Origin of the sequence: Janthinobacterium leeuwenhoeki (assembly GCF_051380795.1) — a bacterium.
In the GTDB taxonomy this organism is placed as follows: Bacteria; Pseudomonadota; Gammaproteobacteria; order Burkholderiales; family Burkholderiaceae_D; genus Janthinobacterium.
In genome coordinates, this window is sequence record NZ_JBNYXT010000039.1 from 1 (window position 1) to 45,753 (window position 45,753).

At 64.1% G+C, this 45,753-nt stretch carries 39 protein-coding genes, 1 tRNA gene and 1 pseudogene; 28 read left to right on the plus strand and 13 right to left on the minus strand.

The genetic code is table 11. The features are described from left to right. Positions 1-117: 117 nt before the first annotated feature. Together ACQ4WS_RS22180 and ACQ4WS_RS22185 are read left to right on the plus strand one after the other, a co-directional pair. A pseudogene (locus tag ACQ4WS_RS22180) lies at positions 118-747 on the plus strand (aminotransferase-like domain-containing protein); the annotation flags it as partial. Between the two features lie 89 nt (positions 748-836). Further along, positions 837-1,184, plus strand: a complete 348-nt coding sequence (locus ACQ4WS_RS22185; RefSeq protein ID WP_436479176.1) for a DUF4870 domain-containing protein — start codon at positions 837-839, stop codon at positions 1,182-1,184. Positions 1,185-1,238: 54 nt separating this feature from the next. Here ACQ4WS_RS22185 and ACQ4WS_RS22190 read toward each other — a convergent pair whose 3' ends face one another. Next, positions 1,239-1,886: a 3'-5' exonuclease gene (locus tag ACQ4WS_RS22190; RefSeq protein WP_436479177.1), complete on the minus strand. Its 648-nt coding sequence runs from the start codon at positions 1,884-1,886 to the stop codon at positions 1,239-1,241. A 9-nt stretch (positions 1,887-1,895) separates the two neighbouring features. Next, positions 1,896-2,405: a ProQ/FINO family protein gene (locus ACQ4WS_RS22195; RefSeq protein WP_436479178.1), complete on the minus strand. Its 510-nt coding sequence runs from the start codon at positions 2,403-2,405 to the stop codon at positions 1,896-1,898. Positions 2,406-2,974: 569 nt separating this feature from the next. Between ACQ4WS_RS22195 and rpoD the strand changes: the two genes are divergently transcribed. Continuing rightward, positions 2,975-5,542 (plus strand): RNA polymerase sigma factor RpoD, encoded by a 2,568-nt coding sequence (rpoD, locus tag ACQ4WS_RS22200; protein WP_436479179.1) that lies wholly within the window; start codon positions 2,975-2,977, stop codon positions 5,540-5,542. 62 nt (positions 5,543-5,604) lie between these two features. Here the strand turns inward: rpoD and ACQ4WS_RS22205 are convergent, their stop codons facing one another. From ACQ4WS_RS22205 to ppc, 3 genes are all read right to left on the minus strand, one after another. Further along, on the minus strand, positions 5,605-6,744 hold the full coding sequence (locus tag ACQ4WS_RS22205) for an HAF repeat-containing protein (RefSeq protein WP_436479180.1): 1,140 nt from the start codon (positions 6,742-6,744) through the stop codon (positions 5,605-5,607). 55 nt (positions 6,745-6,799) lie between these two features. After that, complete coding sequence (locus ACQ4WS_RS22210) at positions 6,800-8,596, minus strand: PAS domain-containing sensor histidine kinase (protein ID WP_436479181.1); 1,797 nt, start codon at positions 8,594-8,596, stop codon at positions 6,800-6,802. Between the two features lie 177 nt (positions 8,597-8,773). Then, positions 8,774-11,623, minus strand: a complete 2,850-nt coding sequence (ppc, locus tag ACQ4WS_RS22215; protein ID WP_436479182.1) for a phosphoenolpyruvate carboxylase — start codon at positions 11,621-11,623, stop codon at positions 8,774-8,776. Between the two features lie 235 nt (positions 11,624-11,858). Between ppc and hemC the strand changes: the two genes are divergently transcribed. Genes hemC through ACQ4WS_RS22235 form a run of 4 tightly spaced genes read left to right on the plus strand, consistent with a single transcriptional unit; the run spans position 11,859 to position 16,002 of the window. Next, a complete protein-coding gene (gene hemC, locus ACQ4WS_RS22220) occupies positions 11,859-12,869 on the plus strand; it encodes a hydroxymethylbilane synthase (protein WP_436479183.1) in 1,011 nt (336 codons plus the stop codon). Continuing rightward, positions 12,844-13,644 (plus strand): uroporphyrinogen-III synthase, encoded by an 801-nt coding sequence (locus ACQ4WS_RS22225; protein WP_436479184.1) that lies wholly within the window; start codon positions 12,844-12,846, stop codon positions 13,642-13,644. Before hemC ends, ACQ4WS_RS22225 begins: the two co-directional genes overlap by 26 nt. Then, positions 13,641-14,801: a uroporphyrinogen-III C-methyltransferase gene (locus ACQ4WS_RS22230; RefSeq protein WP_436479185.1), complete on the plus strand. Its 1,161-nt coding sequence runs from the start codon at positions 13,641-13,643 to the stop codon at positions 14,799-14,801. Before ACQ4WS_RS22225 ends, ACQ4WS_RS22230 begins: the two co-directional genes overlap by 4 nt. Positions 14,802-14,805: 4 nt before the next feature. Then, entirely contained in the window at positions 14,806-16,002 is a 1,197-nt protein-coding gene (locus tag ACQ4WS_RS22235) for a heme biosynthesis protein HemY (RefSeq protein WP_436479186.1), read from the plus strand. A gap of 73 nt (positions 16,003-16,075) precedes the next feature. Here the strand turns inward: ACQ4WS_RS22235 and ACQ4WS_RS22240 are convergent, their stop codons facing one another. Then, positions 16,076-16,249, minus strand: coding sequence for a helix-turn-helix domain-containing protein (locus ACQ4WS_RS22240; RefSeq protein WP_436479187.1), 174 nt, complete (start codon positions 16,247-16,249; stop codon positions 16,076-16,078). 144 nt (positions 16,250-16,393) lie between these two features. On the opposite strand from ACQ4WS_RS22240, the gene ACQ4WS_RS22245 reads away from it, so the two are divergent. Further along, positions 16,394-16,469 (plus strand) — tRNA-Asn (locus ACQ4WS_RS22245). Positions 16,470-16,618: 149 nt separating this feature from the next. Here ACQ4WS_RS22245 and ACQ4WS_RS22250 read toward each other — a convergent pair. Then, positions 16,619-17,002 (minus strand): hypothetical protein, encoded by a 384-nt coding sequence (locus tag ACQ4WS_RS22250; protein WP_436479188.1) that lies wholly within the window; start codon positions 17,000-17,002, stop codon positions 16,619-16,621. Positions 17,003-17,339: 337 nt separating this feature from the next. On the opposite strand from ACQ4WS_RS22250, the gene ACQ4WS_RS22255 reads away from it, so the two are divergent. Next, on the plus strand, positions 17,340-18,131 hold the full coding sequence (locus ACQ4WS_RS22255; protein WP_436479189.1) for an alpha/beta fold hydrolase: 792 nt from the start codon (positions 17,340-17,342) through the stop codon (positions 18,129-18,131). A 5-nt stretch (positions 18,132-18,136) separates the two neighbouring features. Here the strand turns inward: ACQ4WS_RS22255 and ACQ4WS_RS22260 are convergent, their stop codons facing one another. Then, positions 18,137-18,805, minus strand: coding sequence for a hypothetical protein (locus ACQ4WS_RS22260; RefSeq protein ID WP_436479190.1), 669 nt, complete (start codon positions 18,803-18,805; stop codon positions 18,137-18,139). 138 nt (positions 18,806-18,943) lie between these two features. Between ACQ4WS_RS22260 and ACQ4WS_RS22265 the strand changes: the two genes are divergently transcribed. The 4 genes from ACQ4WS_RS22265 to ACQ4WS_RS22280 all read left to right on the plus strand — a co-directional run bounded on the left by ACQ4WS_RS22265 (position 18,944) and on the right by ACQ4WS_RS22280 (position 25,627). After that, complete coding sequence (locus tag ACQ4WS_RS22265; RefSeq protein ID WP_436479191.1) at positions 18,944-19,783, plus strand: M15 family metallopeptidase; 840 nt, start codon at positions 18,944-18,946, stop codon at positions 19,781-19,783. Between the two features lie 217 nt (positions 19,784-20,000). After that, the gene (gene tssM, locus ACQ4WS_RS22270; RefSeq protein WP_436479192.1) at positions 20,001-23,849 is read left to right on the plus strand and encodes a type VI secretion system membrane subunit TssM; all 3,849 of its coding nucleotides are present in this window, start codon (positions 20,001-20,003) and stop codon (positions 23,847-23,849) included. After that, a complete protein-coding gene (gene tagF / locus ACQ4WS_RS22275; protein WP_436479193.1) occupies positions 23,846-24,826 on the plus strand; it encodes a type VI secretion system-associated protein TagF in 981 nt (326 codons plus the stop codon). Before tssM ends, tagF begins: the two co-directional genes overlap by 4 nt. Before the next feature lie 9 nt (positions 24,827-24,835). Continuing rightward, positions 24,836-25,627: an OmpA family protein gene (locus ACQ4WS_RS22280; protein ID WP_436479194.1), complete on the plus strand. Its 792-nt coding sequence runs from the start codon at positions 24,836-24,838 to the stop codon at positions 25,625-25,627. Here the strand turns inward: ACQ4WS_RS22280 and icmH are convergent, their stop codons facing one another. Genes icmH through tssJ form a run of 3 tightly spaced genes read right to left on the minus strand, consistent with a single transcriptional unit; the run spans position 25,628 to position 28,405 of the window. Beyond that, a complete protein-coding gene (icmH, locus tag ACQ4WS_RS22285; RefSeq protein ID WP_436479195.1) occupies positions 25,628-26,413 on the minus strand; it encodes a type IVB secretion system protein IcmH/DotU in 786 nt (261 codons plus the stop codon). Continuing rightward, the gene (gene tssK, locus ACQ4WS_RS22290) at positions 26,410-27,780 is read right to left on the minus strand and encodes a type VI secretion system baseplate subunit TssK (protein ID WP_436479196.1); all 1,371 of its coding nucleotides are present in this window, start codon (positions 27,778-27,780) and stop codon (positions 26,410-26,412) included. The genes icmH and tssK overlap by 4 nt, the downstream gene beginning before the upstream one ends. Positions 27,781-27,817: 37 nt before the next feature. Next, a complete protein-coding gene (tssJ, locus tag ACQ4WS_RS22295) occupies positions 27,818-28,405 on the minus strand; it encodes a type VI secretion system lipoprotein TssJ (protein WP_436479197.1) in 588 nt (195 codons plus the stop codon). 276 nt (positions 28,406-28,681) lie between these two features. Here tssJ and ACQ4WS_RS22300 point away from each other — a divergent pair, with 276 nt between their 5' ends. The 12 genes from ACQ4WS_RS22300 (at position 28,682) to ACQ4WS_RS22355 (ending at position 41,510) form a co-directional block, all read left to right on the plus strand. Next, on the plus strand, positions 28,682-29,278 hold the full coding sequence (locus ACQ4WS_RS22300; protein ID WP_436479198.1) for a hypothetical protein: 597 nt from the start codon (positions 28,682-28,684) through the stop codon (positions 29,276-29,278). 37 nt (positions 29,279-29,315) lie between these two features. Next, positions 29,316-29,825, plus strand: a complete 510-nt coding sequence (gene tssB / locus ACQ4WS_RS22305; RefSeq protein WP_426070655.1) for a type VI secretion system contractile sheath small subunit — start codon at positions 29,316-29,318, stop codon at positions 29,823-29,825. Position 29,826: 1 nt separating this feature from the next. Then, on the plus strand, positions 29,827-31,326 hold the full coding sequence (tssC, locus tag ACQ4WS_RS22310; RefSeq protein ID WP_436479199.1) for a type VI secretion system contractile sheath large subunit: 1,500 nt from the start codon (positions 29,827-29,829) through the stop codon (positions 31,324-31,326). A gap of 31 nt (positions 31,327-31,357) precedes the next feature. Continuing rightward, entirely contained in the window at positions 31,358-31,849 is a 492-nt protein-coding gene (locus ACQ4WS_RS22315; protein WP_034750126.1) for an Hcp family type VI secretion system effector, read from the plus strand. A 66-nt stretch (positions 31,850-31,915) separates the two neighbouring features. Continuing rightward, complete coding sequence (gene tssE, locus ACQ4WS_RS22320) at positions 31,916-32,389, plus strand: type VI secretion system baseplate subunit TssE (RefSeq protein ID WP_436479200.1); 474 nt, start codon at positions 31,916-31,918, stop codon at positions 32,387-32,389. Beyond that, positions 32,386-35,025 carry a type VI secretion system ATPase TssH gene (tssH, locus tag ACQ4WS_RS22325; protein ID WP_436479201.1) on the plus strand — a complete coding sequence of 880 codons (2,640 nt, stop codon included), beginning with the start codon at positions 32,386-32,388 and terminating at the stop codon, positions 35,023-35,025. The genes tssE and tssH overlap by 4 nt, the downstream gene beginning before the upstream one ends. 20 nt (positions 35,026-35,045) lie before the next feature. Next, positions 35,046-36,077, plus strand: coding sequence for a type VI secretion system protein TssA (tssA, locus tag ACQ4WS_RS22330; protein ID WP_436479202.1), 1,032 nt, complete (start codon positions 35,046-35,048; stop codon positions 36,075-36,077). Between the two features lie 33 nt (positions 36,078-36,110). After that, complete coding sequence (locus ACQ4WS_RS22335) at positions 36,111-36,920, plus strand: substrate-binding periplasmic protein (RefSeq protein WP_436479203.1); 810 nt, start codon at positions 36,111-36,113, stop codon at positions 36,918-36,920. Positions 36,921-36,938: 18 nt separating this feature from the next. After that, positions 36,939-37,451 (plus strand): lipocalin family protein, encoded by a 513-nt coding sequence (locus ACQ4WS_RS22340; RefSeq protein WP_436479204.1) that lies wholly within the window; start codon positions 36,939-36,941, stop codon positions 37,449-37,451. A gap of 263 nt (positions 37,452-37,714) precedes the next feature. Further along, on the plus strand, positions 37,715-39,484 hold the full coding sequence (locus ACQ4WS_RS22345) for a methyl-accepting chemotaxis protein (RefSeq protein ID WP_436479205.1): 1,770 nt from the start codon (positions 37,715-37,717) through the stop codon (positions 39,482-39,484). Between the two features lie 71 nt (positions 39,485-39,555). Then, positions 39,556-40,239, plus strand: a complete 684-nt coding sequence (locus ACQ4WS_RS22350; RefSeq protein ID WP_436479206.1) for a tRNA-uridine aminocarboxypropyltransferase — start codon at positions 39,556-39,558, stop codon at positions 40,237-40,239. A 128-nt stretch (positions 40,240-40,367) separates the two neighbouring features. Next, complete coding sequence (locus ACQ4WS_RS22355; RefSeq protein ID WP_436479211.1) at positions 40,368-41,510, plus strand: PA0069 family radical SAM protein; 1,143 nt, start codon at positions 40,368-40,370, stop codon at positions 41,508-41,510. On the opposite strand, the gene ACQ4WS_RS22360 is transcribed toward ACQ4WS_RS22355, so the two are convergent. Both ACQ4WS_RS22360 and ACQ4WS_RS22365 read right to left on the minus strand, forming a co-directional pair. Continuing rightward, the gene (locus ACQ4WS_RS22360; protein ID WP_436479212.1) at positions 41,507-42,133 is read right to left on the minus strand and encodes a gamma-glutamylcyclotransferase; all 627 of its coding nucleotides are present in this window, start codon (positions 42,131-42,133) and stop codon (positions 41,507-41,509) included. The two genes, ACQ4WS_RS22355 and ACQ4WS_RS22360, sit on opposite strands and share 4 nt — an antisense overlap. Before the next feature lie 61 nt (positions 42,134-42,194). Next, positions 42,195-43,160 (minus strand): LysR family transcriptional regulator, encoded by a 966-nt coding sequence (locus tag ACQ4WS_RS22365; protein ID WP_436479207.1) that lies wholly within the window; start codon positions 43,158-43,160, stop codon positions 42,195-42,197. 126 nt (positions 43,161-43,286) lie between these two features. Between ACQ4WS_RS22365 and ACQ4WS_RS22370 the strand changes: the two genes are divergently transcribed. From ACQ4WS_RS22370 to maiA, 3 genes are all read left to right on the plus strand, one after another. Then, complete coding sequence (locus tag ACQ4WS_RS22370; RefSeq protein ID WP_436479208.1) at positions 43,287-43,820, plus strand: VOC family protein; 534 nt, start codon at positions 43,287-43,289, stop codon at positions 43,818-43,820. 66 nt (positions 43,821-43,886) lie between these two features. Continuing rightward, positions 43,887-44,915, plus strand: a complete 1,029-nt coding sequence (locus ACQ4WS_RS22375) for a fumarylacetoacetate hydrolase family protein (RefSeq protein ID WP_436479209.1) — start codon at positions 43,887-43,889, stop codon at positions 44,913-44,915. A 14-nt stretch (positions 44,916-44,929) separates the two neighbouring features. After that, entirely contained in the window at positions 44,930-45,580 is a 651-nt protein-coding gene (gene maiA, locus ACQ4WS_RS22380; RefSeq protein ID WP_436479210.1) for a maleylacetoacetate isomerase, read from the plus strand. Positions 45,581-45,753 lie beyond the last annotated feature (173 nt).

The window sequence follows — 45,753 nt, forward strand, 5'->3', positions numbered from 1 at the left end:
GTTAGTCTTCTCAATGACGAACGGCCCGATCGAAAATTCGACCGGGCCGTCAAGGCAAAACCAAAGCGCTATGCCATGCGCGTTCTACGAAAACCTGCTTAACTGAACGGCATTAGCGCGCTGGCGGACTTGTTGGCGCGCCATGGCGTGCCGCTGATCGAGGATGACGTGTATGGCGAACTATACTTTGGCAAGCAGCGTCCCGGCCTGACGAAAAGTCATGATAGCGCGGGGTTGGTGATGCATTGCAGCTCGTTTTCCAAGACCCTGGCGCCCGGTTTTCGCCTGGGCTGGGCGGTGGCGGGCCGCTACGCGCGCCAGGTCGAGCGCTTGAAACTGACCACCAGCCTGTCGGCGCCGATACCGCTGCAGATGGCGCTGGCCGATTACCTGGCGCAAGGCGGCTACGACCGCCATTTGCGCCAGCTGCGGCTGACCCTTGCGGCGCAGCAAAACACCATGCTGCAAGCCATCGCCGTGCATTTTCCGCCCGGCACGCGGGTGACACGGCCGCAGGGTGGTTATTTCGTCTGGGTAGAAATGCCAGCCGGTATCGACGCGCTGGCCTTGCATCGCAGCGCGCTGGCGGCCGGCATCAGCATCGCGCCCGGCCCCATCTTTTCCGCCACGCGCGCGTTTCGCCACTGCATCCGCCTCAATTATGGCCACCCCTGGAGCCCGCAGCTGGAAGAGGCTATCGCCACCCTGGGGCGGCTGGCGCTGGCGCTGGCGGCGGCAAGCGCATGAAAAAAATCCCTTGCAGCAGCAAGTGTTTCATTCCAAAAAGAAATATTGCTGTTATATTGGTGTATCTATAACTAATGATGGGAATGATAATGGATAACACGCAGCCGGAAGTGGCTCGTACGCAAGATACGACGATGGCCATTCTGTCCCACGTTGGCGGCCTGTTCACCAGCTGGGTGGCGCCGCTGATCATTTATTTGATCAAGAAAGACGATGCGGATAAATTCTCGGCCGAAAATGCGCGGGAAGCACTGAATTTCCAGATCACCCTGATCATCTGGTATTTCGCCTGCTTCATCCTGTCGTTCGTGCTGATCGGCCTGTTTCTGTTCTGGATCGTGGCGCTGGCCAATCTGGTGTGCTCGATTGTCGCGGCCGTCAAGGCCAGCAATGGCGTCACTTACCGCTATCCCCTGACCTTGCGCCTGGTCAAATAAGGCTGCGCGAGAAATGCCGTGAAGCCGGGCGCCACCGTGGTGGTGGCGCTTGTTTCAGGCAGGTGCTGGCGGCGTGGCCGGTGGCGCGCTGGCGCGCGGGGCCTTTTGCGGCGCCACTTTGCCGCCGTCGGCGATCCAGCGGCGGTACACGCGCAGGGCCACTTGCGCATCGTCGGCCGCGTACAGTATCTGCTTTTCCGTCAGGCGCGAGGCGGCCCAGTTGGTGGTGGAGATCTTTTTTGATTTCTGCAGGTGCAGGCCGAAGAACTTGGCCACGGCCGTCTTGGCGCCCAGGTCGTTGCGCTGGCCGCCGCGCAGGGCGACGGACAAGTCGAGCACCTGGGCCGGCGCGATGCCCAGCTTGTTGCGCAAACGCTTGACGTCGTCGGACAGGCCAAAACCCACTTTCAGGGTGGTGGTCGATTCGAGGATGGCTTTCAGTTCGGCCAGGGCCGCGGCCGGCGTGCTGCCCACCTGGAACAGGTAGGCGATGTCGTCGGTGGCCAGCTGGATCAAATGGGGGCCCGTGGAGGACTCGCCCTTGACGAACGTCGGCTTCGATTCCGTATCGAAGCCGATGGCGTCCGCTGCCAGCAGGGCAGCCATGGCCGCTTTTGCATCATCGCTGGTGCGTACCAGCTTGACGTGCTCAAGTGCAATGCCTTGATAGGGGGGCAGTGGCGGTGCGGCAGCTGTCTCCATGAAACCGGATCAGCCTTTGCGCGAGAATTTCGCGGTCAGCTGATTCAGTTTTTCCAGGTGCAAACGGCTCGCTTCTTCGGCGGCCGCCGCGTCGCGTTCGGCTTTCTTGCGCTCGGCTTCCTTCTTGAAGCGCTGTTGCAATACTTGCGTAGCATGGTCGCGGTGGGTTTGCGTCACTTCCGCGCCGGCCGTGCCGTCGAGGTCGTAGCGGATCTTGGCTTTTTCCATCACGCGCAGGTAGCGCAGCGAACCCGTGTGGATGCCCAGCGCCGTGCGCATCAGCTTGCGGTCCAGGTCTGGCAGGCGCGCCAGGATCTGCTTGTCGATACCGATGGACAAGGGCAGGCAATCGCGGAATGGCGGGAATTGCTCCTGGAACTGCTTCAGCAGGGCGCGCGCGGTCAGGCCGGCCGGCGCCGGCGTGGTCGCTGCGGCCGGTGCCGCCGCTGGGGCTGCATCGACTGGCGTGTCAGGAGTGGTGGCTTGCTGGTCTGGCGTGGAGCTGGTCATCGACATCATTGGTTGGGCTATAAAAGGGGAGCATAGCACGCGCCACAGGCAAGTGCATTGTCTTTTTTGGCAACTTGCGCTGCGATCTGCATGCGCCTGGCTGGCCGTGCCAAGCGCGAAATGCGGGAAATGTGTATAATGTCGGCTTGCGCTGATGACTGGACCCCGTGTTTGACGGTCTGGCTCAGGTGTGCAGGGGATAGGAGCAGTGCGGTGCAGGGCCATGATTATTGATATTTTTGATATCAGATATTTTGCTTATCAATTATCCAGATAACTGGCCTTCGTGCATAATCTTGCTCTCCGCTGTGTCTTCACTGAACAACAATAGATTCAAGCCCGTTCTGGTACGGGCTTTTTTTCATTCCGCAATGTACATCGCTTATTTATCTGACCCGGCTTCGGCCCCGCCGCTCCTCATGACGGATGCGCGGGCTTTGAACGTCCCGATAGACAGGCGCCGCTGCCGTTAATGCGGCAGCCGCAACAATACGCTCCATCGAGTCCGGTTTCGCAGGCTTGGGTGGAATCATTCACTTCGGGCCGACACCATCTGGTCTCGCATTAAGAGATATCTCATGAAGAATACGCCAAAAACTTTAACGTTGTCCGCCAAGGCGCCACGCCCAGCCGCGGCACCACTTGCCGTACCCAAAACGACTTTATCTTACTTCATCGATAATGCGCAAGCGAATCCGGAAGCCACCGTCACGACGGCGCCGACCGTCGTCACCGTGGTGAAGAAAAGCCGCTCGCGCCTGGCCGCCGTGCCACCGGCCGAGCCGACTGCGGAAGCGGCCGTCAGCGCGCCAGCCGCCGAGGCGGTTGCCGACGTGACCAAGGCCGCCGAGGTGGCCGACGCTGCACCGGTGAAAACGCCAAGCGTGAAGATCGCCCCCGGCGCCAAGGCCCCGGCCGCGCCGCGCAAGGTCAGCGAAAGCGCCGCCACGAATAAAGTGGTGACGGCCGCCCGTACAAAAGTCGTGCGCGCCAAGCCTGAAGCGGCGCCCGTGACCATCATCACCGGCGCGCAAGTGGTCAGCAAGACCACGGACGCCGATGCCCTGGCCGCCATCGATACCTCGAATTACTTCCTGCCGACCGTCAAGGTGCCAGGCCGCCGTGGCCGCAAACCAAGCGAATTCACGCCGGAAAACGATGAAGTGGCAGCACTCAACGCCGTCGAGCGCGCCGAACTGAAGGCCGTGTCGAAAGCGCGCGACCGCAAGGCCAAGGGCGGCCTGGCGGACGCCTTGGGCGATCCGGAAGCCTCGGCAGCGGACCTGGAACGCCGCCGCAAGCAGATCACGGGCTTGATCAACATGGGCAAGGAACGCGGTTTCCTCACCTATGCCGAGATCAATGACCAATTGCCGGAAAACATCATCGATCCGGAAGCGATCGAAGGCATCATCGCCACCTTCAACGACATGGGCATCGCCGTCTATGAGCGCGCCCCTGACGCGGAGAGCTTGTTGTTGACTGACAACGTCGCCACCGTCACCAGCGACGATGAAGTGGAAGCGGCTGCCGCTACCGCCTTGTCGACGGTCGACTCCGACTTCGGCCGCACCACCGACCCCGTGCGCATGTATATGCGTGAAATGGGCGCCGTGGCGCTGCTGACGCGCGAAGGCGAGATCGAGATCGCCAAGCGCATCGAGGGCGGCCTGAAAGACATGATCCAGGCCATTTCCGCCTGCCCCACCACCATCGGCGAAATCGTTGCGCTGTCGCAAAAAATCGCGCGCGACGAAATCAAGGTCGATGAAGTGGTCGACGGCTTTGTCGATTTGAACGAAAGCAATGCCCCGGCACCCGCCGCCGCCCCCGCGCCAGCGGCCGCCAGCGGTGACGACGAGGAAGAGGAAGAAGAAGCCGAAGAAGAGGACGGCGACGCGAATGGCGGCGCGGCCGGTTTCTCCAGCGAACAGCTGGCGCAGCTGAAAAAGAATGCGTTGGAGAAGTTCAACGTCATTTCGACGCAGTACGAGAAGATGCGCAAGGCACCCGAGGGTTACAACTCGAAAGCCTACATCAAGGCGCAGGAAGCCATTTCGCAGGAATTGCTGGGCATTCGCTTCACGGCCAAGGTCGTCGAAAAGCTGTGCGACACCTTGCGCGGCCAGATGGAAGAAGTGCGCCACATCGAGCGCGCCGTGCTGGAACTGTGCGTGAACAAATGCGGCATGCCGCGCGCCCACTTCATCAAGGTGTTCCCGGGCAATGAATGCGACCTGGAATGGGTCGACCGCGAAGTCGATTGCAAGTATCCGTACAGCGCCATCCTCAGCCGCAACGTGCCTGCCGTCAAGGAACTGCAAAAGAAGATGATCGACCTGCAAGCCCGCGTGGCCCTGCCGCTGGCGGACTTGCGCAAGATCAACAAGCAGATGGCTGCCGGCGAAAAGCGCGCGCGTCATGCGAAACGCGAAATGACGGTCGCCAACTTGCGTCTGGTCATCTCGATCGCCAAGAAATACATCAACCGCGGCTTGCAATTCCTCGATCTGATCCAGGAAGGCAACATCGGTCTGTTGAAGGCCGTTGATAAATTCGAATACCGCCGCGGCTACAAGTTCTCGACCTACGCCACCTGGTGGATCCGCCAGGCCATCACGCGTTCGATCGCCGACATGGCTCGCACCATCCGCGTGCCGGTGCACATGATCGAAACGATCAACAAGATGAACCGCATTTCGCGCCAGATCATGCAGGAAACGGGCAGCGAGCCGGACCTGGCGACCCTGGCCGTCAAGATGGAAATGCCGGAAAACAAGGTGCGCGAAATCATGAAAATCGCCAAAGAGCCGATTTCCATGGAAACGCCGATGGGCGAAGATGGCGATTCGCAACTGGGCGACTTCATCGAAGACAACACGACGCTGGCGCCGCTGGACGCCGCGCTGCATGCGTCGATGCGCAACGTGATCAAGGAAGTACTCGATTCCCTGACGCCGCGCGAAGCGAAAGTGCTGCGCATGCGTTACGGCGTGGAAATGTCGAACGACCACACGCTGGAAGAAGTGGGCAAGCAGTTCGACGTGACGCGCGAGCGCATCCGCCAGATCGAAGCGAAAGCCATGAGCAAGCTGCGTCAGCCTTCGCGTTCGGACAAACTCAAAACTTTCCTCACGCAAAACTAAGCGTACGGCAAGAAACAAAAAAGAGGCGCAAGCCTCTTTTTTTACGTCCCTAGCATGCCCTCCTACATGAAACGCGTGCGCGCACCCAGCGGACCCATGCGATAGTTGCGCTGCAATTTGTACAGCACCACGCCGCTGGCGGAGATGAGCATGGTGATGAGCAACCAGTCCAGTGGGTTGCTGCGCGGCGGTGCGGGAGCCGCTTGCGACGGCACGGCGAAGGCCTGGAATTTATGCCCCGTATAGACGGCGCCCACCACCAGTCCGGCGTCCGTGATCTTGTTGGTCAGGTACAGGCCATCGTCGCGCCGGCGCACCGTCATCACGCCTTCCTTGTAGACGAAGGTCATCGGTTCAAAGCCTTTGATGCTGACGCTGCCGACGACGTGCCCGGCTGCGTTGACGGCCGTGGCGTAGCTGTCGCCCTGGCCGATCAGGGCGCCCAGATCGAGCATGCGCCTGCCGTCCCAGGCAAACGCGTGCCAGCGGCGCTTTTCCGTTTCCGATGCGCCCACGACCAGGCCCGCGTCATTGATGGCGGTGGCCGAGCTGATGCGTCCACCGGGCAGGGTGCCGATTTCCTGCATGCCCGCGCCGGGGCGGTAGACGAAGGCGCGGCGGTAGCCGTCGCCGCGCTGGGCCGTGCCCACCACCACGCCATGGCTGTTCAGACCGCTGGCATAGCTGCTGGCGCCGCCCAGGGTGCCCAGGTCTTGCAGGCTGTGGTCGGCTTTCGTCACAAAGGCGTGGAAATCGCCGGCGCTGGTATCGGCATAGCCGGCTACCTGGCCGTCGCGCGCGATGGCCGTGGCATAGCTGCTGGTGCCGCCCAGAGTGCCCAGGTCGCGCATGCCGCTCGCTGCGTCGTAGTGAAAGGCGTGCCAGGCGCCGCTGGCCGTCTGCGCCGACCCGACCACCACGCCATGGATATTGATGGCCTTGGTGAAACCTTCATTGCCGCCCAGGGTGCCCAGCTCGCGGATGCGGCCATGCTGATAGGTCACGGCGCGGCGCCGTCCTTCTTGCTCCATGATGATGCCGGCCACCAGGCCTGCCGGGTTCAGATCGGACGCGATGCTGCCATTGCCGTCCCTTTCACCAAAGCCGCGTTCGGCATACATGGTGGCGCTGGCGGTGGGGATGGCGGCCAGCAGGCACAGGCCGAGCAGAGGGGCGTGGAAGCGGGAGAACCGTGGCGGCATGATAGTTTCCTCAAAGAAAAAACTTACTATACTTTTTTATGTGGGAAATGCATACTTAATTTGCTACTGTTTTTGATAATTTCTGTATTTCATCATGCTTGGCTGGCGCGCTTTTCCTGGCCTGCGGCAGGTGGATGGCCAGCACCGTGCCCCGGCCCGCCTGGCTGTCGATGCGCAGTTCGCCGCCCAGCGCGTGGACACGTTCGCGTATGCTTTTCAGGCCGAAGGCGGCCTTCTTGCCATGGTCGTCCGGCTGCATGCCGATGCCGTTGTCGCTGATGCGCAGCACGATGGCATCCGTATCCTGCACCAGCGCCACCTTCACTTCGCTGGCCTGGGCATGACGCACGATGTTCGACAGCGATTCCTGCAGCACGCGGAAGATGGCCGACGTCTGGCGCTGATCCAGGCCCAGGTCGGGCGCCTCGCTGTCGAGCGAGAGCTGGTAGCGGATGGCGCCGCGGCTTTCCATCTGGCGTATCAGCCATTCGGCCGCCGGGCCCAGTCCCAGCTCCAGGGTACTGGGATGCAAGTCATTGATGATGGTGCGCACGGAGCGGATGGTGGCATCGATGGTGTCGAGCACGCGCTGGGCGTGGCGGTGCAGGCGCGGGTGGGTGGTGGCCGTGCGCGCATGCAGCAGCGACACGTCGATGCGCAGCACCATCAGGTTCTGGCCCAGGTCGTCATGAATGTCGAGCGCTATGCGGCGCCTTTCCTCTTCCTTGATGGTCTGATGGTGGTCGGTCAGTTCACGCAGCTGGGCCAGGGTGCGCTGCAGGTTCTCCTCGTTGCGCTTGCTTTCCGTGATGTCGATGCCCATGGCGATGATCATCTGCGGCCGGCCCTGCGCGTCGAAGATGGGTTTTTTATGCGTCTGCACGAGGCGATTTTCCTGCAACTGCGCGTTCCATACCAGTTCTTCGCGGATCACCACCTGGCGGCTGGCAAATGCCTGCTGGTCGGCAGCGAGGAAGCCTGCGTTCTGCTCCTCCGGGAAATGCTGCAAGTCGCGTCCCTCGGCGATTTCCTCGAAGCGCACGCCCCATTGCTGCTCGCAGGCCTGGTTCATCAGCAGTATGTGCGAAGAGGCATCTTTCAGGAACAGCGACAGGGGCATCATGGAAATGATGTCCTGCAGCCGCTCTTCGCTGCGTGCCAGGGCCGCTTCCGTTTGCGCGCGCATGGCGACTTCCGCGGACAGCTGGAGATTGACATCGAGCAACTGGGCCGTGCGCAGGGCCACGCGGTTTTCCAGCTCCGCATGGGCCAGGCTCAATGCGTGTTCGGCCCGCTTGTGTTCGGTGATGTCGTTGGCCATGACCAGCGCGCCCGTCAAGGCGCCGCGCCGGTCGTACAGGCGGCGTCCGCTGAGCATCGCCCAGCGCTGCGTGCCGTCGCCATGCCGGTACTGCAGTTCTCCCATGCAGCTATCGCTCGCCGTCTGGCGCAGCGGACACAGGCGCAGCAGGGTGGCCTCGTCGTGGAATTCCTCCATCGAGTGGTTCAGCAGCTGTTCGGCAGGAATGCCCAGCATGTCGCACAGGCGCTGGTTGACGTACAGGATGCGGCCGTGCGCGTCCGTTTGCCACATGCCGTCCTGCGCCGTTTCGCTCAGGTGCTGGTAGCGCAGGAGGCTGGCGTCGAGCTGCTGGCGCGTGCTGGCGAGGTGGGCGCGCAGCGTGTGCATCAGCCACATGGCCGTGCCGGCGGATGCCGCCAGCAGCAAGGCCAGCCAGACATGCTCCCAGAAGTCGAGCGCCTGCCAGGCCACGCCGGCCACCCAGCCCAGCATGATCAGGATGAGGGCAGCGCATGCCGTACTCAGTGTTTCAATCGACCATTTGCTCATCCGCGTCCCTGGCGTCATGGTTGGCCGCTGCGGTGCACGTGGCGCCGGAGTGGGGAAGGTATCAACCGCTAGTGTAATACCAATTGTTGTTTTATTGAGAATATTTTGCTATTGAGAAAACAAAAGGGCCGGCCCTTGCGGTGCCGGCCCCTGCCTGCCGATGAGAATGAGCCGCGATCAGCCCGTGTTGCGCAAGCCGGCCGCCACGCCGTTGATCGACAGCTGGATGCCTCGGTGCACTCTTTCATCGACGCGACTTTCCGCCGACAGGGCGCGGTTGCGCTTGATCAATTCCACCTGCAAGTGATTCAGCGGATCGAGATAGGCGTAGCGGTTCTGGATCGAGCGGGCCAGCAGCGGGTTGCCCGCCAGGCGCTCCGTGTTGCCAGTGATCAGCTCCAGGCAGCGCAAGGTGTTGCCATGCTCGTCCGTGATGCACTTGTAGATGCGTTCGCGCAAGTCCTGATTTGCCACCAGTTCCGCATAGCGCGAGGCAATCGCCAGGTCCGTCTTGGCCAGCACCATGTCCATGTTCGACAGCAAGGTGGCAAAGAACGGCCATTCGGCGTACATGGCGCGCAGGGTGGCGATTCTTTCATCTTTCGCGGCGCCGTCGGCCTGCTTGATCCACGCGTCGATGGCGCTGCCGAAGCCGAACCAGCCCGGCAGCAGCAAGCGGCACTGGCCCCAGGAAAAGCCCCAGGGAATGGCGCGCAAGTCTTCGATGCGCTGGTTGGCCTTGCGCGAGGCAGGGCGCGAACCGAGGTTCAGTTCGGCGATTTCCGCAATCGGCGTAGCCGAGAAGAAATATTCCGTAAAACCCGGTGTTTCATACACGAGGTGGCGGTAGGCGTGATAGGCGAGGTCTGACAGCTCCGCCATCACGGCTTCGAATTGCGCCAGCTGGCTGTTGCGGGCCGGATTGGCTTCCTGCGGCGCCAGGCTCGCTTCCAGGGTGGCGGCGACCAGCAATTCCAGGTTGCGCCGGCCGATTTCCGCGTTGGAAAACTTCGAGGCGATGATCTCGCCTTGTTCCGTCAGGCGGATCTGGCCGTTGACGGTGCCCGGCGGCTGGGCCAGGATGGCTTCGTAGCTGGGTCCGCCGCCACGGCCTACCGTACCGCCGCGGCCATGGAACAGGCGCAGCTTGACGCCGGCCTTCTGAAAGTCGGACACCAGCGCCAGTTCCGCCTTGTACAGTTCCCAGTTGGAGGTCAGGAAACCGCCATCCTTGTTCGAATCAGAATAGCCGAGCATGACTTCCTGCAACTGTCCCTGCTTGGCGATCAATTGCTTGACCAAGGGCAAGGCCATCACCTGGCTCATGATGCCGGCCGCGCGCTGCAGGTCGGGTATCGTCTCGAACAGGGGGATGACCATCAGCTCGCAGGTGCTGTCGCCGTCGCTCCCGGCCTTCCAGTCGGTGCGCAGCAAGCCTGTTTCTTTTTGCAGCAGCAACACTTCCAGCAAGTCGGACACGGTTTCCGTGTGCGAGATGATGTAGTTGCGGATGGCCCGCGCGCCGTAGCGCTGGCGGATGTCGCGCGCCGCGCGCAAAATCGCCAGTTCGGAATCCGTTTCCGTGGCGTAGGCGATATAGGGCGAGTACAACAGGCGCGGCTGAGCCAGTTCGTTCAGCAGCAGGGCTTGTTTGTCTTTCTCGGACAGGGTCGTGTAGTCGGCGGCCACGCCGCTTTTCGCGAACAGTTCGGCCAGCACCCGCTCGTGCACGTCGGAGGTTTGGCGCATATCGAGCGACGCCAGGTGGAAGCCGAAGATGTCGGCCGCGCGCGCCAGGGTAGCCAGACGGGGACGCACGAGGGCGATGCCGTGGTGCGATTCGAGTGAGGCGACGATGGTGCGCAGGTCGGCCACAAACGCGGCCGCGTCCGGATAGGCGGCGGCCGGCCCCACTTCCTTGCGCAGGATGTTGGTGGCGCCCAGCGCGCGGGCCGTGGCGGCCAGGCGCGCATAGATGCCGATCAGGGCGCGGCGGTACGGTTCGTCGCTGCGGTGCGGCGAGGCGTCCGGCGACTGCTCGGCCAGCGCCTGCAGTTCGGCGCTCACACCCACCATCAGGGTCGAGACGGACAATTCCGCGCCCAGCGCATGCACTTCATCGAGGTAAAAGTCGAGGATGGTGGTGGCGTGGCGCGCCAGCGCATGCTGCATGGTGCCCGCATTCACGTTCGGGTTGCCATCGCGGTCGCCGCCGATCCAGCTGCCCATCTGCACGTAGGCGGCGTTGATCGGTTCGATGGTGCCGTCGCCGTTCGGGTATTCGGCGGCGATATCTTCCTCGATATCGTCATACAGGCCCGGCAGCTCGCGTAAAAAGGTGATGCGGTAGTAGGACAGGGCGTTTTCGATCTCGTCGGCCACCGTCAGCTTCGAGTAGCGCAGCATGCGCGTTTGCCACAGGGTGGCCACGCGCGAGCGCAGCAGCTGCATGTTGGCGTGCCGCTCTTTCGGTGTCTGCGGCAGGTCGCGCTCGGCCAGCAGGCGCGCGATGTCGTGCTCGGCGTCGAGGATGCTCTTGCGCTGCACTTCCGTCGGGTGGGCCGTCAGCACGGGCGCAATCAGGGCGTCCTGGAAGAAGGTATCGACCGTCTTGCGCGGCACGCCGGCGGCGCGCAGTTTTTTCAGGGCGAAGCTGACGCTGCCCTTTTGCGCGGGCGAGCCGGCCAGCAAGTGGGCGCGGCGGCGGCGGATGTGGTGCTGGTCTTCTGCAATGTTGGCCAGGTGCGAAAAGTAGGAAAAGGCGCGCACCACGGAAATCGTCTGTTCGCGGCTCAGTTCTTTCAGCATGGCGTCGAGTTCCAGCGCGGCGCCCGCGTCCGCTTCGCGGCGGAAGCGCACGGACGTCTGGCGTATGGTTTCCACCACATTGAAGACAGCGTCGCCTTCCTGTTCGCGCAGCACGTCGCCCAGCAGGCGGCCCAGCAGGCGGATGTCTTCTTTCAGCGGCGCATCCTTGTCGGAGCCGGCCGCTGGAACTATTTCTGGTGCTACTGCGTCATTGAGCATAATAAAGAACCAAAGTAAGTGTAAAAGCAAGGGAATGTGGATCGCACCGGGCGTTTGGCCGCAGAGGGGAGGGGGCGCATGATAAAATTTGTGGTCTTCAACATGGACGCTAGCCTGACTTGGCCTTCTAGGCTAAGAGATAACGATTATAGCGACGCCGGGCGCCACCCGATACAACTGATATCGGACGGGCGAAATGGCAACGACAATGACAGCCACAGCGAAAGAACTTGTTTTGAAAGCATCCGAATTGACCCCGAACGAATTGTCCGTACATATACCGGCCCGCCTGGTGATCGCCACGCGCGAGAGTCGTCTTGCCATGTGGCAAGCTGAACACGTGCGCGCGCGCCTGGCCGCCCTGTATCCGCAGTGTAGCGTTGAAATTCTCGGCATGACCACACGCGGCGACCAGATTCTCGACCGCGCCCTGTCCAAGGTCGGCGGCAAGGGCCTGTTCGTCAAGGAGCTGGAAGTGGCGATGGAAGAAGGCCGCGCCGACCTGGCCGTGCATTCGCTGAAAGACGTGCCGATGGAGTTGCCGGAAGGCTTTGCCTTGGCCGCCATCCTCGAGCGCGAAGACCCGCGCGACGCGTTCGTGTCGAACGATTACGCCAGCCTGGCCGAGCTGCCGCACGGCGCCGTCGTCGGCACCAGCAGCTTGCGCCGCCAGGCGCTGATCGCCGCGCGCTATCCGCACTTGACGATTCTGCCCCTGCGCGGCAACCTCGATACGCGTTTGGGCAAGCTCGACCGTGGCGACTATGCCGCCATCATCCTGGCCGCCGCCGGCCTGAAACGCCTGGGCCTGGCATCGCGCATCCGCGCCGTGCTGGCGCCGGAAGACAGCTTGCCGGCCGCCGGCCAGGGCGCCATGGCGATCGAAATTCGCAGCGGGCGCGTTGACTGCGCCGACCTGGTGCGCTTGCTGGCGCCGCTGAACCATACTGATACGGCGCAAGCCGTCACGGCCGAGCGCAAAGTGTCGAAGATCTTCGGCGGCAGTTGCCAGATTCCGCTGGCCGCGTTTGCCACCGTCGAGGGCGAACAGATGCGTTTGCGCGCCATGGTCGCCACGCCGGACGGCGCGCGCATGGCCAGCGCTGAAGTGAGTGGCCCGGCCAGCGCGCCGGAACTGCTGGGCGAACAGGTGGCCGAGCTGCTGCGCGGCCAGGACGCCGCCGGCATCCTCGCCTCGTGCGCCGTCACCCCCGACAACCATGAAGGCCTGGCGCCGCATGCCTGACAGCGTGGTGATCACGCGGCCCGCGGCGCAAGCGGGGCCGCTGGCCGCCAACATCGCGGCGCTGGGCTGGCCCGTGACCCTGCTGCCGCTGCTGGAAATCCATGCGCTTGACGGCGCGGACGAATGCGCGCAGTTGCAAGCCGTGCTGGCGCGCCTGACGGAATACGACCTGGTGGCGTTCGTTTCGCCGAACGCCATCGATTGCGTCTTTGCGCACCTGCCCGCCTGGCCGCCAGGTGTGCCGCTGGCGGTGGTGGGCGAGGGCAGCCGGATGGCCTTGGCCGCGCATGGCGTCACGCACGCCAACGCCAGCATCACCAGTCCGCTCGATACGGCGCGCAGCGACTCCGAACATTTGTTGCTGGCGCTGGACTTGCCGGCCCTGCGCGGCAAGCGCGTGCTGATCGTGCGCGGCGATGGCGGACGCGACTATCTGGCTGACGGCTTGCGCGCCGCCGGCGCCGAAGTCGCGTTCGTCACGGCCTACCGCCGCAAGGTGCCAACGCTGACGCCGGCCTTGCGGACGACCCTGGAAAAGCTGTTGCAGCATAATAATGACTGGATCATCACCAGCTCGGAAGCGCTGCGCGGTTTGCTGGCGCTACTGGGCGAAATGGATGCTGAAAAGATGGCTGTTGTGAAAATGCAACAGCAGCATCTGATCGTACCGCACGCGCGCATTGCACAAACGGCGGCGGCCCTGGGTTTTGCCCGTGTCACCTTGACTGGATCAGGCGACGCAGGAGTGCTCGCCGCGTTACAATCACGACCATGAACGAAATGCCTACACTCTCCGAACCGAATGCAACGCCTGGCAGCGCCGTGAAGACGGCGCCGCAGGCGGCCGACCAACCTGCCGGCCGCGCGCCGACCCTGCTCGAACAGCTGCAAAAGCCCATGAGCATCGCCGTCATCGTGCTGGCCGTGCTGCTGGCTGCGCAAAGCTGGTCGACCAGCAAGCAGATCCGCAACCTGCGCGAAGAAGTGGCCAAGCGCCTGCAAAAAGGCGATGTCAGCAATGCCGAAACGGGCGTGCTGGCGCGCAACGTGCAAGAAGGCACGAAAGAGCTGCAAATCAAGGTGGGCGCGCTGGAAAATCGCCAGAGCGAAACGCAAAGCCAGCAGCTGGCGCTGGAACAACTGTATAACGACTTGTCGAAGAACCGCGACGAGTGGGCGCTGACGGAAATCGAGCAAGTGCTGTCGACGGCCAGCCAGCAGCTGCAACTGGCCGGCAACGTGCCCGGCGCGCTGATCGCCCTGCAAAACGCGGACCGCAGCCTGTCGCGTTCCGACAAGCCGCAATTCATCACCATCCGCCGCGCCATCGGGCGCGACATGGAAAAACTCAAGGCCCTGCCCAGCGTCGATTCGACCGGCGTGGCCCTGCGCCTCGATGCCGTGATCGCGCAGATCGACGCCTTGCCGATGCTGTCCGACGAAACGCCGGCCTTGCCGGCCGCGCCGGAAAAACCGGGCAAGGCCAAGGCCGGGGCCAAGCCCGTGCGCGATGCCAGTGGCAAGCTGGTGGGTCCACCGGCGCCGGAACCGCTGCTGCAAAAAGTGCGCGACGGCTTCAATACCTGGAGCGGCGACATGTGGAATGACGTGCGTCAATTGATCCGCATCCGCCGCGTCGACACGCCGGAAGCGCTGATGCTGTCGCCGACGCAAGCGTATTTCTTGCGCGAAAACGTCAAGTTGCGCTTGCTGAATGCCCGCATGGCCTTGTTGTCGCGCAATGAAACAGCGTTCAGGAATGATCTGATCGCCGCCCAGGATGCGCTGGCCAAGTATTTCGATACCCGCGCCAAGGGTACGCAGACGGCGCAAGCCTTGCTGCGCCAGGTGCAGGGCAGCAACCTGGCCATCGAGATGCCAACCTTGTCCGACAGCCTGGCGGCTGTGCGCAACTACAAAGCGAAGTCCTGAGCCCATGCGTCTATTTCTCTGGTTACTCGCCCTGATGGCCGCGGCGATCGGTATCGCCGTGACGGCCCGTTTCAATCCCGGCAACGTGGTGCTGTTCTATCCGCCATACCGCATCGACTTGTCGCTGAACTTCTTCCTGCTGCTGCAGGTCGTGCTGTTCGTGCTGCTGTACCTGCTGGTGCGCGCCGTGCGCGGCACCGTGCGCATGCCGGCCCAAGTAGCGGCTTACCGCCAGCGCAAGCGTGAGCGCGATGGCAACAAGGGCTTGCGCGAAGCCTTGAAAGCCCTGTTCGAAGGCCGTTTCGGCCATGCGGAAAAAGCTGCCTTGCGCGCCGCGGAACTGGAAGAAAACGCCGGCCTGGCCGCGCTGATCGGCGCGCGCGCCGCGCACCGCATGCGCCAGTCCGAGCGCCGCGACAGCTGGCTGGCCAGAGTCGAAGGCGATGCCAGCCTGAAGACGGCGCGTTTGATGACGGTGACGGAATTGCTGGTCGACGACCATCAGCCGGAAGCGGCCCTGGCGGCCGTGCGCGAACTCAATGCCAGCGGCACGCGCCATATCCACGCGCTGCAATGGTCGCTGAAAGCCGAACAGCAGGCAAAGAACTGGCCGGAAGTGCTGCGCCTCGTGCGTTCGCTCGACAAGCACCGCGCCCTGCATCCGGCCCTGTCGTCGCGCCTGCGCGAACTGGCCTACGAGCATTTACTGTCCGACCCGTCGCATGACGCTGAATCCTTGATGCGCGTATGGTCGACCGTGCCCAGCAGCGACCGGGTCAAGCCGTATATCGCCTGCCGCGCCGCTACGGCCCTGAATGCGCGCGGCCTGCACGATGAAGCGCGCCTCGTGTGCGAAGAGTCGCTGGCCGCCGACTGGGACGAGCGCGTCGTGCGCGCCTACCGCGAAGCGGCGGCGCCCGCCGGCACGCCGGCCCTGCTGCTGCAGATCGAGCATTGCGAGCAATGGATGAAACAGCGTCCGCTGGACGCGGAACTGGCGCTGACCCTGGGTACCCTGTGCCTCAAGCAAAAACTGTGGGGCAAGGCCCAGCGCCACCTGGAGCAGGCTTTATCGGACGCGAACGAGCCGCAAATGGTGCGCGACGCCCACCTGAAGCTGGCACAGATGCACGATGCCTTGCAGCAGACGGAACAGGCTGCAGCCCATTACCGGCAGTGCGCGCTGGCGACCATCCTGTAAGCCTTGTAGCTCGTTTCGCCAGACGTAAAAAAGCCGTTCAGTGCAGACTGAACGGCTTTTTTTGTGGTGCGGCTTACATCAGCAGCGCCGCCACCAGGCCCGCAGAGCCTGCGACAACGTAGCGACGCTTGAGTCGTTTGATCTGGCGTACGCTCACACCGAGCCGCTCAGAGGCCTCTTGCTGGCTCAGCATGCCTTCAACCAGCTGCGCCATCAGCTGGGATCTCAGCACTTCCTTGTCGCTCATCTGCGTCACCATGATTTCGTGCCCGTTTATCCCAAAAGGGGACATTACTACTTTGCACGAAGGGGACATTACTACTTTGGGCTAACAAACGATGTAGTAACGACTGGACATGAGAAATTTTGACGTATATAATTCGGCCTCCTTTCCCTGATAGCTCAGTTGGTAGAGCGACGGACTGTTAATCCGCAGGTCCCTGGTTCGAGTCCAGGTCGGGGAGCCAGAACAAGCAGCAGCAAAGGGCCACGTGGCAACACGTGGCCCTTTTGTCATGCGCGCACGGTTTCCCGTTCGCGCTGGCCATTGCTTCAGTGTCTCGACGTGCGCGATGCCGGCCCGCTCGCGGCAGGGGCACGCGCAGTGTTTCCCGGATCAGGGATCGACAAACACGTCGAAACGCACCTTGAGCGGGCTGCCCCACGAGATATCCACCCAGGCACGGAAGCCGCCGTTATACGGCGCGATGTTGTACACGGCCATGCGGGCGGCGCCGATGAAACGGTCCTGGGCATTCGCGCCATATTCGCTGATGTTGAGCAGCACGCGCGAATTGGCCTTCACGTTGGCATTGGTGAAGTTGACCGAAGGATGCACGCCATTGGCAGTCCACGTGTAATAGGTGGTGAAGGCGGCGGCGCTCAGGTTCAAGTCCTGTGCGGCAGCGCCTTTTGCACTTTTCCCGTCCTGCTCCATCGGTGTAACAGTTTCTTCTAATGCCAAGTTGCTGCCGGTGCGATGTTCTACTTTCATATCCATGATGTACTCCTGATCGATAGTTTGGATGCCGCGCCTGTCGTTGTGCGGCAAGACGCCCTATCTGTTGTCGTGACGGCCAGTGTCACGTCCTGGCTGATAAGGTAGCCGCCTGCTCCATGCTGTTGGAGTAAGTCATTCTAGGCAAACGCGCAGGCAAAAAGCGCGCATGGCGGCCGGAAAAATGGTGCTCACTTGTGCTGGCGCAAACATCTTGCAGGCAGGCGGCAAGATCTTTTCCCGCAGGCTATTTTTACGGGTCGTCACGCACGCCGCACAGGACAATGGCACAATAGCCCCAGCCGACCTGTCGATGCGCAACCCGTTGCGAGCCTAGCCCATGCCGATACTGAACCTGAGTGCCGAAACCGATATCTATTACGAATTGATCGAAGGCGACCCTGCCAAGCCCTGCCTGGTATTCCTGCACGAGGGGCTCGGTTGCTGTGCGATGTGGAAAGATTTTCCCGCGCAGCTGTGCCAGGCGACGGGCTGCCGCGGCTTGCTGTATGACCGCCACGGCTATGGGCAGTCGTCGCCGCTGGCGGCGCGCCGCCAACTTCATTATTTGCACGACTACGCGCTGTGCGAGTTGCCGCAGGTGCTAGCCGCACTGCTGCCGTGGCAGGACCATTTTCTCGTCGGCCACTCCGATGGCGGCAGCATCGCCCTGATCTATGCGGCGCAGCAGCCGCCGCGCTTGCGCGGCATCATCACCGAAGCGGCGCACGTGTTTGTCGAAGGCATCACGCTCGACGGCATCCGCGTGGCGGACGCGGCGTTTGGCGCTGGCAAGCTGCGCGCGCTGGCGAAATACCATGGCGACAAGACGGAAACCATCTTCAAGGCCTGGTCGGACACCTGGCTCAGCTATGGGTTCCAGTTCTGGAACATCGAATACCTGCTGCCCTCCGTCGAATGCCCGGCGCTGGTGCTGCAGGGCAGCGAGGACCAGTACGGCAGCGCGGCCCAGGTCGACACGATCGTGGCGCAGGCCCTCAACGCCGTGCCCGCCATGGTCGAGCAGTGCGGCCATACGCCGCACCAGGAACAGCCGCAGGCTTTGCTGGCGCTGATGGCAGGCTTTTTGCAAGGCCGCATGGACGCCGCCACTCAGCCGCGAAACACATGAGTTTTTCAATGGCAGGCGGGATCGCTGTCCCAGCGGCCCGAGCAGATGCGCGAGCGGCACAGCATGCCTTCGATCAGGCCCAGTTGCTGACAGCGCCGCAACAGTTCCGCCGTTTCTTCTTCCTGCCTGCGCAGCACCACGTCGCGCACGGGCGCTGCCGTGCCTTCCTGCCGGTGCGCATGGGCCACCATCGCCGTCAGCAAGGCGACATCGCTGTCGCCGGGCGCGACAGCCGGCCTTGGCCCCTGTGCACGCGCGGCGACCTGGCGCGCGGGCGCTAGCGCCTTGCGCGGCGCGCTTGCGCTTGCCGTCGCTGCCGCCGCCGCAGGCAAGGGCGCTGCCGCCGTGTTGACGATGGTGGCCGCCTGCAGCGCGTGCGGCAGTACTGTTGGCACCGGCATTCCGGGCGGTGTCATGGCCGTGGCGGGCGCTGGCGGCAGGGGCGGGACTTGCTTATCATAGGCGAGTACGGCCGTGATCAGCACCGCCAGGCACAGCGCGCCAGCGGCCCAGTGCCGCCAGCCAGGCTGCCAGCGCAGCGTCGGCATGGCCGCAGGCGCGGCGACGCCGTGTTCGAGCTGTGACAGGATACCCTTGCCTTCGATAGGCGCGCCGGCCTTGCTCAGCAGGTTCGGACCGCGCGCCTGGCCATTCCCGGTTTTCAGTAAAGACAAAATATCACCTCCGCAGTGGATCAAACTCGACTGTCCTTGATGTAAACCGCGCTCATGCGGGCGGCAGACGCCTACGATCTAGCGATACCGCCGGGAAATTGCTGTCCGGCCCCGACTATCCATGTCACGGAGCGCCCCATGTTCGTCGCCCTGGTCCTGATGTATTTCCTGCTCGCCTGTTTTGCCTGCTGGCTGCTGCTGTTCCCCGGCGGCCGGGCCATCGTGCTGCACACGCTCGTCAACCTGGGCTGGCGCATGCAGCGGCGCGCGCGGCACCTGAAGGGCGGCAGCGGCGCGCAGTGGCAGCGCGTGCAAGGGCACACGGGCTCGGGCATGACGCGCGCCTGGCAGCTGCTGTGCCGGCATCGTTGGCTGAGCCTGGCAGGCAGCGTGCTGGTCATCGTGCCGCCGCTGCTGGCCTGGCTGTCCAGCGACCGCATCGCCTTGCGCGGCTATGCCGACCAGCAACACGCGATCAATGACCAGGTCAGCGACTTGCTGAAGGGCGAGCAGCTGGTGCCGCCGCCGGCCTTGCCGCCGCTGCTGTTTTCCACTGCGGAAGTAACGCAGCTGCGTCCGCTGCTGGGCGGCGCCAGCCGCAACTGGCAATTGCTCGACCACGATTTCGCGCAGCGCCTGCTGCTGGTCTTCAAGATCATGAAAGACGTGCATGGCTATGACATGGTCTTGCTGGAAGGCTATCGCAGTCCCGCGCGCCAGGACCAGCTGGCAGCGGCCGGCCCGAACGTGACGAACGCCAGGGCGTTTCAAAGCTATCACCAGTATGGCCTGGCAGCCGATTGCGCATTCATGCATGAAGGAAAGCTCATCATTTCTGAAAAAAATGCCTGGGCCATGCGCGGCTACCGTTTATATGGCGTGACGGCCGAATCGGTGGGCCTGCGCTGGGGCGGGCGCTGGACCATGATGGATTTTGGCCACACGGAATTGCCGCAACCGCGCGTGCTGGGCAAGTAAGCCGCGCCAGCCATTCTAGCGCCATGCAGCGGCCTGATTTTCACAGCTGCAAGCTTGCTTGCGCGGCGTCAATGGTGCGCCAGCGCATGCCGCGCGCTGATGCCTGGTACTTGTCATATGTCAACAAAGGCGCGCCGCATTGCTGTCAGCATGGGCCGACTCCGCCTCGCTGCGCGGCGGCGTTCCTCCTGCTTTGCGACCTCACCCTGGGCTCATCATGCTGCGACGAATCTGGCATTTCCTCACCGACAGCCGCAATCTGACCATCTTCGGCTTCGTGGCACTGGCCGTCTTCCTGTACCTTGGCGCCGAGGTGCTGGAAGTGGCGCTGGTCTGGGCGCTGGCCTTGCTGCTGCTGGCCTTTGTCACCTGGCTGGGCCTGTGGCTATGGCGCCGGCGCCGCGCGCGGCGCGATGCGCAGGCGCTGGGGCAGGCCATCCTCAACGAAGCCGAGATCGCCGCCGCGCAGGCCGCTTCGGCGTCCACGGTCGGCAGCACCCAGCAGGACGAGCTCGGCGCCGTGCGCACGGGCATGCTGGCCGCCATCGAGACCATCAAGATGTCCAAGCTGGGCCTCAAATCGGGCGCTGCCGCCCTGTACGAATTGCCGTGGTACATGATCATCGGCAATCCGGCTGCCGGCAAGAGCAGCGCCATCCTGCATTCGGGCCTGCAGTTTCCCTTCGCCGACGGCAAGATCGTGCAAGGCGTGGGCGGCACGCGCAACTGCGACTGGTTTTTCACCACGGACGGCATCGTGCTCGACACGGCGGGCCGCTATTGCGTCGTCGACGAGCACCGCGGCGAATGGTTCGGCTTTCTCGACCTGCTGAAAAAATACCGGCGCAAGGCACCCATCAACGGCATCCTCATTGCCGTCAGCATTGCCGAATTGAAAGGCGACCCCGATGTCTGCATGCAACTGGCGCGCAGCCTGCGCAAGCGCGTGCAGGATGTCATCGAACGCCTGGAAGTGTTCGCGCCCCTGTACATCGTGTTTACCAAGGCGGACCTGATCGCCGGTTTCACGGAGTTTTTCGCGGAGGCCGAGCGCAGCGAGCGCGAGCGCGTCTGGGGCGCCACCATGCCGTACCAGCGCAAGCTGCCCACGGCCGACCTGCTGGCCTTTTTCGACCAGAGTTACGATGAATTGCACGATGGCTTGACGGAGCTGAGCCTGGCCAACATGGCGCACCGGCAACGCAAGACGATGGCGCCCGGCGTATTTACTTTTCCACTGGAATTTTCCGCCATCAAGCCGGCCCTGCGTGCCTTCATCGCCACCCTGTTCGAGGAAAACCCGTTCCAGTTCCAGCCTGTGTTCCGCGGCTTTTACTTTACCAGCGCGCTGCAGGAAGGCGAGCCCGTCAGTGCCTCCTCGCAGCAGGTGGCGCGCCGCTTCGACCTCACCTTCGCCCCGGCCCCGGCCCCGGCTCCAGTGCCAGCGGGTGCGCGCCAGCATGGCTATTTCCTGCTGGAGCTGTTCCGCAAGGTGATCTTTGCCGACAAGCACCTGGTCGCCAACTATGCCAACCGCGCCAAGCTGCGCTTCAAATATGCCGTGTTCTTTGCCGCCACCGTGTCGCTGGGCGCCTGCCTGGGCGGCTGGAGCTGGTCCTACCTGGGCAACCGGCAACTGGTGGCCAACGTCGAGGCCGATCTGAATAAAGTGCTGAAGCTGCAGGAGCGGCGTTTGGACTTGCAGTCGCGCCTGGAAGCGCTGGAAATCTTGCAGGATCGTATCGAGCAGCTGGAAGCGTACCGCACGCAACGGCCCTGGTCCTTGCGCCTGGGCCTGTACCAGGGTGAGCTGCTTGAACGCAAGCTGCGCGAGGAATATTTTGCCGGTGCGCGCCAGGTCATGCTCATCCCCGTGGCGGGCGCGCTGGAAGCCCTGCTGTTCGAGATGAACGCCAGCGCCGACCAGCTGCAGCCCACGGCGCGCACGCCGCAGACGCCGGCTGCCGCATCGTCCACTGCAGCACCCGCCGCGCCGCGCAGCGTGCAGTACCAGGCGGCCAGCGCGACGAACGTGGAAGATGCCTACAACGCGCTGAAAACCTATCTGATGCTGGCCGATAAGACGCATGCCGAGAGCAGCCATCTGAACGACCAGCTGACGCGCTTCTGGCGCGGCTGGCTGGAGGGCAACCGGGGCGCCATGCCGCGCGAGCAGATGATACGCAGCGCCGAACGGCTGCTGACGTTTTACCTGGCGCAGATCGGCGACCCGTCCTGGCCGCGCATCGAGCAGAAGCTGGCGCTGGTCGACCAGGCACGCGAAAACCTGCGCCGCGTGGTGCGCGGCATGCCGGCGCGCGAGCGCGTGTATGCCGACGTCAAGGCGCGCGCCTCGACGCGCTTTCCCGGCATGACGGTGGCGCGCATCGTCGGCGAACAGGATCAGGCGCTGCTGGCGGGCAGTTACGCCGTCTCCGGCGCCTTTACGCGCCAGGCCTGGGAAAAATTCGTCGAGGGCGCGTTTCGCGATGCCGCCAACCGCGAGCTGCAAAGCGCCGACTGGGTGCTGAAAAGCGCTACCACCGACGACCTGACCCTGGAAGGCAGTCCGGAGCAGATCGAGAAAAACCTGGTGGCCATGTACAAGGCCGACTACGCGCGCGAGTGGCAAAAATTCGTGCAGGGCGTCGCCGTCGCCGACCTGAAAGGTTTTGACGGCGCAGTGCAGGCGATGAACCGCCTGGGCGACCCGCAAGCGTCGCCGATTGCCAAATTGCTGACCACCATTTACGAGGAAACCTCGTGGGACAACCCGGCCTTGCACAATGCCCAATTGCGCAAAGCCGAGCGGGGCATCATCGCCTGGTTCAAGGAAACCGTGCTGCGCCGCGCGCCGTCGCCACTGACGGCCAATCCCGGCCTCAATGCGCAGCTCGACCCGGCCCGCCTGGATAAACCCATGGGTCCCGTGGGACGCGAATTTGCCGGCGTGGGCAAGCTGGTGGCGGTCAGGGACAACAATGCCTCGCTGATGCGCGCGTATCTGGAGGCGCTGTCGAAGTTGCGCAGCCGTTTGAACTTGCTGAAGAACCAGGGCGACGCTGGGCCGGGCGCGCGCCAGTTCATGCAGCAGACCCTGGAGGGCAGCGGTTCCGAACTGGCCGACGCCCTGAAACTGGTCGACGAGCAGGTGCTCACGGGGATGAGCGACGCGCAAAAGCAGGCGCTTCGTCCCATCCTCGTGCGCCCGTTGATGCAGACCTTTGCCGTCATCGTCGCGCCGGCCGAACTCGATATCAACAAGACCTGGGCGGCGCAAGTGTATGAACCGTTCCAGAAATCGCTGGCCAACAAATATCCGTTTGCGCCCACGGCGCGCATCGAGGCGAGCAACCTGGAGATCGGCCAGTTCTTCGGCCCGGAAGGCCTGGTGGCGAAATTCGTCACCACCTCCATGGGACCGCTGGTGGTGCGGCGCGGCGACGTGCTGGCGCCGCGCACCTGGGCCGACATGGGCATCAGCCTGGCGCCGCAGGTGGTGGCGCGCTTCCCCGGCTGGATCGCGCCGCTGGGCGCGGGCGGCGTGGCGGCCACTTCGACGGCGGCGCAAACGGTGTTCCAGATCCAGCCGTCGCCCGCGCCGGGCACCCTGGAATACACGCTGGAGATCGATGGCCAGCAGCTGCGCTACCGCAACACCCCGGCACAGTGGACGAACATGATCCATCCGGGCCCGCAGGGCGCGTCCGGCGTCCAGGGCGCGCGCATCACCGCCGTCACCTTCGACGGGCGTACGCTGGAGCTGTTCAACGAGCCGGGGCAATTCGGCTTGAAGCGCATGATCGATGCGGCGAGCAAGAAACGCAAGGAGGGCGGCGTGTTCGAGCTGCGCTGGGTGCGCGGCGAGGTGGCCGTGGCGGTCGACCTGAAAATCACCAGCAGCGCGGAAACGACGGCGACGGGCGCGGGCGGGACTGCGGCGCTGCAGGAGCAGGGCTTTCGCGGCATGCAGCTGCCCGAAACCATCGTCGGCGCACCTGCCGTGCCAGTACCGGCGCCGGCACCGGCCATCGCCGCCGCAGCCATGCCCGGAGTGGCGCCATGATGCGCGCGCAACAGCAGGTGCGCCTCGGTTACTTCGGCAAGATCCCCGCGCGCGGCGATTTCATCAAGGCTTGCGACAATCACGCCCTGGTGCAGCTGCTCGACGACTGGCTGGCGCAGGTCATGACTGCCCTGACGGTGGCGCCGCGCTGGAAGCTCAATTACGACGCCTTGCCGCCGCTGCGCTTTGCCTTTGTCGGCACGCGCAGCCGGCGCGCCATCGCCGGGCGCCTGGAAGCGAGCAACGACCAGTCGCAGCGGCGCTTTCCCTTCATGGCCATGGGCGCGCTGGAAGTCCATGACGCCGAAGCCTTTGTCGCTTGCAGCCCGCTGGCGCTCGCGCCCCTGTGGCAGCGCGTGGAGCAGCTGTCGCAAGGCATCGTGGCCAGCCCGGAACCGGGACCGGCCCTGCTGGCGCTGGCCGGTAACGTGGTCGAGGTCGAACCGGTAGCGCCGTGCCATGCGGCGCGGCTGGCGGCCTTTTTGCAGGCGCAGACGCTGCATGGCCTGCAGACCATGCTGGCTTCGCCCGCGTTTCCCGTGACGGTGCGCGAATTGCTGCTGGGCCTGGGCCTGCTGCTGCAGCCGGTGCGCCAGAGCGGCTTGCCGCGCCCGGAAAAAAGCCTGGTGCTGCCGCTGCCGCAAGACGCGCAGCTGCGCGAACTGGTGGCCAGCTTCTGGCTGCACCTGATCGCGCCTTTCCTGCGCCAGGCCGATTTCGAACTGGCGCTGTTCTTTTCCCACCTCGACGAGGCGCCCGTGCTGGTGATCGGCTTTTGCGGCGCCGACCCGCATGGCTTGCGCGCGCTGATCGATCCGCAGGCCGGCAGCGAACGGCTGATCGTCTTCGACCAGCTGGACTGGGTCGAGGAGCAACTGGGAGACGATGCGGCGCTGCGCCAGTTTTCCGCCTGCCTGCAGCAGGAGCAGCTGTCGCTGCGCTCGGCCTGCGCCATGTTTGCCGATACCTTTACCTGAAGGACTGCGATGAAAATTCCTGTCATGTTCCTGCTGCTGCCGCTGCTGCTTCCTGCGGCCGCCCCCTGCCGCGCCCAGGCGCAAACACCCCAGACGCCGATGCCGGGGCAGATCCTCGTCACGGGCACCCTGGCCGACGAGGCGGGCAAGGCGGCCGTGCTGGCCCGCCTGCGCGAACTGTATGGCGCCGAGCGCGTGGTCGACCAGATCGCCATCGGCAACGTGGCCGTGCCGGCCAACTGGAACGCCTACGTGCAAAAGCTGATCGCGCCGAACCTGAAGCTCATTTCACGGGGGCAGATCAGCATAGCCGGCAACAACGTCAGCGTGCGCGGCGAAGTGGCGAACGAGGCGCAGCGCCAGCAGATCGCCAGCGACATCGCCACCAGCCTCAATCCCACGTATGTCGTCAACAATGGCTTGCGGGTCAAGGCGGCCGAGGCCGAGCAGGGCTTGCTCGATGCGGTGCTGGATAAACGCATTATCGAATTCGACAGCGGCAAGGCTTCTATCACGCCGGCGGGCCAGGCCATCCTCGACGAGATGGCGGCCGTCATGCTCAGGTTGCGGGGTCGCAAGGTGGAGGTAATCGGCCACACGGACGACACGGGCCTGCGCGCCAGCAATGTGGCCCTGAGCCAGGCGCGTGCCGAAGCCGTGCGCGCCTACCTGGCCAGCAAAGGCGTCGTGGCCGATACCGTGCTGGTGTCGGGCCAGGGGCCGGACCGTCCCGTGGCCAGCAACGCCACGGCCGATGGCCGGGCGAGAAACCGGCGCATCGAGTTCAGAATCGCGCAATGATCACGGCAAGGTAATGGTCAAATTCGCCGGGCTTGGCGCCAGTTTGACCAGGTCCGCATACGCGGCCAGCGTCGTTTGCGTGCCGCGCGTCAGATGCGTTTTCAGGCCCAGGTAGGCGCAGATGGCCAGCAGGGCGAAAAAGCTCGACAGCGCCCACAGCGGCACGTCGCTGCCGCGTTTGTTGACCACCTGGTCGGGGCGTGCCGCGCGCGGCGCGAAGCCACGGCTCTTGCCCTTGATGTGGGCGATCTCGTCGCCCAGGCGCGCCGTAAGATAGCTGAGTTTTTCGCCGCCATCGATCGCATACTTGCCCTGGAATCCCAGCAACAAACACATGTGGAAGACTTGCAGTGCCTGCACGCGCATGGCGCCCTTGCCGCGCAAGGCGTCGAGGCGGTCGAAAAAGTGTTCGCCGGCCAGCTGGTCGCCGAAGATCAGCAACTGCAGCGGGCGCCGCTCCCAATGCTTGCGCAGGGTGAAAGGCGAGGCCAGGATGATTTCATCGACGGCGGCGCAAAACGCATACTTGGCCGCCTCGATATCGTCGTCATCGGCGCGTATCTTTTTCGCTTCGCGCGCGAAGTCGTCGAGGAAGGCCGTTATGCGATCCATGAAGCTTTGCTCGTCGCCGGGCGCCGAACCGTGCTTCAGCATGAACAGCATGTAAAAGCCTTCGTGCATCAGGTCCAGCAGGGCGCTGCCGGCATGCCGGCTGCTGCCCGCCGGGGCGACCCCGCGTGGTCCCAGCAAGGAGGGCGCCGCGCGCCGTTCGATGAGCTGGCTCATGCCGTCACCGCGATCAGTTCCAGCTGCAGGTCGCGTATGCCGGCCGGCACGTACACGGAAATCGACTGCGCCTTGAGCATCTGCGCATACAGCGCGCCACGGTTTTCAATCGCAAAATAATAGGTGTCGGGGCGCACGGGAATGGCCGCCGGCACTTGCGGCGCATGCGACAATTTGAGGCCGGGCATGGCCGTCAGCACGCATTTTTCCACGTCGTCGGGCGCGCCCACTTTCACCCGCAGCGGCACCACCTCCACCAGTTCGATGGCCGGCATGGCGGCGCGTATCGCCAGGTACAAGGTGGTGTGCTGGTCGATCTTGCCCGAATCGAGCTTGCCCAGGTAGTACGACGGCTTGTCCTCGAGCAGGGCGATGGAAAAATACTTTGACGAGATCACGGTGTCGAGCAGTTCGCGGATGATGGCGTCGATGGCGTCGAAGCAGGCGCCCGGTTGCGCGTGGTCGTAGGCGGGCAGGCTGGCCAGGGTGTAATGCTTGGAGTAGCTGAGCAGGCCGCCAGCCAGACCCAGCAGCGCCTCGTACAGGCGCTCCGGATGCAGGGCCGGATGGCGCACATAGTGCATCAGCGCGGCGGCGGCCGTACTGACCGTGTGCAGCAGCCAGAACGAGGACACGTCGCCCGAGCGGAATTCGATCACGTTGCGGCTCGGCTCGCGGTGGTGGCCGTGCAGCGCGCTCACTTTTGCCTGCAATGCGTCGAGCAGGTGTTCCAGTACGCCTTGCAGGCGCGGCGCGCCGGCGATCGCCAGGCTGGGGGCCATGAACGAGGGCACGGGCTCGAAGCCGCCCGATACCGTGCGCCGCAGGGCGATCAGCGGCAGGCAGTCGTAGGAGCCGCGCGCCTCGCTGTCGGGAATCAGGCGCACGGTCTTCTTCAGGTAGGCCACGTCGGCCATGGCGGACTCCGTAAACAGGTCGGGCGTGGCGCGCATGGTGTGGGCAAAGCGCGTGGTTGTAGGCGTACCTGCCGTTGGCGCCTGCGCCGTGTAATTCATGCCTTCGCGGTTGAGGACGGGCAGCGCCGCATAATACGTCACTTCCTGCACCGCCGGCGGCAGCGCTTCCAGGTCCACCGGCGGGGGCAGGGTATCGCTGCCGGGTGCACCGTCGCCCAGCGCCTCGAACACTTCGCCGTCGCGAAAAATCGCCGACAGGGCATGCAGGCGCAAGGTGCCCGTCTTCAGCGCCGCCAAGTCCCACGCCATGTGCGCCACGCCCCACAGGTAGGGATGCAGCGCGCTTGCCGTGTGATGCAGACGCGCTTCGTGATACTGGTCCTGGCGCTGGAAATGCTGCGGCCGCAGGAACAGGCCTTCTCCCCACAAGATTTTCGCTGCCATGCCCATCTCGATTCTCCTTGAATGTGTGGCGTGTCTGATCGTATTACTGGCAGCGCGGGGCTGACAGCGTGGACATGCCGCCGACGCTGAGCGCGCAGGCATGCAGGCCGACGGTGATGCCGCCGCGTTCCGCATCGGCGGCGGCAAAGGTGGCGCGCCAGCGCTGTGCCGCAGGTGCGCGGAACAAGGCCACCACGCCGATGAAATACGCTTCCTTGCTGACTTTTTCCTGCACTTCGTAGCGCTGGCCCGGCACCAGCAGCACTTCCTTCACTTCCATCAGGTCGGCGCCCAACGCGGCCTTTTCACGCTGCGTGTCGAGAAAGCTGTCGTAGGGTGCCTGCTCGAAGGCGGCGCTCTGGCGCAGCTTGTAGATGCGCGCCACCAGCGCCAGCGGCCGGCCTGCGGCATCGGTGTTGAGGCGCTGCGCCGCATGCAGGCGGATGCTGACATTGCGCGGCGGCTTTTGTGCGTCGGGTAGTTCCGGTGGCGGCTTGGCCACGCCGGCCATTTGCAGCGCCGCGTTGGCCAGGGTGCCGATGGCGCCGCCCGCGCAGCCGGCCAGCAGAAGGGCCGGCAGCAGTGGCGTGGTGGCGCGGATCAGGCGGCGGAGCGGGGTATCAGATGGCATGGGTGATCTTTGCAAGGTGGAGGGTGGAAATAAAAGTGTTGCAGTCATTTAAACGCATGCAGGGGCGACCTGCTTGCGTTGGCGCAAAGTCCTTCTGCGATCAAGACAATTACTGCGTCAGATCAGGATTCATGTCGTTGTACGCGGCTGTAGCGTGGAACTTCCTCTTTGCTGATTAATCTCAATCTGGCAAAAAATTGGCGATCAATAATGGCCTCCATCAAGGCGCCGCCCATCTTTCCCAGCGGTAGCGTCCTCCACGTGAAGGAATGCCCGATGAAGCCAGCCACCATGTTGCCCCGTATTGCCTGCCTCGCCAGCGCCTTGCTGCTGGTCGCCTGCGCCACGCCAGATCAGCCGGCGCCAAAAAAATCTGCCGCGCCGACCCTGGCGCAAGTGATGAGCGAGGCCGATGCGGCCGCGCGCGCCGGCCAGTACGAGCGCGCCATGATCCTGCTTCAGGGCGGCGGCAGCAGCTACCCTGCCGACAAGGCGCCGTGGCTGCAAATGGCGCAGATGAAGTTCGACCGCGGCCAGTACGGCGACGCCATCGGCCATGCGCTCGAAGCGTTGGAGCGCGACCCGGACGACAAGGTCGCCAACAGCATCGTCGCAGTCAGCGGCTTGCGCCTGTCCGGCAAGGCGCTGGCCGACCTGTCGCGGCAAAACAATCTGAATGGCTCGCTGCGCTCGGAAGCGCAGGACCTGGCCAAGCTGCTGCGCGCGAGTATCGGCGAAGAGGTGCTGGTGCCGCCGGCCAGGCGCCCACCGGCGGCTGGCAAGCGCGCGGCCAGATCCGGGTCCGGTACGCCGGCGGCAAAAGGCGAGGCGCAGCAAGGCAGCGGGGCCGACCCGTTCAGCGGCCTGAAATAAGCCAGCATCCCCACCATCCCCTTGCAAAGGAAGCGACATGCCCAAGTCCGACAGCGTACAAAAACGCCTGCAAAAGATACGCGCGCCGCGCGTGCAAATGACCTATGACGTCGAGATTGGCGACGCGATTGAAAACAAGGAGCTGCCCTTCGTGGTCGGCGTGCTGGGCGACTTTGGCGGCAATCCGGACAGCGAGAAAAAGCGCCTGAAGGACCGCAAGTTCGTCGCCATCGACCGCGACAACTTCGACGAAGTGCTGGCCGGCGTAGAGCCGGTGGCGCGTTTCGCCGTGCCGAACCGCATCAGCGAGGCAGGCGGCACGTTCGCCGTCGACCTGCATTTCCGCTCGATGGATGACTTCCGCCCGGAATCGGTGGTGCGCCAGGTCGACCCCTTGCGCAAGCTGCTTGAGGCGCGCACCAAGCTGGCCGACCTGCGCAACAAGCTGGCCGGCAACGACAAGCTGGAAGACTTGCTGACGGAAGTGCTGAACAACACGGACAGCCTGGCCAGTTTGAAACCGCAGTTCCCAGCGCAGGAGGATTGAGATGAGCGCCCAGGCAGAAGCCCCAGAATCCCTCGCTGTATCCGCAGCCGATGCGCCGGCCGCCACCGACTTGCTGGACCAGATCGTCGAGCAAAGCCGCGTGGCCAAGTCCGGCGCCGAACATGCGCGCGCGCGCGACCTGATTTCGGAACTGGTGGCGCAGGTGCTCGATGGCACGCTGCTGATGTCGACCAGCCTGTCGGCCACCCTGGACGGGCGCGTGGCGGAAATCGACCTCCTGATCTCCGCCCAGCTCAGCGAAATCATGCACGCGGCGCCGTTCCAGCAGCTTGAGCAAAGCTGGACGGGGCTGCGCTACCTGGTCGGCAATTCCGATACGGGCACGCGCTTGCAGATCCGCATGTTCAACGCCACCAAGCGCGAACTGGTGAAGGATTTTCAGGCCGCGCTGGAGTTTGACCAGAGCAGCATGTTCAAGAAGGTGTATGAAGAGGAATTCGGCACCTTCGGCGGCGCGCCATTCGCCGCGCTGCTGGGCGACTTCGCCATTTCGCGCCAGCCGGAAGACATGTATTTCGTCGAGCAGATGTCGCACATCGCCGCCGCCGCGCATGCGCCGTTCATCGCTTCGGCCGCGCCGGAACTGTTTGGCCTGGAAAGCTACGGCGACCTGGGCAAGCCGCGCGACCTGGCCAAGGTGTTCGACACCATCGAGTACGCGAAATGGAAAGCCTTCCGCGAATCCGAGGATGCGCGCTACGTCGGCCTGACCTTGCCGCGCTTCCTGGGCCGCCTGCCCTTCAATCCCGTCGATGGCACCACGGTGGAAGGCTTTAACTTTGTCGAGGAAGTCGATGGCAGCGACCATCACAAATACCTGTGGTGTAACGCCGCGTATGCGTTCGGCTGCAAGCTGACGCGCGCCTTTGCCGACTACGGCTGGTGCGCCGCCATCCGCGGCGTGGAGGGCGGCGGCCTGGTGGACGACCTGCCCACCCACACCTTCAAGACGGACGAGGGCGACGTAGCCCTGAAATGCCCGGCCGAAGTGGCGATCACCGACCGCCGCGAAAAAGAGCTGTCGGACCTGGGCTTCATCTCGCTGGTGCACTGCAAGAACACGGCGTATGCGGCGTTTTTCGGCGCGCAGTCGGCGCAGAAAAGCCGCAAGTACAACAGCGACGCAGCCAATGCGAACGCGGTGCTGTCGTCGCAGCTGCAGTACATCTTCGCCGTTTCGCGCATCGCCCACTACATGAAGGCCATGATGCGCGACAAGATCGGCAGCTTTGCCGCCGCCTCCAACGTGGAAGATTTTTTGAACCGCTGGCTGATGCAGTACGTGCTGCTCGACGATAACGCCAGCCAGGAACAGAAGGCGCAGTTCCCGCTGCGCGAGGCGTCCGTGCAGGTGCATGAAGTGCCGGGCCGGCCCGGCGTGTACCGTGCCGTGTCGTTCCTGCGGCCGCACTTCCAGCTCGATGAATTATCCGTTTCGCTCCGACTGGTCGCGGAGTTGCCGAAGTCGACCAATTCCTGATTCACCCATCTTTCAACCACAGGAGCACACCATGGCAATCGATGTATATCTGCAGATAGACGGTATCAAGGGCGAGTCCACCGATGACAAGCACAAGGACTGGATCGAGTGCAAATCGGTCAGCTGGAGCGTCGAGCAGCCGAAGTCCGCCACCGCTTCGACGGGCGGTGGCCACACGGCCGAACGTTGCGAGCACAAGGACATCGTCATCTCCAAGCTGGCCGACCTGGCCTCGCCGGTGCTGCTGCAGACCTGCTCGGCCGGCAAGACCATCCCCAAGGCGCGCTTCGAATTCATGCGCGCCGATGGCCAGGGCGAGCGCGTCAAGTACTTTGAAATCGAAATCGAAAACGTATTGATCGGCGCCGTGACGCCGAACGTGGAAGAGGGCGACATCCTCGGTGAACACGTCGGCTTCAAGTTCTCGAAAGTGAAGTGGAAATACACGCAGCAAAAAGTGACGGGCGGCGCCGGTGGCAATACCTCGGGCGGCTGGGACCTGGCCGCGAACCGCGTGGCTTGATCCATGGTGCGCGGCGCGCGACGGCCACTTTCGCCCGCGCGCCGCGCCGACTTTTCAGGAGAGCGCATGGACAGTTATGTACCTGGTCTGTTCGACCGCCTGATGGACGACGGCGGTGCTGCGGGCGGCGTGGCGGTGCGCCTGTCGCTCGATCAATTGAAGGATGCGGTGGCGCGCGACCTGGAAGAGCTGCTCAATACGCGCGTGGCCCTGCCGCCCGGCGCGCTCGACGCCTATCCGGAATGCGCGGCGTCCATCGTCAACTATGGCCTGATCGATTTCGCCGGCATGTGCCTGTCGAGCAGCGATGACCGCGCCCGCATCTGCGCCGCGCTGAAGGCCGCCATCGAACGCCACGAGCCGCGCCTGCGCAATGTGCGTGCCCGCCTGGAGCGCGAAGCGGGTGCCATCAACCGGGTCGGCTTCGTTATCAGCGGCACCCTGGCCGTGAGGTGCGGTGGTGAGACGGTCAACTTCGACGCCGTGCTGCAGCCGTCTTCGCTGCGCTATTCGATCAACCGCAAGGGAGCTGCCGCATGAGCAATCATTTGAAAACCCTGATCGCCAAACTGAATGACACGGCGCGCACGGCCGCCACCCGCGCCGCCGCCATCTGCGTGGGCCTGGGCCAGTACGAAGTCGATATCGAGCATCTATTTTTGGCCTTGCTGGAACAGGAGCGCAGCGACTTCGTCACCATCGCGCGGCGCAGCGAAATCAGCCTGACGGCGCTGGAAGCGGACCTGCGCCGCGAGATCGGTGGCTTCAGGACGGGCAGTGCGCGCACGCCCGTCTTCTCTCCCCATCTGCCGCTGCTGTTCGAACATGCCTGGCTGATCGCCTCGCTGGACACGGCGCAGCCAGGCCCCATCCGCAGCCGCCACCTGTTATTGGCGCTGCTGACGGAGCCGGAACTGGCGCAGCTCGCGTACCGCGGCTCGAAGCTGTTCGCCCGCTTCAGCGTGGAGCAATTGAAGCACCATGCGGACAAGCTGACGGCCGGCTCCGGCGAGGAAAGCGCGGCAGTGCCGCAGCTTTCCGAGACATCCGACGACCCTGTTGCTACCCTGGCCAGCAAAACCCCGGCGCTGGACCAGTTCACCACCGACCTGACGCAGCTGGCGCGCGACGGCAAGCTCGATCCCGTGATCGGCCGCGAGACGGAGATACGCCAGGCCGTCGATATCCTGCTGCGCCGGCGCCAGAACAATCCGATTCTCACGGGCGAGGCGGGCGTGGGCAAGACGGCCGTAGTGGAAGGCCTGGCCTTGCGCATCGCTGCCGGCGACGTGCCCGAGGTGCTGCAGGGCGCGCACATCCACGCGCTCGACATGGGCTTGCTGCAGGCTGGCGCCAGCGTGAAGGGGGAATTCGAAAGCCGGCTGAAAAATGTCATCGACGAGGTGACGAAAAGCCCACATCCGATCATCCTCTTCATCGACGAGGCGCACACGATGATCGGTGCCGGCGGCCAGGCGGGGCAAAACGATGCGGCCAATTTGCTGAAACCGGCGCTGGCGCGTGGCGTCCTGCGCACGATCGCCGCGACCACCTGGAGCGAGTACAAAAAATATTTTGAAAAGGATGCGGCGCTGGCGCGGCGCTTCCAGGTGGTGAAGGTGGAAGAGCCCAACGAAGATATCGCCTGCGCCATGCTGCGCGCAATGGCGCCGCTGATGGAGCGCCATTTCGGCATCCGCGTGCGCGATGCCGCCATCGTCGAGGCGGTGCGCCTGTCGCACCGCTACATCAGCGGGCGCCAGCTGCCCGACAAGGCCATCAGCGTGCTCGATACGGCGTGCGCCAAGGTGGCGCTGGGCCAGCGCGCCACCCCGGCTCCGCTGGAAAACGCGCATCGGCGCCAGGAACGCATCGGCGCGGAAATCGCTGCCCTGGCCCGCGAGGCCGCCGATGGCGAAGTGCCCGATAGAGCCGCTGCCGCGCGCCTGGGGCAGCTGCGGCGCGAGCATGACGAAGGGCAGGCGTCGGTCGCGGCGCTGGCGCAGCGCTGGGAGCACGAAAAGGCGCTGGTGACGCAGATCGGCGACTTGCGCGGGCAGCTGCGCGGCGAGCGGCCGGGCGAGATCGGCGCGGCGCGCCTGCTGGCGCTGAAGGATGAACTGGCGGCGCTGCAGGGAGAGGCGCCGCTGTCGCCGCTGGAAGTCGACGCGCAGGTGGTGGCCGGCATCGTCGCCGGCTGGACCGGCATCCCGCTGGGGAAAATGCTTAAGGATGAAATCCGCACGGTGCTGACCCTGGATGGGGCGCTGCGCGAACGGGTGCTGGGACAGGACCACGTCATCGAGGCGGTGGCGCAGCGCGTGCGCACGGCGCGCGCCAGCCTGGACGACCCGAACAAGCCGCAAGCCGTGTTCCTGTTTACGGGCCCGTCCGGCACGGGCAAGACGGAAACGGCGCTGGCGCTGGCCGACCTGCTGTATGGCGGCGAACGCAAGCTCATTACCATCAACCTGAGCGAGTACCAGGAGGCGCACAGCGTGGCCGGCCTGAAAGGTTCGCCGCCCGGCTATGTAGGCTATGGCGAAGGCGGCGTGCTGACGGAAGCCGTGCGGCGCCAGCCCTACAGCGTGGTGCTGCTCGATGAAGCGGAAAAAGCCCATCCCGACGTGATGGAGCTGTTCTTCCAGGTCTTCGACAAGGGCGTGCTTGATGATGCGGAAGGGCGCGAAGTCGATTTTCGCAACACCATCATCATCGCCACCTCGAACCTGGGTTCCGGCGCCATGATGGCCGCCTGCCTGAACCGGGCGGCGCAAGACTTGCCCACGCCGGCCGCGCTGGAAGAACTGGTGCGCCCGCAACTGGTGGCGCACTTCAAGCCGGCCCTGCTGGGGCGCCTGAAGGTGCTGCCCTTCTATCCCTTGAACGATGCGGTGCTGGCCGAGATCATTGCGCTGAAGCTGGCGCGCATCGGGCAGCGCATCGCGCGCAACCACCAGGCGCAGTTCAGCCATGACGCGGGCCTGGTCGACGCCGTGCTGGCGCGCTGCACCGAGGTCGATTCGGGCGCGCGCAATGTCGACCAGATCCTCAACGGCAGCTTGCTGCCGGCGATCGCCGAAGCGGTGCTGGCGCGCATGGCCGCAGGCGAGCCGGTCGCGTCGATACGCGTCAGCGCCAGCAAGCAGGGGCAGTTCAAGTACACGATCCGATAATCCACCTTCCGGAGAGCGCCATGTTCAATCTGGAGCAGTTGCTGCACCCCGTCAGCGCCGTCAGTCCATGCGGCGAAGATATCACTTTCAGCCAGGAGCTCGACGCCATCGCGCGCGCGCGCCAGCACGATGATCCCACCCTGGACCAGGGGGAGTGGGTGACGGCGCTGAAGGAAGCCGACTGGCCTTTCGTGGCGACGCGCTGCGAACAGCTGATCGCCACGAGCAGCAAGGATTTGCGCGTGGCCGTATGGCTGGCCGAGGCGCACGCGAAAACGCGCCACTTCCGTGGCCTGGGCGATGGTTACGCGCTGCTGGCCGGCCTGTGCGAGCGTTACTGGGATGGCCTGTACCCGCCGGCGGAAGAGGGCGACCAGGAACAGCGCATCGGCAATGTCTTCTGGCTGTTGTCGCGCACGCCGCAGCTGCTGCGCGAGATCCCGCTGACCGAAGGGATCGATGGCCTGTATGCACTGCAGGATTTTGATGCCGCGCGCCAGCGCGCGGCCGCCAGCCTGGCGCAGGGCGCAGCGGATCAGGGCTGGGGCGATGCGCGCCACGACGAAGGGCCGACCCTGGCGCAGATGGAGGCGGCGCGGCAAAGGAACACGCGCACTTTTTCCGACGGCTTGCTGGCCGATGCGCAGTACTGCATGCAGTCGCTGCTGGCGTTCGAGCGTAGCGTCGATGCGCGTTTCGGCGCCGATGGCCCGAGTTTTCGCGCCGCCCGCGAAGCGCTGGAAAACGCCATTCACTTTATCGCGCCGCTGTCACCTGGCGCGGACTTTGCCGGCGCGCCGCCCGCTGCTGGCCAGGGTGTCGGCGGCAGCGGGGGCGCCATCGTGCAGCGCCAGCAGGCGCTGGCACAGCTGCGCCAGGTGGCCGATTTCTTCCGCCGCACGGAGCCGCATAGCCCCGTCGCCTACCTGGCCGACAAGGCCGCCAGCTGGGGCGAGCTGCCGCTGCATCTGTGGCTGCGCGCCGTCGTGAAGGACTCTGGCACCCTGGCGCAGCTCGATGACATGCTGGGCACGAGCAGTGCAAACGGATGATGGCGTCGGCCCCTTCCATGCTACTCTTCGTGCATGTCCAGAATGCTCATCCTGCCTGCCGCGCTATGCCTGTTCATCGCTGCCAGCGCGCAGGCTGGAACTGCGCTGCCGCTGGTGATTTATGGCGACGATGATTATCCGCCGTACTCCTATGTTGAAAACGGCCAGCTGAAAGGCATCTACACGGAGATCGTGCGCGAAGCAGCGCAATCGATGCCGCAGTATGCGGTGCAGCTGCGCCCTGTGCCCTGGAAACGGGGCGTGCTGATGCTGCAGACGGGCGAGGCGTTTGCCTTGTATCCGCCGTATTCGTGGCGCAGCGAGCGGCCGTATGTGCGCTATTCCGTGCCGCTGCTGATGGAGCAGCTGGTGGTGCTGTGCAACCAGGACGTGCTGGCCAAACGCACGCTGCGGCAGTGGCCCGCGGATTACGGCGGCCTGCAAATCGGCGTGAACGCGGGTTTTCTGCTGGGCGATGCGGCGCTGACGGCGTCCCTGCGCGCCGAAAAAATCGTGCTCGCGCCGGCCAAGGGCACGCGCACGAATCTTCTCAAGCTGATGCGCGGGCGTATCGATTGCTATGTCAGCGACCGCCTGTCGGCGCAGTGGGAATTGCAGCGCATCCGGCGCGAAGGGCCGCCAGGCACGCCGATGCAGGCGCTCCAGGCGATACAGGAAACCGCGCAGCTGGCCGGCCAGCAGGGCCACCTGGGTTTTACGGAACGCCTGCCTGCCGCCTACCCTTATCGCGATGATTTTATCGAACAATTCAATGCCGCCATCGTGCGCATGCAGAACAATGGCGCGATCCGCCGCATCATCGACCGCGCGCTGCAACCCTGATTCCAAATGGAGAAGACCATGAAAAAACTGCTGTTCCTGGGTGTGCTCATGCTGGCCGGCTGCGTGGGCCGTCCCGAGAATATTCATCCCGTCAATCACTTCGACACCACCCGTTATCTGGGGAAATGGTATGAGGTCGCGCGTCTGGACCACTCGTTCGAACGGGGCCTGAGCCAAGTGACGGCCGATTACAGCCTGCGCCAGGATGGCGGCCTGAAAGTGCTCAACCGCGGCTACAAAGAGGCGGACGCGAAGTGGAAGGAAGCCGAGGGCAAGGCGTATTTCGTCGACAAGAAAGACCTGGGCTACCTGAAAGTGTCGTTTTTCGGCCCCTTCTATGGTTACTACATCGTGTTTGATTTGGACCAGCAAGATTACAGCTATTCCATGATCAGCGGCCCCGACAAGTCTTACTTCTGGTTGCTGTCGCGCACGCCCACCATGGACCCGGCCTTGCAGCAGCGCCTGATCGAGAAAGCCCGTGGCCTGGGTTTCGATACATCAAAATTGATCTATGTGAAGCAAAACTGACCTTGCTTGCCCGCCGCCCGTGCGTGGCGGCATAGCACCTTCAAATTGTTGCTTTGCTGCATGTTATTTCTTGCAATGCCACCCTGATTCACTCACAATCTGCTCCAAAGTGGTGCGCCGCGGCGTGCTGCCATTCTGGCGAGGCGGTAGCGTTGCTTCGCCGTTCGTAATTGCCGCACGGCAGATGCCTGCTATATTGGTACGTAGCAGCAGCTTGGTTTCGTGGCGTCTGTGCATTGTTTCTTTCAGATTGGAATCACGCAATGAAAAACCTCAAAATCGGCGTGCGTCTGGGGGGCGGTTTTGCCGCCGTCCTGCTCCTGTTGACCAGCCTGACCGTGGTGGGCATCGTGCAGATGCAAAGCGCCAGCAAGGAAACCGATGCGCTGGTCAACGTCAAGGTGCGCAATGAGCGCCTGATCGGTGAATGGACCAAGGTCATCGAGGTCAACGCGGCGCGCACGGCGGCCGCCTGGAAAGTCAGCGATCCCGAACACCAGAAGCAGTTTGAACAGGAAATGGCGGTCTCGTCCGCACGCGCCACGGAGATCCAGAACGACATCGGCAAGAGCCAGTTGAGCGCCGAAGAGCAAGCGTTGTACCAGGACGTGCTGAGCACGCGCAAGGCCTACACGGACGTGCGCAAGAATGTGTTCAAGGCCAAGAATGCGGGCGACCTGGAGCTGGGCAAGCAGCTGTACGAAGGCGACATGGCCGTCAAGCGCGACATCTACCTGGCGGCGCTGAAGAAACTGGAAGTGCTGGAAGCCAGATTGCTCGACGAAACGGCCGCGCAGATCCGTTCGCGCTACGAAAACGGCCGTTTGCTGCTGATCTCGCTGGGCGTGGCCGCCATCTTGCTGGGCATCGCCTGCGCGTACTGGATCACGCGTTCGATCACGCGTCCCATCACGCGCGCCGTCGAAGTGGCGGAAGCCGTTTCCGCTGGAGACCTGACCAGCCATATCGTGGTGGAAAGCCGCGATGAGACGGGGCAGCTGATGCATGCGCTGAAAAACATGAACGATAAACTGGTCAGTATCGTCGGCCAGGTGCGCGCCGGCACGGAGTCGATCAGCACGGCGTCGAGTGAGATTGCCGCCGGCAACCTGGACTTGTCGTCGCGCACGGAAGAGCAGGCCAGTTCGCTGGAAGAGACGGCGTCTTCCATGGAAGAGCTGACTTCCACCGTGAAACTCAACGCCGACAATGCGCGCAGCGCCAACCAGCTGGCCATCGACGCGTCGCAGATCGCCAGCAAGGGTGGCGTGGTGGTGTCGGAAGTGGTCAGCACCATGGGCTCGATCAACGATTCATCGCGCAAGATTGTCGACATCATCAGCGTCATCGACGCCATCGCCTTCCAGACGAATATCCTGGCCCTGAACGCGGCCGTGGAAGCGGCCCGGGCTGGTGAACAGGGCCGTGGTTTTGCCGTCGTGGCCTCTGAAGTGCGCAACCTGGCGCAGCGTTCCAGCGCGGCGGCCAAGGAAATCAAGGGCTTGATCGACGACTCCGTGCAAAAGGTCGAGGCCGGTTCGCAACTGGTGGACAAGGCGGGCCGCACCATGGATGAAATTGTGCAAAGCATCAGCCATGTGACGCAGATCATGAACCAGATCACCGACGCCAGCGATGAGCAGCGCGCCGGCATCGAACAGGTCAACCAGGCCATCGGCCAGATGGACCAGGTGACGCAGCAAAATGCGGCGCTGGTGGAAGAAGCGGCCGCGGCGGCCGAATCCATGCAGGAACAGGCGGCCAAGCTGGCCGAGGTGGTGGGCCTGTTCAAGCTCGATGCAACGCAGCACTATGTTTCGGCCAGTGCTGGTCCGTCCGTGACGGCGTCTGCACCAGGAAAAGCTGCCATGCGAGCTGCCACGCGGCCCGCCATCGAGCCTGCCAAACACCGCGCGCCGGCACCAGCCGTGACTGCACCCGTGCCGGGCAAGGCGGCGCATGCAGAAGCGGGGCGCGCACGCACGCCGAAGACGCCGGTGGCATCCGGTGCCGATGAATGGGAAGAGTTTTAAGCGCAGACTCCCCGTGGCATGGCGCGGGCGCTACAATCGCTGCTTGAAGACAGCCGCGAACGCGCTCCGCCATGACCACCCGCCGTAACTCCAGTTCTAACTCCAGCCATACTGCTGCATCGTCCTCCTCGACTGAAACCGCCAAACGCGCGCGCTGTCCAAGCTGTCTGCGCGCCGAAACCAGCTGCATCTGCCGCTGGATCGCCCCCGTTGCCCATGCGGTGGAAGTGCTGATCCTGCAGCATCCGCTGGAAGTCCACAACGCCAAGGGCAGCGCCCGCTTGCTGCACCTGAGCCTGCCCAACAGCCGCATGCTGACGGGCGAGCAGTTTGCCCCGGAGACGCTCGCCGAATTGCTGGCCGACAAGCACAACGTGCTGCTCTACCCGGACACGCCTGGCGACCGTTCGCTGGGCATCGCGCCGCCGCCAGCGCTCGACTCCGCCACCTTGCTCGATCCCGCCCGCTTGCGGTTGGTGGTACTGGACGCTACCTGGCGCAAGAGCCGCAAGATGCTGTATCTGAATCCCCTGTTGCAACAGCTACCGCGCCTGCCCCTGCGCGATACGCCCGCTTCCCATTACCTGATCCGCAAGGCGCACGCGCCAGACCAGTTATCGACCCTGGAAGCGACATGTTATGCCCTGATGCAGTTGGAGCATGACGCGCCTCGCTTTGTTCCCCTGATCACGGCATTTGACGGCTTTGTCGCGCAGCAGTTGAGTTATGTCATGCCGCATGCTGAAAAAGCGTGAAACGGCAGCACGCCAGCCCTTGATCTTGCCCGCACAGCGGCATAGTATACTGTATGTATATACAGTTAATGGGGCCGTTCATGAAAGCAATCATTCCAGAGCACGATGACAGCTTCGCCGGGCAAGCCATGTTGCCGCCGCAATCGCTGAAGGCCCACAAGGGGCGCGGCGCCGTGTCGAACCTGCAAGGGCGCTACGAAGCGCATGCGCGCGCCGGTTTCGATGATGGCTGGAGCGTGGGCGGCCTGGATGCGGCGGAGGGGGAGGCAGCAGCTCCGGGCTGGAAGACGCAGGTCAGCGACGAGCAGGCGCGCACCATCCTGACGCGCAACGCTTCGCCCGATTTGCCGTTCAATGTATCGCTCAATCCTTACCGGGGCTGCGAACATGGTTGCATCTATTGCTTTGCCCGCCCCACGCATAGCTATCTGGGCCTGTCGCCGGGCCTGGACTTCGAAAGCCGCATCTACGCCAAGGTGAACGCCCCCGAACTCTTGCGGCGTGAACTGGCCAAGCCATCGTATGTGCCCGAACCGATCGCCCTGGGCGTCAATACCGATGCGTATCAGCCGTGCGAACGCGAACGGCAACTGACGCGGCGCGTGCTGGAAGTACTGCATGAGTGCGACCACCCCGTGGCGCTGATCACGAAATCGTCGCTGATCGAGCGCGATATCGATATCCTGGCGCCGATGGCGGCCAGGCGCCTGGCCGCCGTGGCCATCACTGTCACCACGCTCGACCCGGCCATCGCGCGCACGCTGGAACCGCGCGCGGCCGCCCCGGCGCGGCGCCTGCGCACCATCCGCACCCTGACCGAGGCGGGCATCCCCGTGGGCGTGAGCATCGCGCCCATCATCCCGTTCGTGACGGAACCGGAAATCGAGCAGTTGCTCGAAGCCGTGCGCGACGCGGGCGCCATCCACGCCCATTACGTGGTGCTGCGCCTGCCGTGGGAAGTGAGTCCCTTGTTCCAGCAATGGCTGGAAGCGCATTTCCCGGAACGGGCCCAGCGCGTGATGAACCGGGTACGCGAAATGCGCGGCGGCAAGGATTACGACAGCGCGTTCGGCGCGCGCATGCGGGGCGAAGGCGTGTGGGCCGACCTCATCCGCCAGCGTTTTGAAAAAGCCGTGCACCGGCTGGGCTTGCATGGCAAGGGCGGCCGTTTCAAGCAGCTCGATTGCACGCAGTTCAGGCGGCCACTGGTGGTGCCACCACTGGGCGCAAAAGTGAAAAATGGCAACGCGGGGCAGCTGGATCTGTTTTAGGTTAAACCAGCGTCAGCGCGGATGTCGCAGGGGGGCGCTGCGGCGCTGTCCTGGCTATGTATCTGGAGCTGCGCCAGATGTTGCTCGATGGCGAAGACATGCGGATCGCTCTTGCCCAGCTCGCGCAGGGCGCTGGCCAGGTGCAACAGGTATTCGCTGTTCTGGCCGCTGGGGCCGTGTGAACGGGCGATCTGGCGCGCGATGTCCAGTTCCGGGGCGGCGCCGAGGAAGGCGGCGTTTTCCTCGTTGGCGATGTACACCAGGCCTTCGACCTTGCTGCCATCGTCGAAGCTGATGTCGGTGGCCAGGCGCAGGTAGCCGTTCTTTTCGCGGTGGTCGAGGTGGGCGAAGACTTCGGGCGTGATCAGGTAAGCCATGCCGTCGCACACGGCGCCCGCCTGCGGCACGATGGTGGCGACCCGGCCCGGCGCCATGGGCGTGCCCCGGTGGTCGTGCGATCCTTGCCAGAAGCGCCGCGTCCAGCCTTCGATGCTGGCGGGGCGCCGTTCGATGTAGGGAAAATCCGCCTTGTAGATCAGCGAGCCGTAGCCGAACAGCCAGACCTGCTCATGGCCGTCGAATTTGTTCATGCGCTGGTTGATGGCGATGGTGGCGGCGTCGATGGGCGACAGGGTGTTCTGGTCAGGCTGTGTCATGGCGTTAGCGGCAAGGGGCGGTACCCTATTATAAAGCGGCGCCAGCCGGGCCGCCGACAGGCAGGGCGTCGCGTGCGCCGTTGTTTCCGCCCACGTTCCACTCGTGCGTCTCGACGAACTGGAACAGGAAGGCCATGAAGCTTTCGGCGGCCGGCGACAGCGAACGGCCCGTCTTCGTGTAGACGAAAAAGCGCCGTGTCAGCTCCGGCTCGTGCAGGGCGCGCATCTGCAATTGATAAAGTTTGACCATCGGTTCCGCGTACGGCAGGCAGACCGTGATGCCCAGGTTGGCGCTGACCATGGCCAGCGCCGTCGTCATGAACGTCACTTCATTGTAGGGATTGAGCGACAGCTCGCGAAACGCGCCGTGCATGTCGCGCAGCAGGCGTTCCGTGAACTGGCCCTGCAGAGAGATGAAGGGGTAGTCGCCCACGTCGGCCCAGGTGACGCGCTCTTTCTGCTGCAGCGGGTGCTGCTCGGGGAAGACCAGTACGAAGGGCATTTCGAACAGCACTTGCGCGGCGATTTCCGCCGTCGGATCGCGTTCGGGACCGATGCCGAAATCGACTTCGCCGCTGAAGACGCGCGCCGAGACATTTTCCACGGGGCAGTCGACCAGGCGCAGCTGCACGTCCGGGTGTGCCTGGCGGTAGGCGGCGATCACTTCCGGCAGCAGGGTACAGGCCATCATCTGCGGCGCGGCGATGCGCACCATGCCTGTTTTCAGGGCCTTGCGCTGGGCGATGCCGGCCATGGCGCCGTCGAGGTCCTCGATCATCTTTTCAAACAGCGGATACAGCTCGCGGCCGATTTCCGACAGCTGCGTCTTGCGCGTGCTGCGCTCGACCACGCGCACGCCCAGCACGCTTTCCATTTCCTTGATCAAGCCGCTCAAGGCGGACTGCGTCACGTGCAGGTATTCGGCGGCCAGGGTAAAACTGCCGGTCTTGGCCAGCGCCACGAAGGCGCGCATTTGCCGCAGGCTGGGACTCATAAGATAATCCGATAAATCAATGGTTAAAAATTGTTTGTATGATAGCTGTAACTCGATTCTAATGGTGAAAAGCTGAAAAACACGCCAGCCATCGCGCCTCGGGCGCCATCCATTGGAGACAAGCACATGAAGATCAAGCAAATCCACCACGTCGCCTACCGCTGCATCGACGCGAAGAAAACCGTCGAGTGGTATGTCAAGCATCTGAACATGCATTTCGTCCTCGCCATCGCCGAAGACCTGGTGCCGTCGACCAAGGCGCCGGATCCGTACATGCATGTCTTCCTCGACGCGGGCCAGGGCAATGTGCTGGCCTTCTTCGAACTGCCGACGCAGCCGCCGATGGACCGCGACCGCAATACCCCGGCCTGGGTGCAGCACCTGGCGCTGGAAGTGGGCAGCATGGAAGAACTGCTGGCCGCCAAGGAGCGCCTGGTGGCCGCCGGCATCGAGGTGCTGGGCCCCGTGAATCACGCCATCTTCCAGTCGATCTATTTCTTCGATCCGAATGGACACCGCCTGGAACTGGCGGCCAACGTGGGCACGCCGGAGATGATGGCCAAACTGGACGCCGTCAAATGGGAAATGCTGGAGGAATGGTCGCAGACGCGCCGCGCGCCCAAGCACGCGGCCTGGATGCACGCGCCGGCCGAAGCGTGACCACAGCAGATTGAACACTGCAGATTGACACCATCTGAACACTACGCCAAACAAGGAACACACTCCATGAAACTCGCAACCCTGAAAAACGGCAGCCGCGACGGCGCCCTGATCCTCGTCAGCCGCGACCTGCGCCAGTACCAGCGCGTGGCCGCCATCGCGCCCACCCTGCAGGCGGCACTCGACAACTGGAACGCCGTGGCGCCCAAGCTCGAACGTGCTTACGCCGACCTGAACGGGGGCAAGGCGCCGGATGCGCAGCCGTTTGATGCGGCGCTATGCCATTCGCCGCTGCCGCGCGCCTACCAGTGGGCCGACGGTTCCGCCTACATCAACCACGTGGAACTGGTGCGCAAGGCGCGCAACGCGGAAGTGCCGGCCTCGTTCTACACGGACCCGCTGATGTACCAGGGCGGCTCCGACAGCTTTATTGGCCCGCGCGACCCCATCTTCGCCCTGTCCGAAGAGTGGGGCGTCGACCTGGAAGCGGAAGTGGCCGTCATCACGGGCGACGTGGCCATGGGCGCCAGCGTGGACGAGGCGGCACAAGCGATTCGCTTGGTCATGCTGGTCAACGATGTCTCGCTGCGTAACCTGATCCCGGGCGAACTGGCCAAGGGTTTCGGCTTCTTCCAGTCGAAGGCGGCCAGCGCGTTTTCGCCCGTCGCCGTCACGCCCGATGAACTGGGTGCGGATTGGGCGGACAGCAAGCTGCATTTGCCGCTGCTGGTGGAGCTGAACGACCAGCCTTTCGGCAAGCCGAATGCGGGCGAAGACATGACCTTCAATTTTGCGCAACTGGTGGCGCATGCGGCCAGGACGCGGGAACTGGGCGCCGGCAGCATCGTCGGTTCCGGCACCGTGTCGAACAAGCAGGGCAATCTGTTCGGCTCCAGCATCGAGAACGGCGGCGTGGGCTATTGCTGCCTGGCCGAGGTGCGCATGTATGAAACCATCGAACACGGCGCGCCGAAGACGGCCTACCTGAAGTTCGGCGACACGGTGCACATCGAGATGCGCGACGCGGCGGGCGCCAGCATCTTCGGCAGCATCGAGCAGACCGTGGCCCTGTACGCTGGCGCCGCACGCGCCTGAGGGGAGGGCGCCCCATGAAGCTGTACACCTATTTTCGCAGTTCAGCCGCCTACCGCGTGCGCATCGCCCTTAACCTGAAGGGCATCGCATACGACAGCATCCCCGTGCATTTGCTGCAGGATGGCGGCCAGCAACTGCTGCCGGCTTACCGCGCCGTCAATCCGTCGGCCCTGGTGCCGGCGCTCGATGACGACGGCGCCATCCTGACGCAGTCGCTGGCGATGCTCGAATATCTGGATGAGACGCGGCCGGCCGTGCCCTTGCTGCCGGCCGATGCGCTGGGACGCGCCCGCGTGCGCGCGCTGGCGCTGGCGATCGCCTGCGATGCGCATCCGCTGACGAATCTGCGCGTCTTGAAATACCTGAAAAACACCCTGGGGTTGTCGGACGAGGCCAAGCAAGAGTGGTACCGCCACTGGATGGCCGAGGGGCTGGCGGCCGTGGAAGCGCTGCTGGCGCAGGGCGACCCTGCCGGCACGGGCCTGTTCTGCCATGGCGAGAGCCCGACGATGGCCGACTGCTGCCTGGTGCCGCAAGTGTTCAATGCGCAGCGCTTCGCCATCGACCTGGCGCCGTATCCGCGCGTGGCGCGCATCCATGCGCATTGCGCCGGCTTACCGGCGTTTGCCGCTGCCCATCCGTCGCAGCAGCCTGACGCCGAATAGACTTGAAGTAGCGCACTCAACGGTCCCCGGCCTGGCAACAGACCGGGGATTTTTTATGGTGCGCCCGGCAGGGCGCACTCACTGGGAGGTGCAAGTCCTCTACTCGCCCGACAAGGGGAAGAGTTAGCTGAACGGCAAGGGTGCCGCGGGCGACTGCGGATCTGGAGGAAGCC

Excerpts from the sequence above, each read along its gene's own strand:
- tagF (WP_436479193.1), top strand. The coding sequence starts at position 23,846 with ATGATGCGCGCGCAACAGCAGGTGCGCCTCGGTTACTTCGGCAAGATC.
- ACQ4WS_RS22335 (WP_436479203.1), top strand. The coding sequence starts at position 36,111 with ATGTCCAGAATGCTCATCCTGCCTGCCGCGCTATGCCTGTTCATCGCT.
- ACQ4WS_RS22205 (WP_436479180.1), bottom strand. The coding sequence starts at position 6,744 with ATGCCGCCACGGTTCTCCCGCTTCCACGCCCCTCTGCTCGGCCTGTGC.
- ppc (WP_436479182.1), bottom strand. The coding sequence starts at position 11,623 with ATGCTCAATGACGCAGTAGCACCAGAAATAGTTCCAGCGGCCGGCTCC.
- tssM (WP_436479192.1), top strand. The coding sequence starts at position 20,001 with ATGCTGCGACGAATCTGGCATTTCCTCACCGACAGCCGCAATCTGACC.
- ACQ4WS_RS22195 (WP_436479178.1), bottom strand. The coding sequence starts at position 2,405 with ATGATGTCGATGACCAGCTCCACGCCAGACCAGCAAGCCACCACTCCT.
- ACQ4WS_RS22210 (WP_436479181.1), bottom strand. The coding sequence starts at position 8,596 with ATGAGCAAATGGTCGATTGAAACACTGAGTACGGCATGCGCTGCCCTC.
- tssH (WP_436479201.1), top strand. The coding sequence starts at position 32,386 with ATGAGCAATCATTTGAAAACCCTGATCGCCAAACTGAATGACACGGCG.
- icmH (WP_436479195.1), bottom strand. The coding sequence starts at position 26,413 with ATGAGCCAGCTCATCGAACGGCGCGCGGCGCCCTCCTTGCTGGGACCA.
- ACQ4WS_RS22315 (WP_034750126.1), top strand. The coding sequence starts at position 31,358 with ATGGCAATCGATGTATATCTGCAGATAGACGGTATCAAGGGCGAGTCC.
- tssC (WP_436479199.1), top strand. The coding sequence starts at position 29,827 with ATGAGCGCCCAGGCAGAAGCCCCAGAATCCCTCGCTGTATCCGCAGCC.
- maiA (WP_436479210.1), top strand. The coding sequence starts at position 44,930 with ATGAAGCTGTACACCTATTTTCGCAGTTCAGCCGCCTACCGCGTGCGC.
- tssJ (WP_436479197.1), bottom strand. The coding sequence starts at position 28,405 with ATGCCATCTGATACCCCGCTCCGCCGCCTGATCCGCGCCACCACGCCA.
- ACQ4WS_RS22225 (WP_436479184.1), top strand. The coding sequence starts at position 12,844 with ATGAAGGCCTGGCGCCGCATGCCTGACAGCGTGGTGATCACGCGGCCC.
- ACQ4WS_RS22250 (WP_436479188.1), bottom strand. The coding sequence starts at position 17,002 with ATGGATATGAAAGTAGAACATCGCACCGGCAGCAACTTGGCATTAGAA.
- ACQ4WS_RS22345 (WP_436479205.1), top strand. The coding sequence starts at position 37,715 with ATGAAAAACCTCAAAATCGGCGTGCGTCTGGGGGGCGGTTTTGCCGCC.
- rpoD (WP_436479179.1), top strand. The coding sequence starts at position 2,975 with ATGAAGAATACGCCAAAAACTTTAACGTTGTCCGCCAAGGCGCCACGC.
- ACQ4WS_RS22185 (WP_436479176.1), top strand. The coding sequence starts at position 837 with ATGGATAACACGCAGCCGGAAGTGGCTCGTACGCAAGATACGACGATG.
- tssK (WP_436479196.1), bottom strand. The coding sequence starts at position 27,780 with ATGGGCATGGCAGCGAAAATCTTGTGGGGAGAAGGCCTGTTCCTGCGG.
- ACQ4WS_RS22190 (WP_436479177.1), bottom strand. The coding sequence starts at position 1,886 with ATGGAGACAGCTGCCGCACCGCCACTGCCCCCCTATCAAGGCATTGCA.
- ACQ4WS_RS22375 (WP_436479209.1), top strand. The coding sequence starts at position 43,887 with ATGAAACTCGCAACCCTGAAAAACGGCAGCCGCGACGGCGCCCTGATC.
- ACQ4WS_RS22355 (WP_436479211.1), top strand. The coding sequence starts at position 40,368 with ATGTTGCCGCCGCAATCGCTGAAGGCCCACAAGGGGCGCGGCGCCGTG.
- ACQ4WS_RS22350 (WP_436479206.1), top strand. The coding sequence starts at position 39,556 with ATGACCACCCGCCGTAACTCCAGTTCTAACTCCAGCCATACTGCTGCA.
- tssE (WP_436479200.1), top strand. The coding sequence starts at position 31,916 with ATGGACAGTTATGTACCTGGTCTGTTCGACCGCCTGATGGACGACGGC.
- ACQ4WS_RS22340 (WP_436479204.1), top strand. The coding sequence starts at position 36,939 with ATGAAAAAACTGCTGTTCCTGGGTGTGCTCATGCTGGCCGGCTGCGTG.
- ACQ4WS_RS22370 (WP_436479208.1), top strand. The coding sequence starts at position 43,287 with ATGAAGATCAAGCAAATCCACCACGTCGCCTACCGCTGCATCGACGCG.
- ACQ4WS_RS22255 (WP_436479189.1), top strand. The coding sequence starts at position 17,340 with ATGCCGATACTGAACCTGAGTGCCGAAACCGATATCTATTACGAATTG.
- ACQ4WS_RS22230 (WP_436479185.1), top strand. The coding sequence starts at position 13,641 with ATGAACGAAATGCCTACACTCTCCGAACCGAATGCAACGCCTGGCAGC.
- ACQ4WS_RS22265 (WP_436479191.1), top strand. The coding sequence starts at position 18,944 with ATGTTCGTCGCCCTGGTCCTGATGTATTTCCTGCTCGCCTGTTTTGCC.
- ACQ4WS_RS22365 (WP_436479207.1), bottom strand. The coding sequence starts at position 43,160 with ATGAGTCCCAGCCTGCGGCAAATGCGCGCCTTCGTGGCGCTGGCCAAG.
- ACQ4WS_RS22235 (WP_436479186.1), top strand. The coding sequence starts at position 14,806 with ATGCGTCTATTTCTCTGGTTACTCGCCCTGATGGCCGCGGCGATCGGT.
- tssA (WP_436479202.1), top strand. The coding sequence starts at position 35,046 with ATGTTCAATCTGGAGCAGTTGCTGCACCCCGTCAGCGCCGTCAGTCCA.
- ACQ4WS_RS22280 (WP_436479194.1), top strand. The coding sequence starts at position 24,836 with ATGAAAATTCCTGTCATGTTCCTGCTGCTGCCGCTGCTGCTTCCTGCG.
- tssB (WP_426070655.1), top strand. The coding sequence starts at position 29,316 with ATGCCCAAGTCCGACAGCGTACAAAAACGCCTGCAAAAGATACGCGCG.
- ACQ4WS_RS22300 (WP_436479198.1), top strand. The coding sequence starts at position 28,682 with ATGAAGCCAGCCACCATGTTGCCCCGTATTGCCTGCCTCGCCAGCGCC.
- ACQ4WS_RS22240 (WP_436479187.1), bottom strand. The coding sequence starts at position 16,249 with ATGAGCGACAAGGAAGTGCTGAGATCCCAGCTGATGGCGCAGCTGGTT.